We start from the raw sequence: 43,124 nt of genomic DNA, 5'->3' as shown, positions 1-43,124 counted from the left end.
CGCCCGGTTACTTTCCGAACCCGGAAGCTAAGCCTTATTGCGCCGATGGTACTGCGAGGGGGACCTCGTGGGAGAGTAGGACGCCGCCGAACAATCATTGACGGGAGCCCCGTCGGCCTTCGGGCCGGCGGGGCTTTCGCCGTTTCCAGACCCGGTGTTCAGCCTCGGGCCCGGGGCGGTGAATGTCGGAACCGGTTCCGGCACCCGTACGCGCAAGCGCTTACAGACGTCCCGCGGCCTTCAACGCGAGGTAGGCGTCGACCAGGCGCGGCGCGAGAACGCCGGGCGTCGCGTCGACGACCGTCACTCCGTGGCGGCGCAGGAGATCGGCCGCGCTGCGGCGTTCCCCCTGGGCGCGCGTCGCCGCTCCCGCCTCGTACACCGCGTCCACCGAACCCCGGTTGCGAGTCATCTCCTCCAGTCGCGGGTCGGCCACCGCCGCGGCCAGCACCGTGTGCCTCTGCGTCAGCAGCGGCAGTACCGGCATCAGACCCTCCTCCACGGCGGCGGTCTCCAAGCCGGTCAGGAGCACGATCAGCGAGCGCCGGCGCGCCATGTGCAGTGCGGTGGACGCCAGCCCTCGGGCGTCGGCCTCCACCAACTCCGCTTCCAGCGGGGCCATCGCCGAGACGAAGGAAGGCAGTACGTCCTGTGCGGACTTCCCGCGCACGGTGGCCCGGACGCGACGGTCGTAAGCCAGCAGATCCACGCGGTCGCCCGCCCGGGAGGCGACGGCGGCCAGCAGCAGCGCGGCGTCCATCGCCGTGTCCAGCCGTGGCGCGTCGCCCACGCGGCCCGCTGCCGTACGACCGGTGTCGAGGACGACGAGGACGTGACGGTCCCGCTCCGGACGCCAGGTACGGACGGCGACGTCGGACTGCCGCGCCGTCGCACGCCAGTCGATCGACCGGGTGTCGTCGCCCGGGACGTACTCGCGGAGGCTGTCGAACTCGGTGCCCTCGCCCCGGGTGAGGATGCTGGTGCGTCCGTCCAGTTCGCGGAGCCGCGCGAGCTTGGCCGGGAGATGTCTGCGGCTTTCGAACGGGGGCAGCACGCGGATCGTCCAGGGAACGTCGTGGCCGCCTTGCCGTGCGGCGAGCCCCAGAGGGCCGAGGGACCTGACCGTCACCCGAGCCGAACGCAGGTCGCCGCGCCGGCCGGGCCGGAGGCGGGTGGTGAGTCGCGTGCGTTCGCCCGCCGGGACGTCGAGCCGGTGGCGGGAGGAGCGCCCTGCCTCCGGGCTCTCGGCGCCGCCGCTGGGGGGCCAGGCGTCGCGGAACACGCCACGCAGCAGACGGGAGGAGGTGTTGGTGACCAGCAGGGTCACCGTCGCACTCTCACCGAGTCGAACTGATGTGTCACCGGAACGGGTGAAATGGAGCGTTCGTACTGGCGCGGCGCGGAGAAGGTCGTAGACGATGGCGAGGAGCAGGGGGAGTTCCACGGCCAGGACGCCGGCCCAGCCGGGGAACACCAGTCCGACGAGTAGCGCGCCCAGAGCTGCGACCAGAGCGGCGCGTCCGGTGAGAGCCATGGCCAGGCCTCAGCGGGGGACCGGCACGTGGGCCAGGACGGAATGGATGACGCTGTCCGGGCTGACGCCTTCCATCTCCGCTTCCGGACGGAGCTGGATCCGGTGGCGGAGGGTGGGAAGGGCCAAAGCCTTCACATCGTCCGGAATGACGTAATCGCGGCCGGTCAGCCAGGCCCAGGCACGCGCGGTGGCGAGCAGAGCGGTGGCGCCTCGGGGAGAGACACCGAGGGAGAGAGAGGGGGATTCGCGGGTGGCGCGGCAGACGTCGACGACGTAACCGGTGATCTCCGCCGAAACGGACGTCCCGGCGACGGCCCTGCGTGCCGCGTCCAGCGCCTCCCGGCCGGCGACGGGACGCAGGCCGGCGGCGGACAGGTCGCGAGGATCGAAGCCGTCGGCGTGCCGGGTGAGGACGCCGATCTCGTCCTCCCTGGAGGGCAGCGGCACGTTGAGCTTCAACAGGAAGCGGTCGAGCTGAGCCTCGGGAAGGGGGTAGGTGCCCTCGTACTCGACCGGGTTCTGGGTGGCGGCGACGAGGAACGGATCGGGCAGCGGTCGGGGTGTCCCGTCGACGGAGACCTGCCGTTCCTCCATGGCTTCCAGGAGCGACGCCTGCGTCTTGGGGGGAGTCCGGTTGATCTCGTCGGCGAGGAGAAGGTGGGTGAAAACAGGGCCGGCCTGGAAGGAGAACTCGGCGGCCCGGGCGTCGTACACCAGGGATCCGGTGATGTCGCTCGGCATCAGGTCGGGCGTGAACTGTACGCGCTTGGTGTCGAGTTCGAGCGTGGCGGCGAGGGCGCGCACGAGCAGCGTCTTCGCGACGCCGGGGACGCCCTCGAGCAGGACGTGGCCTCGGCACAGCAGGGCGATGACGAGGCCGGTGACGGCGGCGTCCTGTCCGACGACGGCCTTGGAGATCTCGGTGCGCAGCGCCTCGAGTGCGCTGCGGGCGCTGTCTGCGGAGGGGACGCTCACGAGGTGCGGTCCTTGTCTGTCGGTGGTGCGGTGACGGGCGACGGAGGTGGTGCGGTCGGTCGGTGGCCGACCTGGCCTTCGAGGGCGTCGAGCTGGTCCGCCAGCAGGACCAGCGCCCGGTCGTCGGCCGGGGCGGGACCGAAGAGCAGTGCATGCACGTCCCCGCTGTGGTGCCGGGCCAGGGCCGGCAGGAGTCGCTCGGGCGCGTCCGCCTGCGTGGTGCTCACGCCCACGAGGGGTGCCAGTCGTCGACGGCTCGCTTCGCGCAGAGCTTCGGCGGCGCGGTCGCGGGCCTGCGTCTGACGGTAGAGGCGAGCACGGCCCTCGGTGGTCTCGGAAGCCCGGACGACGACCGGGAGGCGTTCGGGTACCAGTGGCCCGAGGCGACGTGCCCGCCAGAGGGCTGCCAGCAGGGCGGCGAAGGCGAGTTGGAGGAGGCCCCAGCGCCAGCCGCCGGGAAGGAGGTCGAAGAAGCCGTCCGGGCCGCCCCGGTCGGCGGCGGAGTCGGACAGCGAAGGGAGGTACCAGACGAGCTGCGGTCGTGAGCCGAGTAGTTGGAGGGCGAGTGAGGCGTTGCCGTGGTCGTCCAGCCGGTCGTTGTGCAGCGGGTGGGGCGTGCCGAGGAGGACCGTGTCCCCGTCGCCCCTCTCCGACGCGGTGACCACCAGGGTCGGCCGCGCGTCCCGGGGGTAGCAGGCGTGGGCGGTCTCGTCGGCGGTGCGGTAACGGACTCCGCCGAGGTCGGTGTCGCCCGCGCGTCGGGCCGCGGGCAGGTCGCAGCGGGGCGGGGTGGCCTCCGCAGCCGCGCTGGTTTTCGTCGCCTCGATGCCTGGCGCGAGGACGGACGTGGCGCGCGGGCCTGCACCGACCACGACGGTACGGCCGCCGGTGTCGGCCACCGCGCGCAGTGACGTCAGCTGCTCGCGGCTCAGGACGTCCGGTCGGGTGACCAGCACGGTGGTGTCCGGTCCGGCGGCGGCCGCGGCCTCGGCGCCGGTGGTCACGACGGTGGTGGTGACGCCGCGTTCGGTGAGCAGTTCGGCGACTGCCAGGCTTCCGTACGCGTCCGGGGAGCGCGGGTCCAGCGCGCCGTGGTGTTCTCCGGAACGCAGCGCGGCGAGCGTCACGCCGGCCACGGCGAGGATCGCGGCGGCGACCAGCAGGCCGCGCAGGCGTGCCCAGACGTGCCCGGCGGTGGGGGAGACGGAGGTCGTCGGACGGCTCACCGGTCGCTCCCGGTGCCGGTGCCGGTGCCGCTCCCGCTTCCGGCGCCGGTGAGTGTGGGTGTGGTCCGGCGGAGGGTCTCGTCCAGGTCGCGGATGCGGCGGTAGGTGTCCTGCCGCGCCGCCCGCCCGGCGTAGGTGTCCTCGTCGAACGCGACGGCGGCGTCGCGCAGCGCGCCTGCCTGGGCGGGCAGCAGGCGGCCGGCCTCGTGCGCCGCCTCGTCGGCGGTGCGGCCGGGACGGGGGTCGAGCAGCGTCCGCTCCTCCAGGGAGCGCACGAGTGCCCGCATGGCCTCGCGTACGGCCTCGCTCCACCGCCCGGCGGCCGCGTGTGCGTCGGCGGTGGCGCGGTGCTCGTCGGCGGTGCGGGGGCGGTCCTCGAAGAGAGCGGGGCGGGCCGGGCCGGTTGTCCGGTGGGGGGTGCCCAGGCGTGCCCACAGGGCGGCGACCAGCAGCACCAGGGCGCCCACCAGGACCGTGACGCCGACGGCTCCGCCGGGCACGACGTCCACGGCGGAGCCGAGCAGCTCGCCCAGCTTCTCCCAGACCCAGTCGACGGCCTGCTCGAGAAGACTCGGGTCGTCGCGGTGGTAGACGGGCTCGGAGAGTTCGCGTTCCGCGTCGCGCCGGGCGGGTTCGCGCGGCGTGGTGACCGGCGGGGCGTCCTCGCCGAGGACGCGGGCCACGGCGGAACCCCCCGGCATGTGCGTCAGCTCCCCGCCGGACCGGGCGGCGCGGAACCGCTCGCGTCGACGCCCGCGGCGCGTGCGAGCTCCAGGTCCAGGGCCTCCCGGCGGATGCGCTGGTCCATGTAGAGCAGGGCCGTGATGCCCGCGCTGAGGGGCAGCGTCACGGTCATGGCCAGGACGCCGCCGATGCCGACGATGATCAGGTACGTCCAGGAGAACGTCAGCGAGCCGCTGAGGACGACGTCGCGGAGGCCGTCGCCCTCGATGACGGAGGCGAGCACCGAGGACGGGATCTGCACGATGAGACTGACGATCTGCACCAGGAGCCAGGCCAGGATCTGGATGCCGAAGATGCGCCACCAGCTGTTCCGGACGAGCTTGGCGGAGCGGCGCAGCGCGGTGGTGACGCGCTGCCGCTCCAGCATGAGCGCCGGTGCGGCCAGGCAGTACCGGATCCACAGCCAGATCCCGCAGGCGGCGCCGCCGATCATGCCGAGGAGGAGGAGGCCGCTTCCGGCGACGGTGGCGCCGGCGGCCAGCAGAACGATCCCCGGCAGCGTTCCGGCGAGGACCGAGCCCGTCACGATCAGCATGACCAGCACGGTGAGGCCGAGCATGCGGCCGAGCTGGGGCCGCGATTCGCGCCAGGCCTCCGACATGTTCACCGTGCGGCCGAGGACGGCGCGGCTGACGACGATGGTGAGCATCGCGGTGGCGATGACCGTGCCGACGAGGGTGGCGAGGAGGGTGATTCCGGCGCTGCTGAACGTTGCGCTCATCGCGTCGAGCAGTTCGTCCGTACTGGGTCGCGGGTTGTTCTCGAGGGCCTCCAGCCCGTCGTTGCCGCGCAGCCATATGCCGTTGGCGACGGTGGACGCGAGCTGCACCAGCACGGCGACGCCGAGGGCGACCCCCAGGGCGGTGCGCCAGTGGGCGCGGGCGGTGGACACGGCGCCGTCGAGGATCTCCCCGACGCCGAGCGGCCGCAGCGGGATGACGCCGGGCTTGGCGGCGGGCGGGCGCCCCCACTGGTTCCAGGCTCCCCACCCCGGCGGCTGCCCGGGCGCCGGGTGCCCCGGCCCGCCCGGGTGCGGCGGGGCGGCGCCCCATCCGCCGCCCGCGGAAGCCGGCGGCTGCTCGGCCGACCACTTCCCCGGCTGCACGTTCCCCGGCACGCGCCCAGGCTGCGCGTCGGGACGTTCCGGCTGGTCGCCGGGCCGTCCCTGCCGCCCCGCGCCCGGCGGTTCGGGCGGCGGGGTCCGGGAGGCGTCGTCGGCCGGACTCCCCTCGGCGCCCTTCGAGGGCTCGGACGGGGAGGATCCGGGCGAGGCCCAGCCCGGAGAATCGTTCATTTCTGCCACTCCTTCGCCTGGTTCGCTGCCATCGTGCCACGACCGGTGGCGGCCGGGCGTTTCTTTTGGATCACGCCCTAGAGGTGGGGCCTCTGCGGGTCGTGCGCCTTCTGCGCCGCGCCGGTGCGGGGCAGACTGGGCGGATGACAGATCACAGTGTTCCGGTACTCCGGTGGACGGACGCACCCGAGGGCCCCGCGGTGCTGCTCCTGGACCAGACGCGGCTGCCTGCCGAGGAGGCGGAGCTGCGGTGCGGCGACGTGCCGTCCCTGGTCTCCGCGATCCGGTCCCTCGCGGTGCGGGGCGCGCCCCTGCTGGGCATAGCGGGCGCGTACGGGGTGGCGCTGGCCGCCGCGCGCGGGGAGGACGTGCCGAAGGCGGCGGGCGTGTTGGCCGGCGCCCGGCCGACCGCGGTGAACCTGGGGTACGGCGCGCGCCGGGTGGAGGGTGCCCATGGCCGGGCGGTCGCGGAGGGCGCCGGGCCGGAGGCGGCCGCGGCGGTGGCCCTGGCCGAGGCCCGTGCCCTGCACGCGGAGGACGCCGAGGCGAGCGACCGGATGGCCGAGCACGGCCGGGACCTGCTGCTGAACACGCTGCTCGGCGACCGCCGGGGCGCGCGCGATCTGAGGCTGCTGACGCACTGCAACACCGGCTCCCTCGTCTCGGGCGGCGGCGGCACGGCGTTCGCGGTCGCCCGGGCGGTGCACCGGGCGGAGCGGCTGGAGCGCCTGTGGGTGGACGAGACGCGGCCGTTGCTGCAGGGGGCGCGACTGACCGCCTTCGAGGCGGAGCGGGACGGCCTGCCGTACAGCGTGCTGGTGGACGGTGCCGCGGGCTCGCTGTTCGCGGCGGGCCGGGTCGACGCGGTGCTGATCGGCGCGGACCGGATCGCGGCGGACGGCTCGACGGCGAACAAGGTGGGGAGTTTCCCGCTGGCGGTGCTCGCCCGGCACCACGGGGTGCCGTTCCTGGTCGTGGCCCCGGTGACGACCATCGACCCGGAGACGCCGGACGGCGCGGCCATCGAGATCGAGCAGCGGTCGGCGGAGGAGGTGACCGCGAACGCGCCGAAGGGCGCCGAGGCGTACAACCCGGCGTTCGACGTGACGCCCGCCGAGCTGGTCACGGCCATCGTGACGGAACGTGGTGTGGTCTCCCCGGTCGGTCGTGACGGGATCGCGGCGGTGTGTTCCGCACCACCGACGGGAGCGTCACGATCGCGCAATGGGATGATGAACTCATGAAGGGACGCGTCCTCGTCGTCGACGACGACACCGCACTGGCAGAGATGCTCGGCATCGTGCTGCGCGGCGAAGGCTTTGAACCGTCGTTCGTGTCGGACGGCGACAAGGCGATCGCCGCTTTCCGCGAGACGAAACCGGACCTGGTGCTGCTCGATCTGATGCTGCCCGGCCGGGACGGTATCGAGGTGTGCCGCCTGATCCGTGCCGAGTCAGGGGTACCGGTGGTCATGCTGACCGCGAAGAGCGACACCGTCGACGTGGTGGTCGGTCTGGAATCCGGTGCCGACGACTACATCGTCAAGCCGTTCAAGCCGAAGGAACTGGTGGCCCGCATCCGGGCGCGGCTGCGCCGTTCGGAGGAGCCCGCCCCGGAGCAGCTCGCCATAGGCGACCTGGTGATCGACGTCGCCGGCCACTCGGTGAAGCGCGACGGGCAGTCCATCGCGCTGACCCCGCTGGAGTTCGACCTGCTGGTGGCACTGGCCCGGAAGCCCTGGCAGGTGTTCACCCGCGAGGTGCTGCTGGAGCAGGTGTGGGGCTACCGGCACGCCGCCGACACCCGGCTGGTGAACGTGCACGTGCAGCGGCTGCGGTCGAAGGTCGAGAAGGACCCGGAGCGGCCGGAGATCGTGGTCACCGTCCGCGGCGTCGGGTACAAGGCCGGACCGGGCTGACGAGCCCGCACAGGTGACGGAGATGCCCGAGAGGCCGGACGGGTCCCGCATGGCGCGGTTGTGGCGGGCGGGCGGTGCGCTGTTCTCCGAGGGGTTGCTGCCCGAGGGGGCGACGGGGACCCGCTCCCATCCGGTGTTCCGGATGGCGGTCCGGCTGATTCGCCGTCCGCTGCTGCCTGCCGTGCGCCTGTGGCGCCGGAACATCCAGCTCCGGGTGGTCGCGGCGACGCTGATGATGTCGCTGTGCGTGGTGGTGCTGCTGGGGATCGTGGTGACCGGCCAGGTCCGGAACGGTTTGCGGGAGGCGAAGGAGCAGGCGGCGCAGAGCCAGGCCGCCGGCGGCTTCGCCTTCGCCCAGCAGGTGGCGGACGCCTCCAGCGGTCGCGGCTTCACCGACGGCGGCTCCGACCCGGCGGACGGTCCCGTGGACCAGTCCGCCGGTCCCTGGCTGAACAGCCTGGCCGAGCAGCTCTCCAGCGGCGGGCAGGGCGTCTTCTCCGTGGTCGTGCTCAATTCCGACCCCGACGACTCGCCGCCCTCCCTGGACCAGGGGACTCGTCCGCTCGGCCCGCGCGCCTCGGACGACGTGGACCCGGTCCGCACCATCCCGGCGGAGCTGCGGAGCACGCTCGACACGAAGGACGGCACCTACCAGCAGTTCGCCCTGGTGCACCGTCCCGGCGGCGCCACCGAGCCCGGGCTGATCATCGGCAAGCGGGTCAGCGACCTGAACGGCAATCCGTACCAGCTCTACTACGTCTTCCCGTTCGCCCAGGAACAGGAGACGCTCAACCTGGTCAAGGGCACGCTGATCACCGCCGGGGTGTTCGTGGTCGCGCTGCTCGGCGCCATCGCCTGGCTGGTCGTACGCCAGGTGGTCACCCCGGTCCGGATGGCCGCGGGCATCTCCGAACGGCTGGCGGCCGGGCGGCTGCGGGAGCGGATGAAGGTCGCCGGCGAGGACGACATCGCCCGTCTGGGGGAGTCGTTCAACAAGATGGCCCAGAACCTCTACCGCAAGATCCACCAGCTCGAGGAGCTGTCCCGGATGCAGCGGCGGTTCGTGTCCGACGTGTCGCACGAACTGCGGACGCCACTGACGACCGTGCGGATGGCCGCGGACGTGATCCACGCCGCGAAGGACGACTTCGACCCGGTCACGGCCCGTTCGGCGGAGCTGCTCCTCGGCCAGCTCGACCGGTTCGAGTCGCTGCTGGGCGAACTGCTGGAGATCTCCCGCTTCGACGCGGGCGCCGCGGCGCTGGAGGCCGGTCCCGTCGACCTGCGGGACGTGGTGCACCGCGTGGTGGACGGCTGCGCGCCGCTCGCCGAACGCACCGGCAGCCCGGTGCGCGTGCTGGGGGACGAGCAGCCGGTGATGGTCGAGGCCGACGGCCGCCGGGTGGAGCGGGTGCTGCGCAACCTGCTGGACAACGCGATAGAGCACGGCGAGGGACGCGATGTGGTGATACGTCTGGCTGCCGGCGGCGGTGCCGCCGCGGTCGCGGTGCGGGACTACGGCATCGGCCTGAAGCCGAGCGAGGTCAACCGGGTGTTCAGCCGCTTCTGGCGCGCCGATCCCGCCCGTGCCCGTACCACCGGCGGTACCGGGCTGGGGCTGGCGATCGCCCTGGAGGACGCGCGGCTGCACGGCGGCTGGCTCCAGGCCTGGGGCGAGCCGGGGGGCGGTTCGCAGTTCCGGCTCACGCTGCCGCGCACCGCGGGCGATCCGCTGAGCGGCTCGCCGATACCGTTGGAGCCCGCCGACTCGCGCCGCCGCCGCGGCGCAGAAGGGGTGCTGCCGCCCCGCAACCGGGTGTCCGCGAACGGGCAGGGCGGCCGCGGAGAGGAGACGGAGGATGAGGGCTGACCGACGGCGCCGCACAGGCGTCGGTGCGCTGCTGTCCCTCGCCCTTCTCCTGTCCGGGTGCGCCTCCATGCCCGCCGACGGCCAGGTCACCCCGGTCGAGCCCTCCCAGCGGGCCGAGCAGGAGTCGCGGGTCCGCGTGTACGGCCTCAGCCCGCAGAAGGGCGGGGAGCCGCAGGACATCGTGCGCGGCTTCCTGGAGGCCACCACCAGCGACGAGCCCGGCTTCAGCACGGCTCGTGAGTACCTCACCAAGGACGCCGCGAAGGCATGGGATCCGTTCGCCGGGACCACCGTGCTCGAGCGCGGACCGGTCACCGAGGGCGGCGTCCCCGACGGGGCGAGGAAGAACGGCTCCACGGTGATGGTCACCGGGGAGCGGGCCGCGCGGCTCGACACCCGGCACGCCTACCGGCCCGACAGCGGCCGGCTCACCGACGCCTTCCACCTGACCGAGGTCGAGGGCGAGGGCTGGCGCATCGACCGGCTCCCCGACGGCCTCGTCCTCGGATCGTCCGACTTCGAGCGCATCTACCGCTCCGTGGACATCTACTACTTCGCGCGGCTCGGCCCCGGAGCCCCGTCCGTGAACCGGGGACAGGACGTGCTGGTGGCCCAGCCGGTGTACGTCCGGTCGCGCATCGAACCCGTCGCCGACACGGTGCGGGCCCTGCTCGAAGGCCCCACCGACTGGCTCGACCCGGTCGTGCGCACCGCCTTTCCCGACGACACGCTGCTGGCTCGCAGAAACAGCGTGACCGTGCAGGACTCGGGGGCGGTGACCGTGCGGCTCAACCGGGCGGGGGCGAAGGCCGGCGGCGCCCGGTGCGAACGGATGGCCGCGCAGGTGCTCCACAGCGTGCAGTCGCAGGCCTCGTCGAAGGTGACGAGCGTCGCGCTCCGGGGCCCCGACGGCGAGATCTGCGAACTCGAAGGCGACGAGGCGCGGTTCTACGCGCCCGGCAGGCTGGACGGGACGCTTTCGCCGTACATGGTGGATGCGGAACACCGGGTCGCCACCATGGACCGGACGTCGAACCGCCCCCGGGTCGTGCCCGGCCTGCTGGGCAGCGGCCGGGTGGAGTTCCGGTCGGTCGGTGTGAGCCGTGACGAGCGCATGGGCGCGGCCGTCTCCCGGGACGGGCGGGCGCTGTACGTGTCGGCGTCGCTGAAGTCCCCGGCCAAGGAGGAGTCCGGGGAGCCGGTGCTCGCGAGCCGGGCGGTGCGCGAAGAGGACCGGCTCAGCGCGCCGAGCTGGGACGGGCTGGGCGACCTGTGGATCGCGGACCGCGATCCGCGCGACCCGCGGCTGCTCCGGCTCCCCGGCGGTCAGGGGGAGGCCGAGGCCGTCTCGGTGCCGGGCCTCGCCAGGAACGAGCGCATCGAGTCGTTGCGGATCTCCTCCGACGGGGTGCGGATCGCGCTGCGGATCAAGAACCCCGACGGCACCAGTTCGCTGCAACTCGGCCGCGTGGAGCGGGAGGGGACGCGGGAGGACCCGTCGGTCACCGTCGCCGCCCTCCAGCGGGTCGCCCCGCAACTCGAGGACGTCGTGGCGATGTCGTGGTCCGGTCCGAGCGAACTCGTCGTGGTGGGGCGGGAGTCGCGCGGTGTGCAGCAGCTGCAGTACGTCGGCACGGACGGGTCCACGGCACACCAGCCGCCGCTGCCCGGCATCAACGACGTGGAGAGCGTCGCGGCCTCGGAGAGCGAGAACATGCCGCTCTTCGCCGAGTCCCAGTACGGCATCGTCCGGCTGACGCCACCGGACGGCGACTGGGAGACCGTCTCGGAGGACGGCGGCGCACCCGTCTATCCCGGCTGACCGGGCCGACGCGGAGTCGTCCGGTGACGCGGTGTCGCCGCAGCTCGGAGCGTGTGCCGACGGGCTTTTCCACAGGACTGGTGGGGGTGTCCGGCCGCTGGGAGACTGGGTTCATGCAGGCCCTGTGGCAGGAGCTGACCGACCTGGTGTTGCCAGGGGGCTGTGCCGGGTGCGGCGTCGCTCGGGCCTCCCGGCGGCTGTGCACCCGCTGCCGCGCGCTGCTCGGGCGCGCCGTTCCGCGCCCGGTGCGTCCGTCGCCCGCCCCCGTCGGACTGCCCTCCGTCCACGCGGCGCTGCCCTATGCCGACGAGGCCCGGGCCGTGTTGCTCGCGCACAAGGAGCGAGGCGCGCTGCCGCTGGCCGAGCCCCTCGGCCGTGCCCTGGCGGGAGCCGTACGGGCCGCCGTGGCCGGGAGCGGCGCGTGCCGTCCGGTGCTGCTGGTGCCGGTGCCCTCGGCGCGCCGCTCCGTCGCCGCACGCGGCCACGACCCGGTGCGACGGGTCGCGTCCGCCGCCGCGGCCGCCCTGCGGCGCGCGGGGGAGCCGGCCCGCGTCGTGCCGGTGCTGCGGCAGCGGCGGAAGGTCGCCGACCAGGCGGGACTGACGGCCGCCCGCCGCGCGGCGAACCTGTCCGGGGCGCTGGAGACGGCGCCCGGTGCGGCGCGGTTGTTGTCGCCGCGGGCGCGGTGCCGACCCGGCGCGGTGCAGCCGCTCGTGGTGCTGGTGGACGACCTGATCACCACGGGTGCCTCGCTCGCCGAGGCGTCACGGGTGGTCACGGAGCGGACCGGAGTCCTTCCGGCCGGCGCCGTGGTCGCGGCCGGCGGACGGAACCACCCCTCGCGGCCCGTCGTTGCCGGTGGGACAGGTGATATTCGCCCGATCGGAGGTACGTGTCAGTAAGGGGTGCCGGGCGTCCTCCACCGGAGGTACGTTCGGAGAGGGATGACGATCTTCCGAGTGGGGGAGGAGGAGGTGAAGTCGCAACCCGACCTTGTGCCGGAGCGTGACCGGCAGCGGCCGTGAACCTCCGGCGTCAGTGCACAAAGGGCGCGCCGCGCTCAGCGCGAAGCAGCGTCCGGGAACGGAGTTCTGCGTGGACATCGTCGTCAAGGGCCGGAAGACAGAGGTGCCGGACCGGTTCCGCAAGCACGTGGCCGAGAAGCTGGAGAAGATCCAGAAGCTCGACGGCAAGGTGATCAACCTTGATGTCGAGGTCTCGAAGGAGCACAACCCCCGGCAGGCCAACCGTTCCGACAGGGTGGAGATCACCCTGCGCACCCGCGGCCCGGTCATTCGCGCCGAGGCTTCGGCCTCTGATCCGTATGCGGCGCTCGACCTTGCCACCGGAAAGCTCGAGGCACGCCTGCGCAAGCAACACGACAAGCGCCGGGTGCACCGCGGCGGCCACCGCGCCCCGATCAGCGTGGCCGCGGCGACGGCGCACCTGGCTGCGGAACTCAACGGGGAGATGGATGCCGCGTCCGCGGCGGCTCGTACCTCGGAAGACGACGGAAACTCGAACACCACGCGGGTCGGCCCGCTCGAGGTCCAGGGGGAAGGCCCCCTGGTCGTACGGGAGAAGACCCACGCCGCCGCACCCATGACGCTCGACCAGGCGCTCTACGAAATGGAGCTGGTGGGCCACGACTTCTATCTGTTCGTCGACTCGGAGACCAAGAACCCCAGCGTCGTCTACCGGCGCCACGGCTACGACTACGGCGTGATCCACCTGGAACAGGATCCGTTCGCCGAGGAGGCTCCGCTCGGAGCGGGCGGCGCCCTCGGAGGCTGACCGACGCCGCGCCCCCGGCCGGGTCACGGGAGACCCGGCCGGGGGCGCCCCACGTCGGTGCCGGGCGGACGCGGGCCCTGCGGCATGGGAGGATGGCCGGACCGTCAACCGGCGTGTTCTCCAAACGGCGTTGGGGCGGCCGAGCCCGTTGGGGGAGGAATCGATGGCGGACAGCTTCGGGCCCGCGATGTCCGTGCCGGGCGCACGGCAACCCGCGGGAGCGCCCGACGCGGAAGAGGCTGCGGGCTCGCACGACCCCTCGCGCAAGGAGCCGATCCGGGTCCTCGTCGTGGACGACCACGCGCTGTTCCGGCGCGGTCTGGAGATCGTCCTCGCGCAGGAGGAGGACATCCAGGTGGTCGGTGAGGCCGGTGACGGCGCCGAAGCCGTGGAGGTGGCCGCCGACCTGCTGCCCGACATCGTGCTGATGGACGTGCGGATGCCCAAGCGCAGCGGCATCGAGGCGTGTACGGCGCTCAAGGAGGTGGCTCCCAGCGCGAAGATCATCATGCTGACGATCAGCGACGAGGAGGCCGACCTCTACGACGCGATCAAGGCCGGCGCGACGGGCTACCTGCTCAAGGAGATCTCCACCGACGAGGTCTCCACCGCCATCCGCGCCGTCGCGGACGGGCAGTCCCAGATCAGCCCCTCCATGGCGGCGAAGCTGCTCACCGAGTTCAAGTCGATGATCCAGCGCACGGACGAGAGCAAGCTGGTACCGGCGCCCCGGTTGACCGACCGCGAGCTGGAGGTCCTCAAGCTCGTCGCCACCGGCAAGAACAACCGCGACATCGCCAAGGAACTCTTCATCAGCGAGAACACGGTGAAGAACCACGTCCGGAACATCCTGGAGAAGCTTCAGCTGCACTCCCGGATGGAGGCCGTGGTCTACGCGATGCGGGAGAAGATCCTCGAGATCCGCTGAGGGCGCCCGAGGCCGGCTGCCCGCGTCCGCCGACCGGCGGCGGGTCCGGACCGTCAGAAGCCCTCCCCCTCAGAAGACCTCCCCCGTCAGGAAGCGTCCCGCAGCGCCGCATCCAGCGGCCCGCGCAACTCCTCCGGTGCGCACCGCTCCACCCGCACCGCGTCGCAGCCCACCCACTCCGCGGCCTCCCGCAGCGCCTTCGCCATCGGCTCCACCGCGCTCCGCCCCCGCAGCGACAGCTGCCGTGCGACCAGCGTCGTCCCCTCCCGTGCCGGGTCGACCCGGCCCCGCAGTTTCCCGCCCGCCAGCAGCGGCATCGCGAAGTAGCCGTGCAGCCGCTTGGGCCGCGGCACGTACGCCTCCAGGCGGTGGGTGAAGTCGAACATGCGCAGCGTCCGCGGGCGGTCCCAGACGAGCGAGTCGAAGGGGGAGAGCAGCGTGGTGCGGTGCCTACCGCGCGGCGGGGAGGCGAGGGCCTGCGGGTCGGCCCAGGCGGGCTTCTGCCAGCCCTGCACCTCCACCGGCACCAGGCCGGTGTCCGGCAGTACGGACGCCACCTGATCACCCTTGAGGCGGTGGTAGTCGGCCAGGTCGGCCCGGGTGGCGACGCCCATGGCCGACCCGGCCTGGGCCACCAGGCGGCGTACGCACTCGGCGTCGTCCAGGTCGTCGTGCAGCAGGGCGTCGGGGACCGCGCGCTCGGCCAGGTCGTAGACCCGCTTCCAGCCGCGCCGCTCGGTGCAGACCACCTCGCCGGTGTCCAGCAGCCACTCCACGGCGATCTTGGTCTGCGACCAGTCGAACCACTCGCCGCCGTTCTTGCCGCCGCCCAGCTCCGTGGTGGTCAGCGGCCCTTCGGTCTTGAGCCGGTCGCGGACCGCCGCACAGGACGACTCCTTGTCCTCCAGGTGGTGCCAGCGGTGTCCCTTGGCGCTCATGGCGCGGCGGCGGAAGGCGAAGTGCGGCCATTCCTCGATCGGCAGGATGCAGGCCGCGTGCGACCAGTACTCGAACGAGTGACCGCCGGTCCAGTACGCGTCCTCGACGCGCTGCCGTCCGACAGCGCCGAGGCGGGCGTACGGCACCAGTTCGTGCGAACGGGCCAGCACGGAGATGGTGTCGAGCTGCACCGCCCCGAGTCTGCCGAGCACCCCGCGCACGCCGCCGCGCCGGTCCGGCGCACCCAGCAGGCCCTGGGCGCGCAGCGCGACGCGTCGTGCCTCGTCCGCGGTCAGCGAGAGCTCGGGAGTCATGCCGCACACCCTAGAGCGCCGCACTGACAGCAGATCCCGTCGCGTGCGGCGGCGGCTCAGACCGCCGGCTCGTACGGCGTCACGGAGGCGCGCCCCCAGTCCCCGGGCAGCAGGGCCCCGATCCAGGCGTCCAGCCGGACGCCGCGGTGCACCAGGCGCCCGCGCTGGAGACCTTCCATGACGAAGCCGACCCGTGCGGCCACCGCGCGGGAGCCCTCGTTGCCCGCCGCGGCGACCCATTCCATGCGTTCCACACCCAGCCCGGTGAAGGCCCAGTCCACGACGGCGCGCGCCGCCTCCGCCGTGTAGCCCCGGCCGCGCTGCTCCTTCGCAGCCCAGAAGCCCAGTTCGGCCTGGCGTTCGGGGGCGTGCAGCAGGGCGAGCCGCACCAGCCCCATGGAACCCACCAGAGCGCCGTCCTCACGGGTGAAGTAGCCGAAGTTGTACATCGTGTCGTCGCGCCAGCCGGCGGGGCTGACGCGGGTCACGAACTCGAGCGCGTCCTCCCGGCGGTACGGCGCCGGTACCGGTATCCACCGGGCGATCTCCGGGTCCTGGCAGGCGGCGGCGACGGCGTCGACGTCGGCCTCGGTGAACGGGCGCAGTTCGAGGCGCTCGGTGGTGAGGGTGATGGGCTCCATGACGGCATTCTCCCGTGCCCGTCCGGCCCGCCGTACCCGGCACGTTCCGGATGTCCGGCACGTTGGGGGTACAGGGGGCTACGCCCCTGTCTTACGATGGCCGGTGCGGCGGGGGACTGCTCCGCCGTGCCCGCGCACCAGACGTGCCAGGCCCGACCGGCAAGGAGTCACCCTACGTGTCCGTCTTCGGCAAGCTCATGCGCGCAGGTGAAGGAAAGATCCTGCGCAAGCTGGACCGCATCGCGCGGCAGGTGAATTCCATTGAAGAGGACTTCGTCGATCTCTCCGACGCCGAGTTGCGGGCTCTGACCGACGAGTACAAGGAGCGGTACGCGGAGGGCGAGAGCCTCGACGACCTGATGCCGGAGGCCTTCGCCACCGTCCGTGAGGCGGCCAAGCGCGTCCTCGGCCAGCGGCACTACGACGTGCAGCTCCAGGGCGGCGCCGCGCTGCACCTCGGGTACGTCGCGGAGATGAAGACCGGTGAGGGCAAGACCCTGGTCGGCACCCTGCCCGCGTACCTCAACGCGATCTCCGGTGACGGCGTCCACATCATCACCGTCAACGACTACCTCGCCCAGCGCGACTCGGAGTGGATGGGCCGCGTCCACCAGTTCCTGGGCCTGAGCGTGGGCTGCATCCTGGCGAACATGACGCCGGCGCAGCGCCGCGAGCAGTACGGGTGCGACATCACCTACGGCACCAACAACGAGTTCGGCTTCGACTACCTGCGCGACAACATGGCGTGGTCGAAGGACGAGCTGGTCCAGCGCGGACACAACTTCGCGATCGTCGACGAGGTGGACTCCATCCTCATCGACGAGGCCCGCACCCCGCTGATCATCTCCGGCCCGGCGGACCAGGCCACCAAGTGGTACGGCGACTTCGCCAAGCTGGTGAAGCGCCTGGAGAAGGGCGAGCCGGGCGACCCGCGGCTGGGGAAGGCCGAGACCGGCGACTACGAGGTCGACGAGAAGAAGCGCACGGTCGGCATCCACGAGACCGGCGTGGCCAAGGTCGAGGACTGGCTGGGCATCGACAACCTCTACGAGTCCGTCAACACGCCCCTCGTCGGCTACCTCAACAACGCGATCAAGGCCAAGGAGCTCTACAAGAAGGACAAGGACTACGTCGTCATGGACGGCGAAGTCATGATCGTCGACGAGCACACCGGCCGTATCCTCGCGGGCCGCCGTTACAACGAGGGCATGCACCAGGCCATCGAGGCCAAGGAGCAGGTCGACATCAAGGACGAGAACCAGACGCTCGCCACGATCACCCTGCAGAACTTCTTCCGGCTGTACGACAAGCTGTCCGGCATGACCGGTACGGCCATGACCGAGGCCGCGGAGTTCCACCAGATCTACAAGCTGGGCGTCGTCCCCATCCCGACGCACCGCGCGCTGGCCCGTGCGGACCAGGCCGACCTGATCTACCGCACCGAGGTCGCCAAGTTCGACGCGGTCGTCGACGACATCGCGGAGAAGTACGAGAAGGGCCAGCCGGTCCTGGTCGGCACGACCTCCGTGGAGAAGTCCGAGTACCTCTCCAAGCAGCTCAACAAGCGGGGCGTGCGCCACGAGGTCCTCAACGCCAAGCAGCACGACCGGGAGGCCGTGATCGTCGCCCAGGCGGGCCGCAGGGGCGCCGTCACGGTCGCGACGAACATGGCCGGCCGCGGCACCGACATCAAGCTCGGCGGCAACCCGGACGAGATCGCCGAGGACGAGCTGCGGGCCAAGGGCCTGGACCCGGTGGAGCACTCCGAGGAGTGGTCGGCGGCGCTGCCGGCCGCGCTGGAGCGGGCGGAGAAGGCCGTCGAGACCGAGTTCGAAGAGGTCAAGGACCTCGGCGGCCTGTACGTGCTGGGCACCGAGCGGCACGAGTCGCGTCGCATCGACAACCAGCTCCGCGGCCGTTCCGGCCGTCAGGGCGACCCGGGCGAGTCCCGGTTCTACCTCTCCCTGGGCGACGACCTGATGCGGCTGTTCAAGGCGCAGATGGTCGAGCGCGTGATGGCCATGGCCAACGTCCCGGACGACGTGCCGATCGAGAACAAGATGGTCACCCGTGCCATCGCCTCCGCCCAGTCGCAGGTCGAGCAGCAGAACTTCGAGATCCGGAAGAACGTCCTCAAGTACGACGAGGTGCTCAACCGGCAGCGCGAGGTCATCTACGGGGAGCGTCGCCGCGTCCTGGAGGGCGAGGACCTGCACGAGCAGGTGCGGCACTTCATGGACGACACGATCGAGGCGTACGTCGAGGCCGAGACGTCGGAGGGCTTCGCAGAGGAGTGGGACCTCGACCGGCTCTGGGGCGCCTTCAAGCAGCTCTACCCGGTGCAGGTGACCGTGGACGAGCTGGAGGAGGCGGCCGGCGACCTGGCGGGTGTCACCTCCGACTTCCTCATCGAGTCCATCAAGGACGACATCCACGAGCAGTACGACGCGCGGGAGAAGGAGCTCGGCTCCGAGATCATGCGCGAGCTGGAACGCCGCGTCGTGCTCTCCGTCCTGGACCGCAAGTGGCGCGAGCACCTCTACGAGATGGACTACCTCCAGGAGGGCATCGGCCTGCGTGCCATGGCGCAGAAGGACCCGCTGGTGGAGTACCAGCGCGAGGGCTTCGACATGTTCCAGGCCATGATGGAGGGCATCAAGGAGGAGTCCGTCGGCTACCTGTTCAACTTGGAGGTCCAGGTCGAGCGGCAGGTCGAGGAGGTCCCCGTGGCGGAGCGCGAGGCGGCCGAGGACCGGGGCAAGAAGGACGCCGTCCCGGCAGGCGCCGCGCCCGCCCCGGCGATCCGTGCAAAGGGCCTGGACGCGCCGCAGCGTCCCGACCGGCTGCACTTCTCGGCCCCCACCGCCGAGGGCGGCGTCGTCGAGGGCGAGATGCCGACCGGTGACGGCCCGGTGCGGTCCGCCGCCGACGGCATGACCCGCGCGGAGCGGCGCAAGGCGCAGAAGGGCGGCCGTCGCCGCAAGAAGTGAACGGCCGCGGGCGCGCCCCGGGCGCGCCCGCCCGCCGACGGGCCGGGCCCGTGCTCCGCACCGGGGCACGGGCCCGGCCCGCTTCGCGTCAGCCCAGCTCGACCGCGGCACACCGCCAGCGCCGGTCCTCGCCGGCTTCCAGCCGGAACGCCATCGCCCGTTCGCGGCCGCCGGTGCTGATCCGGGCGCTGGCCTCGATCACGTCGTCCTCCAGGCGCATGCTGCGCACCGACGCCAGCACCGCGGCCCGTCGGTCCGCGCCGTCCGGGCGCAGCGGCGCCCGTTCCGCGAGGGCGACGACCTGGTCGAAGGCCGTCCCGCGGGCGTGGCCCAGCAGGGCGTGCACCGGCCGCCGGCCGCTGAGCACCTCGACCAGCTGCTCGGCGAACCACCGCGAGGGGGAGGGGCGTACGGCCGTCCGTACGCCGCCGCGTGCACCCGGGCGCCGGGGGTCCCGCCGTCCCGGCGGGGCGGTACGGGCGGGGGCGCGCCGCCGTACGCCGGGCCCGACGGGGGTGCGGGCACCGGGTGGTGCGGCGCCCGCGGCCCGGCCTGCGGCGGCGCGGTCCCTGGCGTTCGCGCCCTCCCCGGCGGTCCCGGCGCTCCCGCCCGCCCCGGCGTTCCCGTCGGCCCCGTCGGTCCGGGCACCGGGGCCGTCCGGGGCAGCGGAGGGAGCGGCGGTCGCGGAGCGTGAGGGTGCCGGTGACGGCGGGTGCGTCCGCTGCTCGTCGGCGTGCGGCCGCCTCGGCTGCGGCACCGGCGGGACTGCGGGCTCGCCGCCGGGTGTGCGCCGCTGGTCACAGGTGCTGGGCATGGGTTCTCCCCCGATCCGTGATGGGTGCTGCACGAGATGACTACTCGTCAGTAGCCCCAGGTTCTAGCGGCGTCCCGTCGTCGGCCGCAACGCACGGCGCGCCCGCGTCGTCGCGGAGCGTGATGCACCTATCCGGGTGGGCGGCTGTCGGGCGCTGACGGGCGGGGTCCCGCTCGCGCGCTGCACGCTCCGATACCGGGCCCGCCCGCCCCGGCCGGCGGGCGGACCGGTCGTACCGGCGGCGGGCGCAGGAGTGAACGACGGACCGTATGCTGACGGGGCAGTCGGAACGGCGATACACGAAAGCGGCAGCCATGCGCGTCTACGTCCCCCTGACCCTTCCCGCTCTCGCCGCCGCGCACCGCTCCGGCGCACTGGGTCAGGATTCCTTCGACGCCTACGCCGTGACACCGGGTCTGCGCGAGTGGTACGTCTCCGACGACCTGGAGGAGCTGGAGTACGCCGCCCTCAACCGGGCCGCGCAGGCGTCGTTGCGCCTGCTGGCCTGCGACCCCGAGGCACCCCGGGTGCGTGTGGTGGTCGCGGTCGACGTCGCCGACGGCGCCGCGACCGCCGACCCCGACCGCAGTCTCGACCCCGCCGCGCTCGGCGAGGTCCGCGTCGCCGGGCCGGTGCCCCTCACCGAGGCGGCGGCGGTGCACGTGGACGCGGAGGACGCCCGTGAGGACGTGTCCGCCGCGGCGGACGCCCTCGGTGCGGCCGACAAGGGCGACGACGACGCCCGCTTCGTCGTGGACGGCGCCGAGGACCACGAACTGTTGTGGTTCGCCACCCAGGAGATCGACACCCTGCTGGGCCGAGCGTCCGAGGGCTGAGGGTCCGAGGGCTGAGCGTCCGGGGGTCCGGCGTCCACAGGCCCGGACGGGCCCGGGAGTGCGCCGCCGGAATTCCGTTACCGCGCTGTCGGACCCGGCGCGTACGGTGCTGCACATGGCATCTCCGCGGCGCGCAGGCACCACCCACATCGTCTGGGACTGGAACGGGACGCTCCTCCACGACATCCACGCCGTCCTCGACGCGACGAACGCCGCGTTCGCGGAGACCGGTATGCCGTCGATCACCCTGGAGCGCTACCGCGACCTGTACTGCGTGCCGGTCCCCCGTTTCTACGAACGCCTGATGGGGCGGCTGCCCACGGACGAGGAGTGGGCGGCGATGGATGCGATGTTCCACCGGCACTACTGGGAGCGCGCCGAGGGCGTCGGCCTCACCGAAGGCGCGGCGGAGCTCCTGGCGGCCCGGCAGGCCGCCGGGCACACGCAGTCGCTGTGCTCGCTCGCGCCGCACGACATGCTGCTGCCCCTGATCCGCACGCACGGCATCGACGCCCACTTCCTGCGGGTGGACGGCTCCACCGGTGACAACGCCGGCGGCAAGGCCGCCCAGATGGCGCGCCATCTGGCGGCGCTGGAGGACGTCGGCTCCGACCGGACGGTGGTCATCGGCGACGCGGTGGACGACGCGGTGGCGGCCGCGCACGTCGGGGCGAGGGCCGTGCTGTACACCGGCGGTTCGCACAGCCGCGCCAGCCTGGAGGAGGCGGGCGTGCCCGTCGTCGACACCCTCGCCGAAGCGGTCGAGGCCGCGGACCGGATCGCCTCCGGCGTCCGTCACGTCTGACGCTCCGCCCAGGGGCCGAGCCCGCCCGCTCACCTCCGCAGGGGCGCGCAGCCACGTGCGGCGTCGCCCGGGCCGAGCTGAGGGAGGGCAGGGGTACGGCCGCCGCCGCGGGTACCGAGCGCGGGGCGTCCGGTGCGTCCGGAGGAGGTGCACGACCGGGTCGCGGCTCTGCCGCGGGGACGTCGGGAGGAGCCGCGCGGTTTCGTCCATATCGGCAGGTTTCCCGGAGGGATTTTTGTACGCCGTACCAATCGGCCACCGCATCCGAGGGGGTACGTTGGTGCGCGTGACCAGCGCGATACACGCGGAGGGCGCCGACGCCCTCGCCCCGCGCCCCGGGGGACACCGCTCCGGGGCCGTCGCCGCTGGTCACCGCATCCGGCATGACGTCTCACTTCTGCGGACACTCCGTGCTGTGTGTGACGTCGTCGTGCCCACACCACACCGACGTCACGCAACGGCGCGCGACAGGAGTCAGAGGACATGCAGACCAAGCTGGACGAAGCCAAGGCCGAGCGGCTCGCCGAGGCGGTTCGAGTAGCCGAGCAGAGCCCGCTGGGAGGCCAGAAGACCAAGGGTCTCCAGCCGCACTCCCTCGGCGCGTATCTCCAGCGCTACTACCTGCACACCGCCCCGGAGGACCTGACCGACCGGGACCCGGTCGACATCCTCGGTGCAGCTCTCGCCCACCACACCCTGGCGCAGGACCGTCCGCAGGGCACGGCGAACGTGCGGGTCTACACCCCCTCCGTGGACGAGAACGGCTGGGCCTGCACGCACACGGTCGTCGAGGTGGTCACCGACGACATGCCCTTCCTCGTCGACTCCGTCACCAACGAGCTGTCCCGCGAGGGCCGCGGCATCCACGTCGTCGTGCACCCGCAGATGATCGTCCGCCGCGACGTCACCGGTGCGCTGCTGGAGGTGCTGGACGCGGGCCGCGACCCGTTCTCGCCCGCCGCGTCCACGCACCGCCCGGAGGAGCTGCCGGACGACGCGGTGAGTGAGTCGTGGATCCACGTCGAGATCGACCGCGAGACGGACCGTGAGGACCTCCAGGAGATCCGCGAGAGCCTGCTGAGCGTCCTGTCGGACGTCCGCGAGGCCGTCGAGGACTGGACGAAGATGCGCGACGCCGCCCTGCGCATCGCGGACGAGCTGACGGACGAGGCGACCCCGGACGACCTGCGCGAGGGCGAGCTGGAGGAGGCCCGCGAGCTGCTGCGCTGGCTGGCCGACGACCACTTCACCTTCCTCGGCTACCGCGAGTACGAGCTGGAGACCGAGGGCGACGGCGCGGACGGCGAGGGAACACTGCTGCTGGCCGCCAAGGCGGGCACCGGCCTGGGCGTGCTCCGCTCCGACCCGCGGCACGTGGACGACGAGGGCCACCCGGTGTCGCCGTCGTTCAACCGGCTGCCGTCGGACGCCCGCGCCAGAGCGCTCGAGCACAACCTGCTGATTCTCACCAAGGCCAACAGCCGTGCCACCGTGCACCGCCGCTCCTACCTCGACTACGTCGGCGTGAAGAAGTTCGACGCCGACGGCAACGTGGTGGGCGAGCGCCGCTTCCTGGGCCTGTTCAGCTCGGCGGCCTACACCGAGTCGGTGCGCCGCGTGCCGGTGATCCGCCGCAAGGTGGCCGAGGTCCTGTCGACGGCGGGCTTCACCCCGGACAGCCACGACGGCCGGGACCTGCTCCAGATCCTGGAGACGTACCCGCGCGACGAGCTGTTCCAGACGCCGGTCGACGAGCTGCGCGCGATCGTCACCTCGGTGCTCTACCTCCAGGAGCGCAGGCGGCTGCGGCTCTACCTGCGCCAGGACGAGTACGGCCGGTACTACTCGGCGCTGGTGTACCTGCCGCGCGACCGCTACACCACGGCCGTGCGGCTGCGGCTGATCGACATCCTGACGGAGGAGCTGGGCGGCACCAGCGTCGACTTCACGGCGTGGAACACCGAGTCGATCCTCTCCCGGCTGCACTTCGTCATCCGGGTGAAGCCCGGCAGCGCGCTGACCGAGCTGACCGACGAGGAGACGGACCGCATCGAGACCCGGCTGGCCGAGGCCGCCCGGTCGTGGGCGGACGGCTTCACCGAGGCGCTGGTCTCCGAATGCGGCGAGGAGCAGGCCGCCGAGCTGGCGCACCGGTACGCCAACGCCTTCCCGGAGGGCTACAAGGCCGACTTCCCGCCCCGCGCCGCGGTCGCCGACCTCCAGCACATCCAGAAGCTGCGCGGCGGCGGTGGCGAGGAGCGCGGCTCGGACGTGGAGCGTCCGGACTTCGCGCTCAGCCTGTACGAGCCGGTGGGCGCCGCGATCGGCGAGCGCCGCTTCAAGATCTACCGCACCGGCGAGCCGGTGTCGCTGTCGGCGGTGCTGCCGGTGCTCCACGCGCTGGGCGTCGAGGTGGTCGACGAGCGGCCGTACGAGCTGAAGGCCTCCGACCGCAGTCGCGCGTGGATCTACGACTTCGGGCTGCGGATGCCCGCGTCGCAGATGAAGTCCTTCGGCGACGACGCCCGCGAGCGCTTCCAGGAGGCGTTCAGCGCGGTGTGGACGGGCCGTGCGGAGAACGACGGCTTCAACACGCTGGTGTTCACCGCGGGGCTGACCTGGCGGCAGGCGATGGTGCTGCGCGCCTACGCGAAGTACCTGCGGCAGGCCGGCGCGACCTTCAGCCAGGACTACATGGAGGACACCCTCCGGCACAACGTCCACACCACCCGGCTGCTGGTGAACCTGTTCGAGGCGCGGATGTCGCCGGAGCGGGCGCGGGCCGGGCACGAGCTGACCGACGCGATGCTGGAGGAGCTGGACGCCGCGCTGGACGAGGTCGCCAGCCTGGACGAGGACCGCATCCTGCGCTCGTTCCTCACCGTCATCAAGGCCACGCTGCGCACCAACTACTTCCAGCGCGACACCTACGGCGAGCCGCACTCGTACGTGTCGATGAAGCTCGACCCGCAGCAGATCCCCGATCTTCCGGCGCCGCGTCCGGCGTACGAGATCTGGGTGTACTCGCCGCGCGTGGAGGGCGTGCACCTGCGGTTCGGCAAGGTCGCGCGCGGCGGTCTGCGCTGGTCCGACCGCCGGGAGGACTTCCGGACCGAGATCCTGGGTCTGGTGAAGGCGCAGGAGGTCAAGAACACCGTCATCGTGCCGGTGGGCGCCAAGGGCGGCTTCGTCGGCAAGCAGCTGCCCGACCCCGCGGTGGACCGGGACGCCTGGCAGGCGGAGGGCGTCGCCTGCTACCGGACCTTCATCTCCGGTCTGCTGGACATCACCGACAACCTGGTGGCCGGCGAGGTCGAGCCGCCGACGGACGTGGTGCGGCACGACGAGGACGACACCTACCTGGTCGTCGCGGCGGACAAGGGCACCGCGAAGTTCTCCGACATCGCCAACGAGGTGGCGACGGCGTACGGCTTCTGGCTGGGCGACGCGTTCGCCTCCGGCGGCAGCGCGGGCTACGACCACAAGGGCATGGGCATCACCGCCAAGGGCGCCTGGGAGTCGGTGAAGCGCCACTTCCGGGAGCTGGGCCACGACACCCAGACGCAGGACTTCACCGTCGTCGGCATCGGCGACATGAGCGGCGACGTGTTCGGCAACGGCATGCTGCTGTCGGAGCACATCCGGCTGGTGGCCGCGTTCGACCACCGGCACATCTTCCTCGACCCGGACCCGGACGCCGCGACCTCGTACGCCGAGCGGAGGCGCGTCTTCGACCTGCCGCGTTCCTCGTGGGAGGACTACGACACCTCGCTGATCTCGGCGGGCGGCGGCGTCCACCCGCGCAGCGCCAAGTCGGTGCCGATCACCCCGCAGGTGCGCAAGGCGCTGGGCATCGAGTCCGGCGTCAGCAAGATGACGCCGGCCGACCTGATGCGGGCCATCCTGTCCGCCCCGGTCGACCTGCTGTGGAACGGCGGCATCGGCACGTACGTGAAGGCGTCCACCGAGTCGAACGCGGACGTCGGGGACAAGGCGAACGACGCCATCCGGGTGGACGGCCAGGACCTGCGGGTGAAGGTCGTCGGCGAGGGCGGCAACCTGGGCCTGACCCAGCTCGGCCGCATCGAGTACGCGCACCACGGCGGCCGCATCAACACCGACGCGATCGACAACAGCGCGGGCGTGGACACCTCGGACCACGAGGTGAACATCAAGATCCTGCTGAACGCGGTGGTCACGGCCGGCGACATGACCGTCAAGCAGCGCAACGCGCTGCTCGCGGAGATGGAGGACGAGGTCGGCGCGCTGGTGCTGCGCAACAACTACGCGCAGAACGCCGCCCTGGCCAACTCCCTGGAGCAGGCTTCCAGCCTGCTCCACGCCCACCAGCGGCACATGCGACGGCTGACGAAGGAGGGCAAGCTCGACCGCCAGCTGGAGTTCCTGCCGAGTGACAAGCAGATCCGGGAGCGGCTGAACAGCGGCCTCGGGCTCACCCAGCCCGAACTGGCCGTGATGCTCGCCTACACCAAGATCGTCGTCACCGAGGACCTGCTGGCCAGCGACCTGCCCGACGACGCGTACCTCCAGCAGCTCGCCCTGGCGTACTTCCCGAAGGCGCTGTGCGAGCGGTTCGAGCAGGAGATCCACGAGCACGCGCTGCGCCGCGAGATCATCACGACGCTGCTGGTCAACGACGCGATCAACACCGGCGGCTCCTCGTTCGTGCACCGCTTGAAGGAGGAGACCGGGGCGTCCACGGAGGAGATCGTCCGGGCGCACACCGCGGCCCGCGCGGTCTTCGGCCTGGGCGCCATCTGGGACGAGGTCGAGTCGCTGGACAACAAGGTGTCGGCGGACATCCAGACCCGCATCCGGCTGCACTCGCGGCGGCTGGTGGAGCGCGCCACGCGCTGGCTGCTCAACAACCGGCCGCAGCCGCTCCAGCTCACCGAGACGATCGAGCTGTTCGGCGAGCGGGTGGCCACCGTGTGGGCCGAACTGCCCAAGCTGCTCCAGGGCGACGACCTGGAGTGGCACCGCAAGGTGCACGACGAGCTGGCCGGTGCGGGCGTGCCGGAGGACCTGGCGCGGAAGGTGGCCGGCTTCTCGGCGGCGTTCCCCGCGCTGGACGTCGTCGCGGTCGCCGAGCGCACCGGGAACGGCCTGCTGGACGTCGCCGAGGTGTACTACGACCTGGCCGACCGGCTGGCCATCACCCAGCTCCAGGAGCGGGTCGGCGAGCTGCCGCGTTCCGACCGCTGGCAGTCCATGGCCCGCGCGGCGATCCGCGAGGACCTGTACGCGGCCCACCAGCTGCTGACGGCGGACGTGCTGGCGTCCACGGACGAGACGGCGGGCGCCGGGCAGCGCTTCACGGCCTGGGAGGAGAAGAACTCCGCCATCCTGCACCGCGCCCGGGCGACGCTGGAGGAGATCCACGCCTCGGAGTCCTTCGACCTGGCGAACCTGTCGGTGGCCATGCGGACCATGCGCACGCTGCTGCGCAGCAACCGCTGACGGTCGCGTAGCGCACCCGAGGTCCGCGCACGGCCCGTCTCCCGCACTGCGGGAGGCGGGCCGTCGCCGTTCCCGTCCGCGTCCCGGGGCGTATCCCCGTCCGCGTCTCCGTCCGGATTCCCCCGAGTGCCCCACCGGAGTACGAAAGCGGGCATATTGTGCGACGATTTCTGGCACGTGGTCGACGGAACCCATCCGCCGCCGCGCGCAGCAGCCGCCTCATCCGTCGCGTACGTGTTCGAACGAGTCGAGTCGGGGATTCGGGAGCTCATGCCACGTCTCAGCATCGTCGTACCGGTCTTCAAGGTTCAGGGCTACCTCCGCGAGTGCCTGGACTCGATCCTGCGCCAGTCCTTCACCGACCTGGAGGTCATCGCGGTCGACGACTGCTCGCCGGACGGCAGCGGCCGCATCCTGGACGAGTACGCCGCACGGGACGGCCGGGTCACCGTGCTGCACCTGCCGGAGAACGTCGGGCTCGGCCGCGCCCGGAATGCGGGCGTCGAGCGCGCGACCGGCGACTACCTGCTCTTCCTCGACAGCGACGACAGCTACCTGGACGGCGCCCTGGAGGCCATCGCCCGGCGGCTCGACGCCTGCGGCGACCCGGACGTGCTGGTCTTCGACCACGTGCGCTCGTACTGGTGGAACGTGGTCCGTCCCAGCCAGTTCGGCGAGGTGCTCGCCTCCGTCGGCGACCGCACCGCGAGCGTGTTCGAGGAGCCCGCGCTGCTGGAGCTCTTCGCCGTCGCCTGGAACAAGGCCTACCGGCGCGCGTTCTACCGGGCAGGCGGCCTGGCGTTCCTGCCCGGCCTGTACGAGGACGCCCCGCTGGCGTACGAGGCGATGATCACCGCGGAACGGGTCGGCTGCCTGGCCCGTGCCTGCGTGGACTACCGGCAGCGCTACCAGGGCGCCATCACCCGCTCCCCGGGCCGCAAGCACTTCGACATCTTCCCGCAGTACGCCTCGCTGTTCGCCTTCCTCGACGAGCGCCCGCACCTGGACCCGCTGCGCCCGGTGATCTTCGAGCGCATGATCAACCACTTCGTGTTCTGCCTCGGGCGCCCCGACCGGGTACGGCCCGCCGACCGCCGCGAGTACTTCGGCGTCGCCGCCGCCTTCCACCGCCGCTACCGCCCGCAGGACTACCACCCACCGTCCGGCCGTTCCGGGCTGGCGCACCGCGCCGTCGCCTCCGGACGCTTCCCGCTCTTCGCCTCCGTGGACGCCGCCCGCGAGATGCACCGCCGCGGCACGTCCGGGGTGCGGCGCTCCCGGCGCACCGCCGGGAAGGTCGCCTACCGGGCGCTGTACCGGATGCAGCGCCGGCTGCCGCTCGACGAGCACCTCGCCGTCTACAGCGCCTACTGGGACCGCGGGATGCGCTGCAATCCGGCCGCGGTCGAGGCGAAGGTCCGCGAGCTGGCGCCGCACGTGCGCAGCGTGTGGGTGGTGCGCCGGGAGGCCGTCGAGTCGCTGCCGCCCGGCGTCGACTACGTACTGCCGCGCAGCGTCCGCTACTGGCAGGTCATCGCCCGCGCCACGTACCTCGTCAACAACGTCAACTTTCCCGACTACGTGGTCAAGCGGGAGGGCCAGGTCCACCTCCAGACCCACCACGGCACGCCACTGAAGCGGATGGGCCTGGACCAGCAGCCGTTCCCCGCGGCGGCGGCCGGGATGAGCTTCCGCCGCCTGCTGCACCGGGCGGGCCGCTGGGACTACAGCATCTCGGCCAACCCGCACTCCACCGAGATGTGGGACCGCGTCTACCCGTGCCCGTACGAGCACCTGGAGACCGGCTACCCGCGCAACGACGTCTTCTCCACCGCCACCGACGACGACGTCCTCGCGATCCGCGAACGTCTCGGCGTCCCCCGCGACCGGGTCGCCCTGCTGTACGCGCCCACCATGCGCGACTACCGCAAGAGCTTCGTCCCCGAGCTCGACCTGGTGCGCATCGCGCAGGAACTCGGCGACGGCTACGTGCTGATGGTGCGCACGCACTACTTCTACGGCCAGGACCCGCGCCTGGAGGACCTGGAGCGGCAGGGCCTGCTGCTGGACGTGTCCGCGCACGACAGCGTCGAGGAACTGTGCCTGGCCTCCGACGGGCTGATCACCGACTACTCGTCGGTGATGTTCGACTACGCCAACCTGGACCGGCCGATCCTCACCTACGCCCCGGACTGGGAGGCGTACCAGGCGGCCCGCGGCGTCTACTTCGACCTTCTCTCCGGCCGGCCGGGCGAGACCCCGGGGACGGTGGCGCGCACCGAGGGGGAGCTGATCGCCGCCGTCACCTCCGGCGCCTGGCGCGGCGAGGACGCCGCCCGGCTGCGGGCGGCGTTCCGGGAGCGCTTCTGCCCCTGGGACGACGGGCGGGCGGCCGAACGCGTGGTGCGCCGGGTGTTCCTGGGCCAGGACGCCGACGCACTCCCGCCCGTGGTGCCGGTCGCCGCCCGGCGGCCGCCGCGCGCCGTGCACCACGACGACGCGTCCTCCGCCGGGCGGCCCGCGGCCCCGGTCGTCTGAAGGGTGCGGCCCGAGCGCCGCCCCCTCAGTCGAACATGCGGTCCACGACCCGGGCCGCCGCCGTGCCGTCGTCCAGGTCGCAGAACGCCCGGCGGAAGTCCGCGTACGCGTCCCGGTGCACGTCCGCCACCGCGTCCACCTCGCGCAGCGCCTCGATCACCTCGTCCGAGGACGACAGCAGCGGCCCCGGCGCCCGCTGCTCGAAGTCGAAGTAGAAGCCGCGCAGCACGTCCCGGTAGTGGTCGAGGTCGTAGGTGTGGAAGAGCATCGGCCGCCCGGTGTGCGCGAAGTCGAACATCACCGACGAGTAGTCGGTGACCAGCACGTCCGCGACGAGCAGCAGTTCTGCCAGGTCCGGGTGCGCGGAGACGTCCCGCACGAAGCCGTCGGCGGTGCCGGGGACGCTGTCGGCGACCAGGTAGTGCTTGCGCACCAGCAGCAGGTGGTCCGCGCCGAGCGCGGCCCGCGCGGCGGCGAGGTCCAGCCGCAGGTCGAAGCGGCAGTTCGCCCGGTCGTACCGGTTGTCGTCCCGCCAGGTGGGCGCGTACAGCACCACGCGGGTGTCGAGGGGGATGTCCAGCCGGCGCCGCACCTCCTCCGCGCGCTTCTCCCGGTCCTCCGCGTACAGCAGGTCGTTGCGCGGGTAGCCGGATTCCAGCACCTCACCCTCGTAGCCGAACGCACGGCGCAGGATCGGGGTGCTGAAGCGGTTGGGGGAGAGCAGCACGCTCCACTCCGCGGCACGGGCGGGCAGGCTCTCCAGATAGGAGCGGTTGGCGAAGTCGGTGTCCGCCAGATCCAGACCGATGCGCTTCAACGGCGTCCCGTGCCAGGTCTGCACCGCGGTCTGGCCGTCACGCCGGGCGAACCAGCGGGGGAAGTGGGTGTTGCCGATCAGCCACCGGCTGCGCGCCAGCGCCTCGTGCCACCGGGCGCTGCCCATCACCACCGCCTCCGCACCGGACGGCACCAGCGCCTGCCCGTCGCGCACCACCCACAGGTGCTCCACGTCCGTGCCGCGCCGCAGCACCTCCTCGTGCACCGCGCGCGGGGAGTCGGAGTACTGACGGCCGTCGAAGCTGTGGTACAGCACCGCGTCCCGCAGCGGCTGCCTCCGCGCGACCGGATAGTGGAGCGTGCTGAGCCGGTGCTGCCCGTACGCGCCGCGCTCGGTCTCGGCGAGGTCGGAGCCGGAGGCGAGGAACAGCCGGTCGTGGTAGCGGCGTTCGGCGGTGAACGCGCGTCCGCCCGGCCCGCTGCCGCCGTGCGTCAGCGGCAGCGTGTCCAGCGCCGCGGGGTACAGCCGCACCGGCAGGTCGTCGTGCCGCGTCTCCGCGCCGACCGCCCGCAGGAACGGGAACCAGCGGCCCTGCCGCAGCGGCAGCTCGCCGGGCGCGGCGCCTGCCGGACGCAGCGCGGTGCGGAAGCGTTCGCCCGACCTCTCCAGCGGCGCGGTCACCTCCTGACGGTGGCCGCTGTGCTGCCACACCACCTCCAGCTCCGCCCCGACGGCCTCCGGAAGCACGCCCTCGACGGCCAGTTCGCCGTCCGGGCTCCAGGACACCCGGTCCGCCACCGGATGCACCGGGCGGTCGGTCAGGGCCAGCAGACCCTGCGCGTCGGGACCGGCGTACAGCTCGCGCAGCGCGTGCTCCCCGGGTGCCGCCAGGGGCGCCCGCAGCGGTGTGCCCGCGGGCTGTTCCCCGGAGGGGACGACGATCCGGCAGGTGGTCTCGTCCGCGAGGGAAAGGGCCGGCCGCCAGCGGTCGGTGCCGCGCTGCCGAGCGGCGCCCTCGGCCGAGTCGGGTCCGGCGCCGTTCTCCTCCTCCTCGCCCTCCTCCCCCTCCTCGCCCTCCGCGGCCCGTGCGGTCGCGAGGGCGGAGGTGAGTTCGGCCGTCGCGACCGACACGGCGTACGGCGTCCAGCCGTCGTCGGCCGGCGCGGCGGACGTGTCCGGCCGGACGGGCAGTTCGACCTCCGTACCCGACTGCTGGTGTGCCATCCGCAGCGCCACCGGCCGGTGCGGTTTCCGCACCGCGAGGGTCGCGTGCCAGACGCCGTCCGCGATCCGCTGCCCGGTGAGCCGCGCGGTGGTCTCCTCCACCGTCAGCCGCAGCCTTCCGCCGGCGAAGCTCGCCGACACCCGGCGGTCGCCGGGCAGTTCGCGCACCGGCGGCTGCGCGCCCGACCCCTCGCTGCCGGCCTTGACGCCGCCGCCGCGCACCAGCCCGCCGGTCACCACGCCCAGGCACACCGTCCAGCTCGCGCTGCGCCGGTCGCCGCGCAGCGCGGTCAGCAGCCGCTCGGGGTCCACCGTGATCTCGAAGCCGGACGCGTCGTAGGAGTACGTGCGCTGCCGGGAGTTGCGGGTGGCTTCGGGGGCCGGGACGGTCCGCACCCGCAACGGCAGGCGCCGTCGGCTGCCACCGCCCTGGCGCAGCCAGCCGAACTTGCGGGAACGCTGCGGGCGGTCGGCTTCCGCGGACCGCACGTAGCCGTAGCCGCGCAGCAGCAGCGTCCCGTCCGGCTGCCAGCGGGCCTCCCGCAGCCGGGCGTGCAGGGGCTGCTCGGCGGAGCGGACCCGGCCGATCCGGTGGGGCACCTCGATGGGGCTGCCGTCCGGTCGCAGGTACGCCGCCGCGCGGCGCGGCCCGCGACCGATGACATGGAAGACGTGGGGGTTGTCCCGCTCGAAGGCGAGGGCGGCGAGCAGGTCGTCGGTGCGCCCCTCGCGGACCAGGTGCCACTTGATGCGCGACGCCAGCGGCAGCGCGGCGACCACGGCGGGGTCGACGCGGGTGAGGAAGTCCCGGGCGAGGGCCGCGAACTCGGCCTGGAAGCCCTCGTCCGCCTCCGGGAACGCGGCCAGGTACGGTGCGAGGTCGACGGTGAGCACGCCGGTGTCGAAGTGGCGCTCGTCCTCGCCGCGGTGGCGGCGGTCGGAGGGCCGGCCGTGCACGAACCGGCTCACCGCGTCCAGGGCCCTGACCAGTTCACGCAGCTCCGCGCCCGCGCTCGCCCCCCGGGCGCGCGGCGCGCCGGCCACCGGCGCGCCGGGCTCCGGACGGTCCGCGCCGGAGTCCCGGCGGTGCAGCACCGGCTCGCCCACCACGTCCACGGCGGTGGCGAGGAAGTGCGCCGGTACCACCAGACGCAGGTCGGTCTGGCCCGCCTCCTCCGGCCAGGACAGCGCGTGGCGCTCCCAGAAGGCGCGACGGAAGACCTTCGTTCCGGCCATCCTGTCCCGGGCCAGATTGCGGTGCCGGGTCACGTGCGTGGCGGGCCGGTCGCGGTCCAGCGGCCTGCCCAGCAGCGGTGTCCGGCCGGGCCGTCCGTCCGCGCCGAGCCGTACGGCGTTGCCGGTGGCGAAGTCGGAACCGGTGTCCTCCAGTGTCCCGAGCAGCCGCTCGTACGCGGTGGGCGGCAGGGTGTCCTCGGGTTCGAGGAACGCGAGGTAGGGGATCTTGGCGCCGGTGTGCCGCAGGCCCGCGTTGCGGGCCCGGCCGGTGCGGCCCGGGCCTCCCGGCGGGCGGTCGGCCTCCCGCACGACGCGGAACCTCCCGTCCCCGGCGGCGAACGCGCGCGCCGCGGCCGCCACCGGCGCATCCTGCGGACCGTCGTCCACGAGGACGACCTCCAGGTCCGCCGCCGTCTGGGCCGCCAGCGACCGCAGACACGGCAGCAGGACGGCGTCGGTGGTGGGGAGGGGGACGACGACGCTGAGGCGCGGGCTCATCGGGATGCACGTCCGTTCATCGGGGCGAGACTTCTGCCACGATGCCCAACCGGTGACGGCCCGGGACGGTCACCGTACGCGATCCGTACGGGTGAGACGTGCGCATGGGGAAGGCCGGCCGCGGCCCGCTCCCGGGGGCCTCGCGAGGGGCGCCCCGGCCCGGGAAGAACGAAAGGCAAGGAGGTCGGAGACTCCTTGCCACTCTCAAGGTATAGCGCATGGGGGGCCTTGCGGCAAGGCCCCCGTCGTGCCGCACAATCACCGGCCGAAGCCGTAACCAGGGAAGACGGGGACCGTATGACGACTGACGTGATCGTGGTGGGCGGCGGGCCGACCGGCATGATGCTGGCCGCCGAGCTGCGGCTGTGGGGTGTGCGCACACTGGTGCTGGAGAAGGAGGCGGAGCCTCCCGCGTTCGTCCGCTCGCTCGGGCTGCACGTGCGCAGCATCGAGGTGATGGACCAGCGCGGCCTGCTGGAGCGGTTCCTCGCGGAGGGGCGTAAGCATCCGCTGGGCGGGTTCTTCGCCGCCATCGCCAAGCCCGCACCCGAAGGGCTGGACACCGCCCACGGCTACGTGCTGGGCATCCCGCAACCGGTCACCGACCGGCTGCTCGCCGAGCGTGCCGCCGAGCTGGGCGCCGGCATCCGGCGCGGCTGCGACGTGGTCGGGCTGGAGCAGGACGAGCAGGGGGTGACCGTCGAGCTCGCCGACGGTGCGCGGCTGCGGGCGCGCTGGGTCGTCGGCTGCGACGGCGGCCGCAGCACCGTGCGGAGGCTGCTCGGCGTCGGCTTCCCCGGCGAGCCCAGCCGTACCGAGACGCTGCTGGGCGAGATGGAGGCGACCGCCGCGCCGGAGACGATGGCCGCCGTGACGGCGGAGGTGCGCAGGACCGAGCTGCGGTTCGGCGTCGGACCCGTCGGCGACGGGGTGTGCCGGATCGTCGTGCCCGCCGAGGGGGTGGCCGAGGACCGTGCGGTCGCGCCCACCCTGGAGGAGTTCCGGTGCCGGCTGCGGGCGGTCTGCGGCACCGACTTCGGCGTGCACTCGCCCCGCTGGCTGTCCCGTTTCGGTGACGCCACGCGGCTGGCCGAGCGGTACCGGAGCGGCCGGGTGCTGCTGGCCGGCGACGCGGCGCACATTCACCCGCCGGTCGGCGGGCAGGGACTGAACCTGGGCGTGCAGGACGCCTTCAACCTCGGCTGGAAGCTGGCGGCCGAGGTCCGCGGCACGGCGCCGGAGGGGCTGCTGGAGAGCTACGAGACTGAACGGCGCCCGGTGGCCGCCGACGTGCTGGACAACACCCGCGCACAGATGGTGCTGATGTCCACCGAGCCGGGGCCGCAGTCGGTACGCCGGCTGGTGTCGGAGCTGATGGACTTCGAGGAGGTGAACCGGCATCTGATCGAGAAGATCACGGCGACGGCCGTCCGCTACGACACCGGGGAGGGGCACGCCCTGCTGGGGCTGCGGATGCGCGACGTGCCGCTGAAGCGGGGCCGCCTCTACGCGCTGATGCACGGCGGCCGGGGGCTGCTGCTCGACCGGACGGGCAGGCTCTCGGCGGAGGGCTGGGCGGACCGCGTGGACCACGTGGTCGACGGGAGCGACGAACTGGACGTTCCCGCGGTGCTGTTGCGCCCGGACGGGCACGTGGCCTGGGTGGGCGAGGAGCAGGAGGAGCTGACGGGCCCGCTGGAGCGGTGGTTCGGGGCCGCGGCTCCGGCCGGTGCCTGACACCCCCGTGCCGCGAGACGGCGACGGCCGCGGTGCCCTCGGGCGACCGCGGCCGTCTCCGCGCCGGGCGCGCCCGTGGCCGGAGGAGGGTCCGGAACGGAACGCGCCCGGCGCGGGATGGGCTCGGGCAGGACGGGCGAATCGTCCGTGCCCGGCCCGACTGCACGGCGGAGGGCAGGTTACTCTCCCCAGTCCTGCCCTCCCCCGCGTCGGTGAGGAGACCCGGCATCCCCAGGATCCCGGGCTCCCCTGTCACTGCGGGCCTATTTGACCGAGCCCGCCATCACGCCGGAGACGAACTGCCGCTGGAAGGCGAAGAAGACCGCCAGCGGGATGACCATCGACACGAACGCGCCGGGTGCCAGTACGTCGATGTTGTTGCCGAACTGCCGGACCTGCTGCTGGAGCGCGATGGTGATCGGCGGCGAACCGGAGTCCGCGAAGATCAGCGCGACCAGCATGTCGTTCCAGACCCACAGGAACTGGAAGATGCCCAGCGAGGCGATCGCCGGTCCGCCCAGCGGCATGATGACGCGGGTGAACAGGCGGATCTCGCCGGCACCGTCCAGCCGTGCGGCCTCCAGCAGCTCCTTCGGGATCTCCGCGAAGAAGTTGCGCAGCAGGAACACCGCGAAGGGGAGACCGAAGGCGGTGTGGAAGAGCACCACGCCGGGGATGGTCTCGAAGAGTCCCACCGCGTTGAACAGCTTCGCGACCGGGATCAGCGCCACCTGGATGGGGACGACCAGCAGGCCGACGACGACCAGGAACCACCAGTCGCGGCCGGGGAAGTCCATCCAGGCGAAGGCGTATCCGGCGAGCGAGCCGATGACGATGACCAGCACCGTCGACGGAATGGTGATCGCGATGGTCACGCCGAGCGAGCCGGTGATGGCGTCGTTGGCGAACAGCGCCTCGTAGTTCGCTCCGGTCAGCTGGCCCGGGTCGGTGAAGACCGTCCACCAGCCCGAATCGGCGATGTCGGCCGAGTCACGGAAGGACGAGCTCAGCAGGCCGGCCGTCGGCATCAGCCAGATCAGGGCGATGACGACGAGGGCGAACCGCACGAACGTGCCGCCGGTGAGCGAGGTGAGCCGGGAGGCGACGGTGCGCCGGGGCTTCCCGTCGGCGGGTCCGGTCCCGGAGCCCGCCGCGGCTGCGGCCTGCTCCTTCCCGGGGGCCGGCACGGCCGGCGCGGGAGTGGGGGTACTCATCGTCGGTTCTCCCTCCGCAGGCGGCGGATGTTGATGACCATCACCGGCAGGACGAGCAACAGCAGGAGCACCGCGAAGGCGCTGCCGAGGCCCTGGTTGGCGCCGCCACCGAAGGACACCAGGTAGAGCTGGAGGGCGAGGACGCTCGCATCGGACTGCACCGCGCTGGGCGCGATGATGTACACGAGGTCGAAGATCTTCATCACGTTGATCATCAGCGTGACGAGGACGACGCCGAGCACCGGTGCGAGCAGCGGCACGGTCACCTTGCGGAAGACCTGCCATTCGCTGGCGCCGTCGACGCGTGCGGCCTCCAGGATCTCCCGGGGGACGCTGGCCAGTCCGGCGGCGATCAGCACCATCGCGAAGCCGGCCCACATCCAGAGGTAGGAGCCGATGATCGCGGGGGTGACGAGTGCCGGGCCGAGCCAGTCGACGCCGTTGTACGGTTCGGCGAAGTTGGCGGCCGGCAGTCGCAGGGTCGCGCCCTCGGCCTCCGCCGGCAGCGCGTAGGTGCCGTCCTCGCCGGTGGTCGCGGTCGCGACCACCTCTCCGTCCTTGACCGCCTCGACGGCGATCCCGGCGAGGGCCTTCTCCTTCGGGTCGATCGCGCCGGCTTCGCCGCCGCCTCCCGGGGTGAAGTCCAGCCAGACGGTGCCGGTGACCTCGTCGCCGGAGGGCTGTGCGGTCCCCGCGGTCGCGGCCTGGGCCACGTCCTGCGGGGGCACGCCGACCAGCGGCAGGTTGGTCGGGTCGGCCGAGCCGACGGCGTCGGCGGTGACGAAGCCGCCGCCCTTGACCTCCTCCAGCCCGGCGTTCGGACGCGGCCGGGCGCCCGGCCAGGCGGAGGACTCGGCGAAGGTGTCGTGGACACCGACCCACACGGCGTTGGCGACGCCGCGATCGGGCTCCTGCTCGTAGACGAGCCGGAAGATGATGCCGACGGCCAGCATGGAGATCGCCATCGGCATGAAGATGATCAGCTTGAACGCGGTGGCGAACCGGAGCCTGTCGGTCAGCACGGCGAACATCAGGCCGAGCAGGGTGGCGATCGACGGTGCGACGACCACCCATATCAGGGTGTTCTGGACCGAGGTCAGGTTGTCGGGATCGGAGAAGATCTCGACGTAGTTGGCCAGACCGACGAAGGAGTCGCCCGCAGCGTCGAAGAAGCTGCGCCAGATCGAGTAGCCGATCGGGTAGACGACGAGTGCGCCGAGCAGCAGGAAGGCCGGGAGCAGGAAGCTGACGGCCACCCAGGGGCGGGCGCGCATCGCCGACACGCGCCCGCCCGCACCCGTACGGGCAGAGCTGCCGCCTGGACTGCTGGACTGGTCAGGTTCATCAGTTCCACGGCTTCCGGGATCCTTGACTGCAGGAGCCCCGGAGCCACCCGCGGATGCTTGGGACATGAGAGAGGGTCTCCTGCTGTCAGTTGCCGAACGCCTTGGCGGCGGACTTCTCCAGCGCCTGCATGGCGCCTTCGACGTCCTCGGGGTTCTTCAGGAAGTCCTGCAGGGCCTTCCACTCGCCCTCGCCCTTGGTGCCGCCGAAGGCCGCGGGGGCCTGGTCGGACATGTCGAAACGGAAGTCGTCGCCCGAGTCGATGAGCGCCTGGGCGATCTCACGCTGGACGTCGTCCGGGTACGCGGCGGTGTCCAGGCCCTTGTTCGGGGAGAGGAAGCCGCCCTGCTCGGCCATGATGCGTGCGGCGTCCTTGGAGGCGAGGAAGGTCATCATGGCGTGGGCGGCCTTGGTGTCCTTCAGCGCCACCGCGGCGTCGCCCGCCGTCACGACCGGGGAGTCGCCCTCGCCGACGGCCGGGAACGGGAAGACCTGCGCGTCGGAGCCGATCTTGGCGTCGGTGTCGTTGGCGATGGTGACGCCGACGAAGTCGCCCTCGTAGACCATGGCGGCCTGCGGGGCCTCCAGGTCGGAGAAGGTCTTGGTGACCGACTCCGGGAACGGCGTCTGCAGAGCGCCGCTCTTGCCGCCGGTGAGCAGCTGGTCCTCACCGAAGAGCTCGCCGAGCGTGGTCAGCGCCTTCTCCACGGAGGGGTCGGTCCACTTGATCTCGTGGGCCGCCAGCTTGTCGTACATCTCCGGGCCGGCCTGCGAGAGGTAGACGTTCTCGAACCAGTCGGTCAGGGTCCAGCCGTCGGCGCCGCCGACGGAGACCGGCTCGACACCGGAGTCCGCGACGAGCTGCGCCGTGTCCAGGAAGTCCTGCCAGCTCTTCGGCTCCTCCGCGCCCGCGTTCTCGAAGGCGGCGGTGTTGTACCAGACCAGCGACTTGTTCGCGGCCTTGAAGTAGGCGCCGTACTGCTTGCCGTCGGCCTGGCCGAGTTCCTTCCAGCCGTCGGAGTAGTTCTCGTCGAGCTGCTCCTGGGTGGCCTTGTCCACCGGCTTGAGCCAGCCCTTCTCCGCGAACTGCTTCAGGACGCCCACCTGCGGCAGCATCGCGACGTCCGGCGGTGCGCCGCCCTCGATCTTGGAACCGATGAACGTCGCGACGTTGTCGCCGGTCGGGACGAACTCGACCTCGGCGCCGGTGCGCTTCTCGAACTCCTTCAGCGCGGTCTCGAAGTTCTTCTGCTCCGGACCGGTCCACACGGCGGCGACCTGGACGGTCTCGCCCTTGAGGTCCGGCAGTTCGACGGTCGCCTTGACGTCCTCGCTGCCGCCGGTGTTCTCGGTGTCGTCGCCACCGCCGCCGCCACAGGCGGCGGTGAGGGAGAGGGCGAGCGCGGCGGTGGTGGCCGCGGCGGCGCGCCGGGCGCGGCCTCCGCCTGCGTTACGGATTCTCATCCGGTTGTTCCTTCCTCGCGGTTCGAGCCTGCCGGCTCCCGGGACGTCCGCCCCGGAAGCCGGGTCAGGCGGTGATGTGGTCGCTGATCCACCACGCGGCGGTGGATCCGGGCAGGTCGCCGCCCGTGTACGGGCCACTTGCCAGCAGCGGTGCGCCCGGGACGGGTGCGGGTGCCGGCGCGGTGCCGAAGTTGACGGCGCAGATGAGCCCGTCGCCTCGGACGAAGGTCAGGACGCTGGGCGGGGAGTCCAGCCAGCGCAGCTCGCCGGTGCCGAGCTGCGGCAGGGTCTGGCGGAGCTGGAGCGCCTCGCGGTAGAGGTGCCAGAAGGAGTGCGGGTCGGCGAGCGCGCGGTCGGTGGCGTGGTCCGCGAACCACTCGGGCTGCGGCAGCCACGGCGGCCGGGTCGGCTCCATCCCGGAGGAGGTGAAGCCGAACGGCGAGGCGTGCCCGGACCACGGCAGCGGCACGCGGCAGCCGTCCCGGACCCGGCTGCGGTTGCCGGTGCGCCGGAAGATCGGGTCGGTGAGCAGCTCGTCGGGCAGGTCCACCTCGGGCAGACCCAGCTCCTCGCCCTGGTAGACGTACGCGCTGCCGGGCAGCGCCAGCATCAGCAGCGCGGCGGCGCGGGCGCGGTCGGAACCGAGGCAGCGGCCGTCGCCGGAGGCTTCGGCGTAGCGGGTGACCGAGCGGATCTGGTCGTGGTTGTTGAGCACCCAGGTGGTGGTGGAGCCGGTGCCGGCGATGTCACGCATCGCTTCGGCGATCGACGTGCGGAAGGCGTCGGCGTTCCACGGCGCGCTCAGCAGGTCGAAGAAGAACGCCTGGTGCAGCTCGTCGGGCCGGATGTAGCGGGCGTGCTCGCGGGCGTTGGCCACGGACACCTCGCCGACCAGCAGCCGGTCGTGGCCGTCCTCGGCGGTGTACTCCTCGCACACCGCCCGCCAGCGGCGCCACACGTCGTGCACCTCGGGCTGGTTCCAGGCCAGCGGGTTGACCGAGTCCCGGGAGCGCTCGTCGGCGTGCGGGTCGTCGGAGTCCGGCAGGTCGGGGTGCTTGTACAGGCCGGCGGCGACGTCGATGCGGAAGCCGTCGATGCCGCGGTCGAGCCAGAACCGCAGGACGCGGTCGAACTCCTCGCCGACCTCGGGGTTGCGCCAGTTCAGGTCCGGCTGCTCGGGGGTGAACATGTGCAGGTACCACTGCCCGGGCGTGCCGTCCGGCTCGGTGACCCGGCTCCAGGCCGGTCCGCCGAACATGGCGTGCCAGTTGTTCGGCGGTTCCTCGCCGTCCTCGCCGCGGCCGTCGGCGAAGTGGAACCGCTCGCGGGCCGCGGAGCCGGGCTCGGCCGCCAGTGCCTCGCGGAACCAGACGTGGTCGCTGGAGCAGTGGTTGGGGACGATGTCCAGCAGCAGCCGCATGCCGAGCCGGCGGGCGTCGGCGACCATGCGGTCGAACTCCTCCAGGTCGCCGTAGACCGGGTCGACGTCGCAGTAGTCGGCGACGTCGTAGCCGTGGTCGTGCTGCGGCGAGGGGTAGAACGGGCTGAGCCACACGCCGTCCACGCCGAGCTTCTTCAGATAGGGCAGGCCCGTTCTCACGCCGGCGAGATCGCCGATGCCGTCCCCGGTGCTGTCCAGGAAGCTCCTGACGTACACCTGGTAGATGACCGCATCACGCCACCACTGCTCCGTGGCGCGGCTGGTGCGGGGCGGGAGGCCGTTCACGGCCGGGGCTGCCAACATCTTTCGCTGACCTGTACCTGACTCTCGGAGTTGCGCAGAGGCGACCACAGACGGGGTCGTCGGTTACATGCATGTTAAGTAAGGCCACTCTGCCAGTGTCAACGAACGTGCAGAAGTGCGAGGCGATTGCCCGGTTTTGCGCCGAGCATCGTGAGCAGGCCGCTACCTAACTGTTAAGTAGCAAGTCCCGCGGGCCAAGAAGTCCGACGGCGAGGACGGCGCCGGGGTGCGGCAGCGGTCCGGGGCGTCAGTCCTCGCGGGCGATGGCCGTCAGTTCCCGGCGCAGCCGGTTCACGGCGTCGCCGGGGGACTGGCGCAGCGACAACACGTCGTGCGCCACCGCCTGCACGGCCAGGCTCACCTGGTCGTAGCGCGGGCTCTTGGGACGCGGCTCGGCGGTAAGGATGCTCTTCCTGAGCGTCGGAAGATAGGGGTGTTCCCCCACAAGTTCCGGATCGTTGTAGAGGTCCGCGCGGACCGGCGGCAGAGCGCCCTCCGTCAGAACCCGCCGCTGCACCGGCTCGCTCGTCAGGTAGGCGATCAGGTCCGCGGCGGACTCGCGGTGCCGGGAGTGGGCGCTGACCGCCAGGTTGGAGCCGCCGAGCACGCTCGTGCCCGGCCCGTCCGGCCCGGGGATGCGGACGGCGCCGACCTTCCCCGCCACCGCCGAGTCCTCGTCGCCGTTGGCGAGCTGGTACACGTACGGCCAGTTGCGCAGGAACAGCAGCTCGCCCCTCTGGAAGGCGATCCGCGACTCCTCCTCCTTGTAGCCCAGCGCCTCGCGGGGGATCCAGCCCTCCCGCACCCCGCCGGCCAGGAAGTCCAGGCCCTCACGGGTCGCACCGTCCACGGTGACCTTCGCGCCCTCGTCGCCGAGCAGCGAGCCTCCGGAGGACCGCACGGCCTCGGTGACGTTCGCGGTCAGCCCCTCGTACGGCAGGAACTGCCCGGCGTAGCCGTCCAGGTCGTACTCCGGGGCGATCTCCCGCGCCTGGCGGGCGAGTTCGTCCCAGGTGCGGGGCGGCTCGACGCCCTCCTTCGCCAGGACGTCCTTGCGGTAGTACAGCAGCCCCGCGTTGGTGACGTAGGGGACGGCGTACAGCCGGTCGTCGAAGGTCGCGGTGTCCAGCACCGGCGGGAGGAAGCTGTCCAGCGGGAAACGGGACCGGTCCAGCGGCGAGATCCATCCGGCGGCGGCGAACTCCGACGTCCACGCCACGTCGATGTTGAGGATGTCGAAGCGCGGACTCCCCGAACGCAGCTCGGTGATCATCTGCGACCGCGTCTCGTCCGCCGAGTCCGGCAGCTCGACCAGCTTCACCCGCTGATCGGGGTGCTCCTGGTTCCAGTCCCGCAGCAGCGGACCCAGGTAGCGGGTGAGGTCGCCGGCCGTGGCCAGCGTCATCGGCCCCCGCTCGTCCGGCCGCTCGTCCTGCTGCGCGCAGGCCGTATAGCCGGTCACCAGCAGGGCGGTCACCAGAAGGCTCCTGCCTGCGGCCCGCATCCACCGCATTTTCGGTGCCTCCCTCAGATCGTCGGCCGGTTCCTTGCCCCGGTGATCCGGGCTCATATATACCCGTTAGGCATGGGCGATACTAGGGTGTGGCGACCGGGCCGGGGAGGGTCGGGGAGCGGGCCCCGGTGGCGGCCCTACGACAAGGGGTGGTGAGCGCACCACACCGCAGGCCCGAACCGGAGGAGGAGAGCGCGCGTGCGTCTGCCGCTCATGGCCCTCCTCGCCCGTGGCCCGGCGCACGGCTACGAGCTCAAGGGAGAGCTTGAGAAGCTTCTGGGCAGCGCGTACCCTCAGCCCAACGTCGGGCAGATCTACGTCACCCTCGGGCGACTCGAGAAGTCGGGCCTGATCGAGGGCGAGGACGTCACACAGACCAATCGCCCCAACAAGCGCACCTACCGGCTGACCCAGGCCGGGCGCGAGGCCGTTCTCGCGTGGTTCGAGGAGACGACGGACGAGCCGCGTATCCGGGACGAGTTCTTCATGAAACTCGCCCTGGCCACGCACTCCGGCCTGGCCGACCAGATCACCCTGATCAACAAACAGCGGCGTCAGTACCTCAACACCATGCGTGACCTGTCGAAGCTGGCGGTGGCGGGGGACCGGGACAACCGGATAGCCCAGCTGCTGATCGAGGGCGCGATGCTGCACCTGCAGGCCGACCTCGACTGGCTCGAGCGCTGCCAGGAGGAGCTGGAATGAGCGAGGACGCGGACTCCGCCCGAGCGGCGGAGGCGGCCGACGGCGCCCGCGAGAGCGAGCCGCTGGTGCGCGCCCGCGGCCTCACCAAGACCCATCGCGGCGAAGGCGCCCCCGTGCACGCCGTCCGCGGCGTCGACCTGGAGGTGCGGCGCGGCGAGTTCGTCGCCGTCACCGGCCCCTCCGGCGCCGGCAAGTCCACCCTGC

General features: G+C 72.4%; 29 protein-coding genes and 1 rRNA gene (1 of these 30 only partly in view). 16 read left to right on the top strand and 14 right to left on the bottom strand.

Going from position 1 to position 43,124, the window contains the following annotated elements; genetic code table 11:
• Window positions 1–92, top strand: a 5S ribosomal RNA gene (rrf, locus tag RM572_RS23180); the annotation flags it as partial.
• Between the two features lie 128 nt (window positions 93–220).
• Here the strand turns inward: rrf and RM572_RS23175 are convergent.
• From RM572_RS23175 to RM572_RS23155, 5 genes are read right to left on the bottom strand one after another with little or no spacing between them, the layout of a single operon-like run.
• The gene (locus RM572_RS23175; RefSeq protein WP_311675346.1) at window positions 221–1,534 is read right to left on the bottom strand and encodes a DUF58 domain-containing protein; all 1,314 of its coding nucleotides are present in this window, start codon (window positions 1,532–1,534) and stop codon (window positions 221–223) included.
• A gap of 9 nt (window positions 1,535–1,543) precedes the next feature.
• Window positions 1,544–2,509 carry an AAA family ATPase gene (locus tag RM572_RS23170; RefSeq protein ID WP_311675345.1) on the bottom strand — a complete coding sequence of 322 codons (966 nt, stop codon included), beginning with the start codon at window positions 2,507–2,509 and terminating at the stop codon, window positions 1,544–1,546.
• Window positions 2,506–3,735, bottom strand: coding sequence for a DUF4350 domain-containing protein (locus RM572_RS23165; protein ID WP_311675344.1), 1,230 nt, complete (start codon window positions 3,733–3,735; stop codon window positions 2,506–2,508). The genes RM572_RS23170 and RM572_RS23165 overlap by 4 nt, the downstream gene beginning before the upstream one ends.
• Window positions 3,732–4,436: a DUF4129 domain-containing protein gene (locus RM572_RS23160; protein WP_311675343.1), complete on the bottom strand. Its 705-nt coding sequence runs from the start codon at window positions 4,434–4,436 to the stop codon at window positions 3,732–3,734. Before RM572_RS23160 ends, RM572_RS23165 begins: the two co-directional genes overlap by 4 nt.
• Window positions 4,437–4,441: 5 nt before the next feature.
• On the bottom strand, window positions 4,442–5,773 hold the full coding sequence (locus RM572_RS23155; RefSeq protein ID WP_311675342.1) for a DUF7544 domain-containing protein: 1,332 nt from the start codon (window positions 5,771–5,773) through the stop codon (window positions 4,442–4,444).
• A gap of 143 nt (window positions 5,774–5,916) precedes the next feature.
• Between RM572_RS23155 and mtnA the strand changes: the two genes are divergently transcribed.
• The 7 genes from mtnA (at window position 5,917) to RM572_RS23120 (ending at window position 14,105) form a co-directional block, all read left to right on the top strand.
• A complete protein-coding gene (mtnA, locus tag RM572_RS23150) occupies window positions 5,917–7,017 on the top strand; it encodes an S-methyl-5-thioribose-1-phosphate isomerase (RefSeq protein WP_311675341.1) in 1,101 nt (366 codons plus the stop codon).
• Entirely contained in the window at window positions 7,014–7,691 is a 678-nt protein-coding gene (gene mtrA, locus RM572_RS23145; protein ID WP_027764968.1) for a two-component system response regulator MtrA, read from the top strand. Before mtnA ends, mtrA begins: the two co-directional genes overlap by 4 nt.
• Before the next feature lie 22 nt (window positions 7,692–7,713).
• A complete protein-coding gene (gene mtrB / locus RM572_RS23140; RefSeq protein WP_394813687.1) occupies window positions 7,714–9,561 on the top strand; it encodes an MtrAB system histidine kinase MtrB in 1,848 nt (615 codons plus the stop codon).
• Window positions 9,551–11,383, top strand: a complete 1,833-nt coding sequence (locus tag RM572_RS23135; protein WP_311675340.1) for an LpqB family beta-propeller domain-containing protein — start codon at window positions 9,551–9,553, stop codon at window positions 11,381–11,383. Before mtrB ends, RM572_RS23135 begins: the two co-directional genes overlap by 11 nt.
• A gap of 113 nt (window positions 11,384–11,496) precedes the next feature.
• Window positions 11,497–12,285 carry a ComF family protein gene (locus RM572_RS23130; RefSeq protein WP_311675339.1) on the top strand — a complete coding sequence of 263 codons (789 nt, stop codon included), beginning with the start codon at window positions 11,497–11,499 and terminating at the stop codon, window positions 12,283–12,285.
• Between the two features lie 193 nt (window positions 12,286–12,478).
• Entirely contained in the window at window positions 12,479–13,177 is a 699-nt protein-coding gene (hpf, locus tag RM572_RS23125; protein ID WP_027764966.1) for a ribosome hibernation-promoting factor, HPF/YfiA family, read from the top strand.
• A gap of 163 nt (window positions 13,178–13,340) precedes the next feature.
• Window positions 13,341–14,105 (top strand): response regulator, encoded by a 765-nt coding sequence (locus RM572_RS23120; RefSeq protein ID WP_027764965.1) that lies wholly within the window; start codon window positions 13,341–13,343, stop codon window positions 14,103–14,105.
• 86 nt (window positions 14,106–14,191) lie between these two features.
• Here the strand turns inward: RM572_RS23120 and RM572_RS23115 are convergent, their stop codons facing one another.
• Both RM572_RS23115 and RM572_RS23110 read right to left on the bottom strand, forming a co-directional pair.
• Window positions 14,192–15,358 (bottom strand): winged helix-turn-helix domain-containing protein, encoded by a 1,167-nt coding sequence (locus RM572_RS23115; RefSeq protein WP_311675338.1) that lies wholly within the window; start codon window positions 15,356–15,358, stop codon window positions 14,192–14,194.
• A 56-nt stretch (window positions 15,359–15,414) separates the two neighbouring features.
• The gene (locus RM572_RS23110) at window positions 15,415–15,999 is read right to left on the bottom strand and encodes a GNAT family N-acetyltransferase (RefSeq protein ID WP_027764963.1); all 585 of its coding nucleotides are present in this window, start codon (window positions 15,997–15,999) and stop codon (window positions 15,415–15,417) included.
• A 176-nt stretch (window positions 16,000–16,175) separates the two neighbouring features.
• Between RM572_RS23110 and secA the strand changes: the two genes are divergently transcribed.
• Complete coding sequence (gene secA / locus RM572_RS23105; RefSeq protein ID WP_311675337.1) at window positions 16,176–18,989, top strand: preprotein translocase subunit SecA; 2,814 nt, start codon at window positions 16,176–16,178, stop codon at window positions 18,987–18,989.
• Window positions 18,990–19,077: 88 nt separating this feature from the next.
• Here the strand turns inward: secA and RM572_RS23100 are convergent, their stop codons facing one another.
• Window positions 19,078–19,803, bottom strand: a complete 726-nt coding sequence (locus RM572_RS23100) for an Rv3235 family protein (RefSeq protein WP_311675336.1) — start codon at window positions 19,801–19,803, stop codon at window positions 19,078–19,080.
• A 314-nt stretch (window positions 19,804–20,117) separates the two neighbouring features.
• Between RM572_RS23100 and RM572_RS23095 the strand changes: the two genes are divergently transcribed.
• The 4 genes from RM572_RS23095 (at window position 20,118) to RM572_RS23080 (ending at window position 29,463) form a co-directional block, all read left to right on the top strand.
• Window positions 20,118–20,639 (top strand): DUF6912 family protein, encoded by a 522-nt coding sequence (locus RM572_RS23095; RefSeq protein WP_311675335.1) that lies wholly within the window; start codon window positions 20,118–20,120, stop codon window positions 20,637–20,639.
• A 115-nt stretch (window positions 20,640–20,754) separates the two neighbouring features.
• A complete protein-coding gene (locus tag RM572_RS23090) occupies window positions 20,755–21,444 on the top strand; it encodes an HAD family hydrolase (protein WP_311675334.1) in 690 nt (229 codons plus the stop codon).
• A 483-nt stretch (window positions 21,445–21,927) separates the two neighbouring features.
• Window positions 21,928–26,925 carry an NAD-glutamate dehydrogenase gene (locus RM572_RS23085; RefSeq protein WP_311675333.1) on the top strand — a complete coding sequence of 1,666 codons (4,998 nt, stop codon included), beginning with the start codon at window positions 21,928–21,930 and terminating at the stop codon, window positions 26,923–26,925.
• 270 nt (window positions 26,926–27,195) lie between these two features.
• Window positions 27,196–29,463, top strand: coding sequence for a bifunctional glycosyltransferase/CDP-glycerol:glycerophosphate glycerophosphotransferase (locus RM572_RS23080; protein ID WP_311675332.1), 2,268 nt, complete (start codon window positions 27,196–27,198; stop codon window positions 29,461–29,463).
• Window positions 29,464–29,488: 25 nt separating this feature from the next.
• Here the strand turns inward: RM572_RS23080 and RM572_RS23075 are convergent, their stop codons facing one another.
• A complete protein-coding gene (locus RM572_RS23075) occupies window positions 29,489–33,199 on the bottom strand; it encodes a bifunctional glycosyltransferase/CDP-glycerol:glycerophosphate glycerophosphotransferase (RefSeq protein ID WP_311675331.1) in 3,711 nt (1,236 codons plus the stop codon).
• Between the two features lie 297 nt (window positions 33,200–33,496).
• Here RM572_RS23075 and rox point away from each other — a divergent pair, with 297 nt between their 5' ends.
• The gene (gene rox, locus RM572_RS23070; RefSeq protein WP_311675330.1) at window positions 33,497–34,936 is read left to right on the top strand and encodes a rifampin monooxygenase; all 1,440 of its coding nucleotides are present in this window, start codon (window positions 33,497–33,499) and stop codon (window positions 34,934–34,936) included.
• A gap of 263 nt (window positions 34,937–35,199) precedes the next feature.
• Here the strand turns inward: rox and RM572_RS23065 are convergent, their stop codons facing one another.
• From RM572_RS23065 to RM572_RS23045, 5 genes are all read right to left on the bottom strand, one after another.
• Complete coding sequence (locus RM572_RS23065; protein ID WP_311675329.1) at window positions 35,200–36,150, bottom strand: carbohydrate ABC transporter permease; 951 nt, start codon at window positions 36,148–36,150, stop codon at window positions 35,200–35,202.
• Window positions 36,147–37,562 (bottom strand): carbohydrate ABC transporter permease, encoded by a 1,416-nt coding sequence (locus RM572_RS23060; protein ID WP_394813686.1) that lies wholly within the window; start codon window positions 37,560–37,562, stop codon window positions 36,147–36,149. Before RM572_RS23060 ends, RM572_RS23065 begins: the two co-directional genes overlap by 4 nt.
• Window positions 37,563–37,581: 19 nt before the next feature.
• Window positions 37,582–38,958, bottom strand: coding sequence for an ABC transporter substrate-binding protein (locus RM572_RS23055; RefSeq protein ID WP_311675328.1), 1,377 nt, complete (start codon window positions 38,956–38,958; stop codon window positions 37,582–37,584).
• A 64-nt stretch (window positions 38,959–39,022) separates the two neighbouring features.
• Entirely contained in the window at window positions 39,023–40,702 is a 1,680-nt protein-coding gene (locus tag RM572_RS23050) for a glycoside hydrolase family 13 protein (RefSeq protein WP_311675327.1), read from the bottom strand.
• A gap of 247 nt (window positions 40,703–40,949) precedes the next feature.
• Entirely contained in the window at window positions 40,950–42,215 is a 1,266-nt protein-coding gene (locus tag RM572_RS23045; RefSeq protein ID WP_311675326.1) for an ABC transporter substrate-binding protein, read from the bottom strand.
• A gap of 198 nt (window positions 42,216–42,413) precedes the next feature.
• Here RM572_RS23045 and RM572_RS23040 point away from each other — a divergent pair, with 198 nt between their 5' ends.
• Window positions 42,414–42,920 (top strand): PadR family transcriptional regulator, encoded by a 507-nt coding sequence (locus tag RM572_RS23040; protein ID WP_027764950.1) that lies wholly within the window; start codon window positions 42,414–42,416, stop codon window positions 42,918–42,920.
• A protein-coding gene (locus RM572_RS23035; RefSeq protein WP_311675325.1) for an ABC transporter ATP-binding protein crosses the window boundary here: on the top strand, window positions 42,917–43,124 show its 5' end (the start). 602 nt of this gene lie beyond the right edge of the window; only the first 208 of its 810 coding nucleotides appear in the window; its start codon is at window positions 42,917–42,919; its stop codon lies off the right edge, out of view. Before RM572_RS23040 ends, RM572_RS23035 begins: the two co-directional genes overlap by 4 nt.

Source organism: Streptomyces hazeniae (assembly GCF_031845485.1).
In the GTDB taxonomy this organism is placed as follows: domain Bacteria; phylum Actinomycetota; class Actinomycetes; order Streptomycetales; family Streptomycetaceae; genus Streptomyces; species Streptomyces hazeniae.
This window is presented reverse-complemented; position numbering and strand designations above follow the sequence as displayed.

What these genes read in the sequence shown, in the direction of transcription:
- RM572_RS23110 (WP_027764963.1), bottom strand. Translation starts at nt 15,999, where the DNA reads ATGGAGCCCATCACCCTCACCACCGAGCGCCTCGAACTGCGCCCGTTC.
- RM572_RS23060 (WP_394813686.1), bottom strand. Translation starts at nt 37,562, where the DNA reads ATGTCCCAAGCATCCGCGGGTGGCTCCGGGGCTCCTGCAGTCAAGGAT.
- mtnA (WP_311675341.1), top strand. Translation starts at nt 5,917, where the DNA reads ATGACAGATCACAGTGTTCCGGTACTCCGGTGGACGGACGCACCCGAG.
- RM572_RS23080 (WP_311675332.1), top strand. Translation starts at nt 27,196, where the DNA reads ATGCCACGTCTCAGCATCGTCGTACCGGTCTTCAAGGTTCAGGGCTAC.
- RM572_RS23115 (WP_311675338.1), bottom strand. Translation starts at nt 15,358, where the DNA reads ATGACTCCCGAGCTCTCGCTGACCGCGGACGAGGCACGACGCGTCGCG.
- RM572_RS23045 (WP_311675326.1), bottom strand. Translation starts at nt 42,215, where the DNA reads ATGCGGTGGATGCGGGCCGCAGGCAGGAGCCTTCTGGTGACCGCCCTG.
- RM572_RS23120 (WP_027764965.1), top strand. Translation starts at nt 13,341, where the DNA reads ATGGCGGACAGCTTCGGGCCCGCGATGTCCGTGCCGGGCGCACGGCAA.
- mtrA (WP_027764968.1), top strand. Translation starts at nt 7,014, where the DNA reads ATGAAGGGACGCGTCCTCGTCGTCGACGACGACACCGCACTGGCAGAG.
- RM572_RS23130 (WP_311675339.1), top strand. Translation starts at nt 11,497, where the DNA reads ATGCAGGCCCTGTGGCAGGAGCTGACCGACCTGGTGTTGCCAGGGGGC.
- RM572_RS23175 (WP_311675346.1), bottom strand. Translation starts at nt 1,534, where the DNA reads ATGGCTCTCACCGGACGCGCCGCTCTGGTCGCAGCTCTGGGCGCGCTA.
- RM572_RS23090 (WP_311675334.1), top strand. Translation starts at nt 20,755, where the DNA reads ATGGCATCTCCGCGGCGCGCAGGCACCACCCACATCGTCTGGGACTGG.
- RM572_RS23050 (WP_311675327.1), bottom strand. Translation starts at nt 40,702, where the DNA reads ATGTTGGCAGCCCCGGCCGTGAACGGCCTCCCGCCCCGCACCAGCCGC.
- mtrB (WP_394813687.1), top strand. Translation starts at nt 7,714, where the DNA reads ATGCCCGAGAGGCCGGACGGGTCCCGCATGGCGCGGTTGTGGCGGGCG.
- RM572_RS23095 (WP_311675335.1), top strand. Translation starts at nt 20,118, where the DNA reads ATGCGCGTCTACGTCCCCCTGACCCTTCCCGCTCTCGCCGCCGCGCAC.
- RM572_RS23085 (WP_311675333.1), top strand. Translation starts at nt 21,928, where the DNA reads ATGCAGACCAAGCTGGACGAAGCCAAGGCCGAGCGGCTCGCCGAGGCG.
- RM572_RS23135 (WP_311675340.1), top strand. Translation starts at nt 9,551, where the DNA reads ATGAGGGCTGACCGACGGCGCCGCACAGGCGTCGGTGCGCTGCTGTCC.
- RM572_RS23160 (WP_311675343.1), bottom strand. Translation starts at nt 4,436, where the DNA reads ATGCCGGGGGGTTCCGCCGTGGCCCGCGTCCTCGGCGAGGACGCCCCG.
- RM572_RS23055 (WP_311675328.1), bottom strand. Translation starts at nt 38,958, where the DNA reads ATGAGAATCCGTAACGCAGGCGGAGGCCGCGCCCGGCGCGCCGCCGCG.
- RM572_RS23065 (WP_311675329.1), bottom strand. Translation starts at nt 36,150, where the DNA reads ATGAGTACCCCCACTCCCGCGCCGGCCGTGCCGGCCCCCGGGAAGGAG.
- RM572_RS23155 (WP_311675342.1), bottom strand. Translation starts at nt 5,773, where the DNA reads ATGAACGATTCTCCGGGCTGGGCCTCGCCCGGATCCTCCCCGTCCGAG.
- RM572_RS23075 (WP_311675331.1), bottom strand. Translation starts at nt 33,199, where the DNA reads ATGAGCCCGCGCCTCAGCGTCGTCGTCCCCCTCCCCACCACCGACGCC.
- rox (WP_311675330.1), top strand. Translation starts at nt 33,497, where the DNA reads ATGACGACTGACGTGATCGTGGTGGGCGGCGGGCCGACCGGCATGATG.
- RM572_RS23100 (WP_311675336.1), bottom strand. Translation starts at nt 19,803, where the DNA reads ATGCCCAGCACCTGTGACCAGCGGCGCACACCCGGCGGCGAGCCCGCA.